This is a genomic window from Gelidibacter maritimus (genome assembly GCF_014062315.1).
In the GTDB taxonomy this organism is placed as follows: domain Bacteria; phylum Bacteroidota; class Bacteroidia; order Flavobacteriales; family Flavobacteriaceae; genus Gelidibacter; species Gelidibacter maritimus.
On sequence record NZ_JACGLT010000015.1, the window covers coordinates 1 to 57671 of the forward strand.

Below are 57671 nucleotides of genomic sequence, written 5' to 3' on the forward strand. Positions count from 1 at the left end.
TAGAGTTGGAACCGGTGCGAAGTACCAAGTGCGAACATCTATACTGGGATTTCGATCTCGATCCCGTTTTTGCAACGGATCAAAATGGTTCTGCCTTCCTGGACAGGGACGACTTCGATAGGAACGAAATGCGAAGGACCTTTATCGGCCGTTACATCTACAGGCCTCGATAATTTTGATCGCCAATAATGGAATTTGCTCTCCTTGATCCCATGGGCAGAGGCAAACTCTTTTTGGCTCCGACCAGAGTCCCGAAACTCCTTTACCAATTTACGCATCCACAAAGCATTCTCCTTTTTTGTCATAATACATATAGTTTATGCCACCAAAGGTAAAAAGACAGGTCATGTCATAAAAGACGTAGTTGCCCGGATGGATACACTTGGGAAGGTGAGTTTATTAACGATTTAAAAGATAGAATTAATAATGAAATTGATCAAAGTAATGTAGTTGTATGTCTTTTAGATACTGGTGTCAATAGAACTAATCCTCTTTTAGAAGATTTAATTCCTGCAAGGAATTTGGATTCCATAAATCCAGATTGGACAACAGCTGATTCATACAGGCATGGACATGGAACACCAATGGCGGGTATCATTTTATATGGTGATTTAAATGAACCATTAAGTAATACTGGAATCATTAACATAACAAATAATGTCGAAAGTATAAAAATTATAGACGCTAGTATAGCAAATGATCCTGATTTATATGGGAAAATTACATTGGAAGCCATTGCAAGCGCAGAAGTAATAAATCCATTTTCAAAAAGAATAGTATGTTTAGCTGTAACAGCACCAGATAATGAATATTTAGGTAGACCTTCTTCTTGGTCTGCTGCTATAGATCAAAAATTATTTGGTACTATAAATGAGAGAAACGATAACACTTTAGTCTTAATATCTGGTGGTAATTTACCATTAAATGATAGATTAAATTATCCAATATCTAATGAAGAATTTTCCGTTGAAGATCCTGCTCAATCATTTAATGCAATTACAGTTGGTTCATTTACAGAGAAAGACAGGTTAGATGTTCAAGAATTCCCTGGAGGAGAGTTACTAGCTCAAAGAGGTCAAATGTCACCGTGTAATTCTACTTCTTTAAAATGGAATAAAAGATGGCCTCGAAAGCCAGATGTTGTATTTGAAGGTGGAAATGACGGAATATTTAATTCAGGCATTCTAGATCATGATTCATTAAAACTTTTGTCAACAGGTGTAGGAGGGGTAGGTAGATCATGGTTAACAACATTTTCCGATACAAGCGCATCAGTTGCTTTGGCTTCAAAATTTGCTTCTGAATTATATCAAATGTATCCAAATTATAAGCCAGAGACAATAAGGGCTTTAATGATACATTCAGCTGAATGGAGTAGTGTGTTACTAAATAATTCAAATATTAGTGGCTTAAGTTCAGATGAAAAATGGAATCTTATGTCTAAAATTGGCTATGGAATTCCAAATTTGAGCAAAGCCAAGTATAGTGCTGAAAATTCTTTGACTATGATAGCAGAGAGGTCTTTAAGGCCTTATAAATATGAGCAAAGTAGGGCTAAAACAAATGAGTTTCATCTATTTGATTTGCCTTGGCCTAGTGACATATTAACTGATTTAGCAGAAACGAATGTTAAATTAAAAATAACATTGTCATATTTTATTGAACCAAATCCTGGAAATAGAAGATACGCAAGTGATCAATCATATAAATCACATGGTTTGAGATTTAAAATGATAGATAGAAATGAAAGTTTAAAAATGTTTAAAGCTAGAGTAAGTAGAACTCTCAGAGAAGAACAAGATGAATATGTGCAAGAAGGTAGTGAAAATTGGTTATTAGGTAGTCAAGTTAGAGATAAAGGAAGTATTCATAAGGACTTATGGGAAGGTTCAGCTGCAGATTTAGCATTAAGAAATAAGATTGCTATCTATCCTGTAGGGGGTTGGTGGAAAAGCCGAAAAAAGCTTATGAGATATAACTCCGATGTTAACTATAGCTTAATAGTTTCTATTGAAACGGAGTCTACTGAAGTTGATATTTACAATAACGTTTTAGCTCAAATTCCTGTTCCGGCTAGTGTTCTAATATCAAATGAATAGATAGTTCTTAAATATAATATGCAGTCTTGATTTTTTTGTTTATTTTTTTATTAAGAAAAAAAGAAGTGAATATTCAATTCGTAATCACTATTTTTTATCTAAAAGATAACAATCAAAAAAAACATCATTATTGAAAACTCCCATTTCAAATGCTTGTTCACAAATCGCCAATTTAGTTTCTGAGTCAAAATCTGTTTGGTTCATTCTTTCTGCTTCCGAAATGTAATCTACCCACATTCGTAAATCAATTATATCTTGATTTTCGTATAGAATTTTTGCTATTTTCAAATCAGTCTCAGAAGTTTTAATCAAAACTGTCCACTTTTCAAATCCAGCCATTTTGGATATGACATGTTGAGCCTTCATTAGAGTAAAATCTTCTTCATCAAGATTGTAATCGTAAATAACTAATTCGATATCGAAATTCTTTGGCTCATATTCATATGACAATTCACCAAATTCATTGTTAAAGACAAGTTTTCCAGTTTTAAAATCTCTGTGTAAGTTTTTAGATTGAAGTTTAAAGAAATCAATAGTATTCATAATATAATCCTTTGTTCCAAAGATTATTATCCAAGAGGTTGTGCATTCGTATACTTTTTTTGGGATAATAAGCCTTGAGGGTTTATATTATCAATTATGGTGGATGAAATCTTTGCACGAATGAGCAGGCATACCATAAACACCTTTTCAAATTTAAACATTTTGTTTTAATTATTACCAGACAGAATATTTTTTTATTTACAAAATAGAACAAGTGTATAGAAATTTGCTAACAAAGAAATTTTATACTCTCGTGGCGAATTTCTTTGAATGAAACACTAATGTAATACAGTTGTAAAATGGCCTATGATATTCAAATTATGAACAAGGCGTAGGAACCCACAATTTACTTGAACATAATCATTAACGATATAAAACACACAGATGTTATTATATCTATGATTATGTCAAATAGCGCCGAAATGGCGCTATTGCGTAAATTGTTGTTTAATGTCCTATAATTTATATTATGTAAAATAGAATATTCCGAAGTATAGAAATCACCAACTATTCCATAGCCTCTTCCAATCTAGTCACTTTTCCGTTATATTGAATAGAGCTACGATTTGTAGACTGTACTCTGATGGTACTTCTGTTATTTGGATATAAGGTAATCATCATATCGTAATTTTCGTTACCTCTGTACTTGTCCGATATTTTAAAACGTATCTCTGCGGTGTGTTTCTGGTCATTATACTTTACTTTATAATCTTCCGGGATGTCATCGAATTCAATTCCCGTGTGATTTCCTCCGTAGCCGCCACCAAAATTCTGTTCACCAAAAAATGGCAAATTGCCACGAATACTGTCGCCCTTAACAACCAATCTATTGCTATTTGAAGTGATATCGATATGGCTCGCGTTACTTCCTGGACCTAAAATATTCGAATTCGCGACCTTGCTAAATGCCGCTGAAGCTCTTGGCATCGCACTTGTAGAAATAATCTCAAAGGATTTTGAAGCTACTAATTCCTGAAGTTGTTGATAATCTTGACTATCCTGTTCTGTAAACTCCTTACTGGAACTGCAACCCATAACACATATAAAAATAATGCTAGATACAAGTAAGTTTTTCATAGTTATGAAGTTACAAAAAATTCAAATGCGAATTAACTATAATTGAATAAAATCAGAGATATTCATCCTAAATTAACGTTTCCTATGCTCCATATTCTCCATGCATCTCAGTAAAAACACCGCGGATCTCTGTGGAATAAATCAATGTTATTCGGCTGATAAGATAGTTAGACTTCAATACAATAATCGGTGAGAATCGGCGCAATCTGTGTAAAAAAATCAGCGCCACTCACCATAATCGGTCAGGTCTGAGTTCTAAAATTCCCTTTATATCTCCGTGAAACCTCCGCGTATCTCTGTGGAATATTTCTCGCAGAGACGCAAAGTATTTGAGAAGGTCTGTGGTAATCCGTGCAATCTGTGTGAAGAAATCAAAGTCATCCGGCTGATAAGATAGTTATACTTCAATACAATAATCGGTGAGAATCGGTGAAATCTGTGTAAAAAAAATCAGCGTCACCCACCAGAACCGGTCAGGTCTGTGTTCTAAAATTCTCTGTGTATCTCCGTGAAACCTCCGCGAATCTCTGTGGAAAATTTCTCGCAGAGACGCAAAGTATTTGAGAAGGTCTGTGATAATCCGTGCAATCTGTGTGAAGAATTCAAAGACATCCGGATGATAAGATAATTATACTTCATTACAGTAATCGGTGAGATTCGGTGAAATCTGTGTAAAAAAAATCAGCGTCACCCACCAGAATCGGTCAGGTCCATGTTTTATAATTCTCTGTGTATCTCCGTGAAACCTCCTCTAATCTCTGTGGAATATCTCACGCAAAGTCGCTGAGTCGCAGAGACGCAAAGTATTCATGAAAATGTGTCGTCTACATTTTATAATTCTCTGTGCATCTCCGTGAAACCTCCGCGAATCTCTGTGGAATATCTCACGCAGAGACGCAAAGTATTTGAGAAGTTCTGTGGTAATCCGTGCAATCTGTGTGAAGAAATCAAAGTCATCCGGCTGATAAGATAGTTATACTTCAATACAATAATCCGTGAGAATCGGTGAAATCTGTGTAAAAAAAATCAGCGTCACCCAACCAGTACCGGTCAGATCTGTGTTCTAAAATTCTCTGTGTATCTCCGTGAAACCTCCGCGAATCTCTGTGGAATAACGCCCTTTTTATTTAGGATCCAAAATCAAGTCAATTCGCTTCACCGCATCTTGGTAATGATATTTCGTTTCGGTGTTGGCAGCCGTGTTCTTGCGACTGTTCAATTGGGTTTTTAGTGTATTTAATTCGCCTCTTACCAAAGCCCTCACGTCAGATTGATTCACATTATAAGCTTTAACCCCACGTCCTGGTTTCAATTCGTCAGTCATTAAATACGCCATCCGGTCAATATAGGCACGTTGTAAATTTCTTCGATACACATCTACCGCTTGGTTGCTGTTGAGTTCTTTCCAAATGCCTTTGCGCAAATCCTGGAGCATTTCCAATGCCGAATAATTGTCTTTGCTGATGGCTGTGCCGTCAATTAATCTGCCCAAGACTTCAAAATCAAGAATGCTGTTCAAATGTCTTGCTTGAGCATTTCTAAAGGTTTCGGTATAGCCAGCGTGGTCAATATTTCGCAGAATTTTAAAATTGACCATCCAAGTTGGCGTTGAAAAAGTGTTTTCCTGTAGCCATGCCATTGCGGCTTTCTGATCGGCTTTTGACGCTGGCGTATATATCACACCGCCTTGGTTAGGTTTTTTTGTGTCTTCATAGACGCCACCAATATGCGTGGTCACATGACCCATATAACGGTTCCAAACACTTAGCAACTCCCCTTGCAATTCCCTTAAATCATCATAATCGTTGGTTATGTCGCTGGTCCATTCTGGTAAATGTTCTGCCACATACTTTAGGTTTTTAAGTCCGTAGGTACTGGCTTTTATTGAGTTGTTTCCAATATCTTCAGTTTGAGAGGACGGATCAAAACGACTGCTCTGCTTCCCGTATTTATACCGTGGATCATCGGCTTTATCCATTACCCACTGGTCCAAAGTTGGGGTCTCCCCTTCTGTGGTTGCCCCCGGAATCCATCGGTAGCCCCAATTGGTGACATAATGGTCGTAAGGCCCAATCTGACGGACAAATCGGATGTTTTCATCTCCGGGTTGTGCAATATAATTGTATCGGGCATAATCCATGATACTTGCGGCAATCCCATGTTCCTGAGTAAACGCGCCGTTTCGATAGCTTTCCACATCATAGGCATGACTGGCGGCCATATTGTGTGGGAATCCTAAGGCGTGACCCACTTCATGGGCAATCACCATACGCATCATCTCTCCTATTTCTTCATCGCTAGTCTCCAAAGTTCGTGCTGAAGGATTGGCGGCGCCAGTTTCAAGCATGTATCGGTTTCTATAAGAACGCAAATGGTTGTGGTACCAGATGATGTCACTTTCAATAATTTCTCCCGTACGCGGATCTGAGACACTTGGTCCCACGGCATTTCGTGTGGTGCTCGCCACGTAACGCACTACGGAATACCGAATATCCTCCGGACTGAAATCAGGGTCTTCGGCGTAGGTTGGTGGGTCTTTCGCGATAATAGCATTTTTAAATCCGGCAGTCTCAAATGGTTTCTGCCATTCTTCAATACCCTGCTTGATGTATTTGCGAAGTTTCTCAGGCGTAGCAGGATCTAAGTAATACACGATCGGTTTGATTGGTTCTACCAATTCTCCCCTCCTATAGGCTTCAGGATCTTTAGGCTCCAAACGCCAGCGACGGATGTATGTTTTTTCATCTGATTTTAATGCTTCACTACTATAATCATATTGGCTGACCGTAAAAAATCCAACGCGCGGATCAGCAAGACGTGGCTGCATGGGTGTGGTTGGCAACAAAACCATGGATTGGTTCATCTGTAAACTGATGGTTTCCGTAGCTGGAAGCATAGGCGGTTTTGATGCGTTATAGGTAAAATCCTGAATGATTTCGATATTTAATGGGAAGCTTTTTGCCGAGGTGATAAAACTACGGGAATTGTCTAAATTACGGACTTTGTAAGTGTCACGAAGTCTGCTGGATAAGCCACTAATGGCCTTGACATCACTGGTGTAGAATTTGGTGACATCAATAACCACAGCCGATGAATCTTTACTAATCGTTTCAATATCAAAAGCATATAAAACCGGCTCATAATTGTTGGCCTTTACAGAAATGTTAATTGGTAAACTGTCATTGGCAACAGCATTATAAGATTTGACCTTGATCAATATTTTGTCCTGAAAACGTTCCCAAGTAATTAATTGCTCATTGGCTTTTGACCCCGCATTCATGTAACCTCCACCCAAATTGGACGGTAATTTTGACATACGGCTCACCAAAAGCATATCTTTATTTAATAAGCTATCTTGAATCTCAAAAAAGTATTTGTCTTTTATTTTATGAATCTTGAAGAGCCCTTCATCAGTAACGGCGTCCTTGGTAATTACCTTGTCGTAAGGCTTGATGGCCTCTTCCTTCTTCTTTTCTGGAGCAGGGGCTTCTACCTTATTCTTTCCTTTTTTAGTGTTTCTTTTAGAATGTGCATTTACATTCAGCGGATTGAGAAGTCCCCCAATTAGCAGTGCTATAAGACCTAAGTTCTTCATTGAGTTGATTCGTTTAGTTAAGATTTATAAAGATAGAAATAAGTTTTTAATTCTGGTGGGTTTTTCTCACAGAGACAAGGAGTCGTGGAAATGAATACAATCAAAACAAAAGCACCAATTAAGAAATTTTCTGTCAGCCAACAAGCAGGCAAATTCCAGTAAATTGTCTGTGTAATCTGTGTAAAAAAACAGCGTCAACCGCCTGATAAGATAGATAAACTCTATACGATAATCTGTGAGAATCAGTGAAATCCGTGTCTAAAACATCAGGGTTTCCAACTTCTATCTACATCGCAGATACGGAAAGTATTTGAGACGAATTATTACATTTAAAAAGCACCAAATAAGAAGTTTCCTGTCAGCCGACAAGCAGGCAAATTCCAATAAAATGATCTATGGAAATCTGTGTGAAAAACTCAGTATCATCCGCCTGATAAAATAGATAAACTCTATACGATAATCGGTGAGAATCTGTGTAATCCGTGTCTAAAAATCAGCGAAGAACTGCTAAATTAATCCTCAGGCGGATGCCCATGAATTTCTTCATAAATGGTATCGAAGTTTTCTCTGATATGCGCACGGAGTTTCATGCGGTAATCATCATGCAACCATTTGACAAAGTTGAAGGTACTTCTACTGATGCATTGTGTGTAGCGCTCCAAACGGTGGTTGATATCATCCTCCAACAACTTCATTAAAGCCAAGGCATCATAAACATCTTCACTGTTTTCAACACATATTTTTGTGTGATGTGCAATGGACTGCTCCAAAAGCACTTTAGAAGAATCGCCTCTATTTACCGAATCGGTATAAGCTTGTTTCATATCAAAATACACCTCTTCCGAATTGGCAAATTCCTGGCGTAAATCTTCAGGCATCTCATATCTGAAATTGGCTTCAATATCATCATCGTTGACAATACTGTCCAGATAATAATTTGGTGATCCGAAGATCTTCTGCCAATTAATATCAGCGCCCCACGGACCAAAACGGTGCATGTTGTTACCCAAGTCGATAATCTTGAAAACCTCTTTTCCAGGGTAAATTCGCGATCCACGACCAACCATTTGATAATATAGCGCCAAGGATTTTGTGGCACGGTTAAGAATAATGGTTTCTACAGAAGGCTCATCAAAACCGGTCGTCAAGATACTCACCGAAGTTAAAATAGCATTTGGTGTTTCCTTGAACCATTTCAGAATCATTTTCCGCTCTTTTTTCGTTGCGGTATTATCTAAGTGTGCAATGGTGTAACCAGCGCGCTTAAAGGTGTCGTAGACGTGTAAGGAGGTGTTGATCCCGTTATTAAAGATCAGGGTTTTCTTGTTCAGTGAGTGTTGCTCATAGGCATACACCACTTTTTTCAACATGTCTGTATTCGTGTATAGATCTTCTGAGGACTTAACGGTATAATCGCCGTTTGAGCCAACTTCCAAGGAGGTCAATCCCACGTTGTATTGATAGGTTTCCGCTCTTGAGAGGAAATTGTTTTCAATCAGCTGTTCAATGGTCTCACCCGTGATCAGCTCATTATAATTATCCTTCATTGGTAAATCCTTATTGGAGCTCAATGGTGTTGCCGTTACACCAAGAATAAAGGAGTTTTCAAAATACTTAAACAGCTTGGTGAACGAATTGTAATGCGCCTCATCAATAATGACCAATCCTACATCTGATATGTCCAACATATCCTCTTGCAATCGATTGTTCAAGGTTTCCACCATCGCCACAAAACAGCTGTAATTTGCCTGATCATCTAAGTTGGCTTTACTATCCACCACTTTATTGGTCACGTTGAATTCCGTCAGCATCTTGGACGTCTGTTTCAGCAATTCAATCCTGTGGGTTAAAATCACTACTTTCTTATCGTGATTTTTCAAATATTGCCTCACAAATTCTGAAAAAATCACCGTTTTACCACCACCAGTCGGTAATTGATAGAGCAAGTGGTAATCGGAAGGCGCCTCATCAAAAGCTTTAAACACCTTGTCAATGGCATTCTTTTGATAATTATATAAATCTTTCTCGGTTTGGCGTTCTAAATTTTGTGAAACTGTTTTTACAGACATTTCGTATGTTGAGCTTAGTGTTAGGATGTTATAAGAAGCTGCAAAGATATGAGTATTAGCACGGTCTTCCAATTATATGTAGAAAAGAAATTTGTAATTTGGCCTTTAAAGCTATGGAAAAAGACATCTTACAACAAAATTTTGCGGGTTTTTTAAGTACACCTTTCTTATGGAAGGATTCGAAAATTTACGGGTTGGAGCAATTTGTGATTAAAGACTGTAACTTTGGAAACTTCACCAAAAAGGACACTATAAATCTTCGTTTAGGTAAATTAGTGGAACAATTCGTCTTCCATCAATTGAGACATGCACCCGCTACCCAAATTTTAGCGGAGAACCTTCAAATACAGGATGGGAAACGAACTATAGGCGAATTGGATGCGCTTTTAATGACGGACATCGGGCCTGTACATTTAGAAATCATCTATAAGTTTTACCTCTATGATCCAGATACAGGTGTAAGCGAATTAGAACGTTGGATAGGACCAAATAGAAAGGATAATTTGCTTCAGAAATTGGATAAACTGAAGACAAAACAGCTCCCTCTCCTCCATCATTCCAAGACGCAACCACATCTTGCCGATTTAAATCTTAATAGTACTGCTATAAAACAACAAGTGCTTTTTAAAGCCCAGCTGTTTTTGCCAGTTGATCACCAAAAAAACATATTTCCACCCCTAAATGTTGAATGTGTAAAAGGCTTTTATATAAGAATGAATGATGTTCAGCGGTTTAACGAAGGACAGTTTTATATTCCTGCAAAGAAGGATTGGCTTATGGACATTCAAGCAGACGTGCATTGGGTGGATTATGATGACTTTCTTATTGAAGTAAGACGTTGGACAGATAAGCAACTCTCACCAATGTGCTGGTTGAAGCTGCGTGGCGTGTATTCGAAGTTTTTTGTGGTCTGGTGGTGATTTTTGTAAATAGCTCATCTTCAGCCTCCATTTTGGTTTCCTTTTTATCCTTGCGATATGTCTTCAAATAGTTTTACTTTGCACAGGTTAAATTTGGAGTGGAAATAAGGCTTATTGTGATGTTAAAATCACCAATATATAACGCTTCTTCAATGTTTAAAAACCATTCCTGACTATATAATCAATAACTATTAACGAAAAATAAACCTCTTATCTTGAAAGTCTGTATTGCCGAAAAACCCAGTGTTGCCAGAGAAATCGCAGCTATTTTAGGAGCTAATAGCAAGCATGACGGCTACTATGAGGGCAATGGCTATGCAGTAACCTATACGTTTGGGCACCTCTGCACTTTAATGGAGCCCAACGATTATAAACCCCATTGGAAAAGTTGGGATCTGAACAATTTACCCATGCTGCCTGAAAAGTTCAAAACTAAGGTTACCAGCAATTCTGGAGTCCAGAAGCAATTTAATATTGTGAAAAAGCTATTTGACCAGGCAGATGTCGTCATCAATTGCGGGGATGCCGGTCAAGAGGGTGAATTGATCCAACGTTGGGTTTTAGATCAGGCTAATTATAAGGGGAAAGTAGAGCGGCTATGGATTTCTTCATTGACTGCTGAAGCTATAAAAGAGGGGTTTGAAAACCTCAAGCCATCAGAACAGTATGACAACCTTTTTTACGCCGGATTTTCACGTGCTATAGGCGATTGGCTTTTAGGTATGAATGCCACGCGCTTATATACTTTAAAACACGGTGGGTACAAACAAGTATTGTCTGTAGGTCGGGTACAAACCCCTACATTGGCAATGGTGGTCAACAGATTTAAGGAGATTGAGAATTTTGTGCCCCAACCCTATTGGGAATTGCAGACACTCTATCGAGATACCCTGTTTAGCTATGAAGAAGGCCGTTTCACCAAAATGGAAGATGGCGAAAAATTGGCTAACAAAGTTAAGGAGCACGACTTTGAGATTGTTTCGGTGACCAAGAAAAAAGGTAAGGATTACGCGCCAAAACTATTCGACTTAACGGGGCTACAAGTGTATTGTAACAATAAATTTGGGTTTTCGGCTGACGAAACGCTAAAGATTGTGCAGAAGCTTTATGAACAAAAGGTAGTCACCTATCCAAGAGTCGACACCACATTTTTACCCACTGATGTTTATCCGAAAGTATCTGGAATTTTACAAAATCTGAGGAAATACGCACAATTGACCGCTCCACTATTAGGTAAGAAAATTAAAAAGTCAACACGAGTATTTAATGATAAAAAGGTGACAGATCACCACGCTATTATCCCCACAGGTGTAGAAAGTCAATTACAATACAACCAACAGCAAGTTTATGACATCATAACCAAACGCTTTATAGCTGTGTTTTATGATGATTGTGCGGTTTCCAATACAACGGTTATCGGGAAAGCATCTGATGTAAATTTCAAGGCTACAGGAAAAGAAATTTTGAGCAGAGGATGGCGCGTGGTCATTGAATCTGCGGAAAAGGAACAAAAAGCTTCAGATTTGCTTCCGTCGTTTGTAAAGGGTGAAAAGGGGCCGCATGAACCCTCTTTTTTGGAAAAACAAACTAAGCCGCCCAATCAGTTTACGGAGGCTTCCCTCCTACGCGCCATGGAAACTGCTGGAAAACGGGTAGATGATGAGGAGATGCGCGAACTTATGAAAGAAAATGGCATCGGTCGTCCATCAACCCGTGCCAATATTATTGAAACTTTATTCAAGCGGAAATATATTGAACGCAACAAGAAACAAGTTTTGCCTACGCAAATTGGTATACAACTGATCGATACAATTCAAAACGAATTATTGAAATCTGCAGAATTGACCGGGATGTGGGAAAAGCAATTGAAAGATATTGAAAAGGGCACTTATAGTGCGGCGCAGTTTATCGCCAATATGAAAAAAATGGTGGATGCCTTGGTTTATGAAGTAAGAAGTGAAGCACAACGGGCCAATATCTCACATGTTAAAACTGCCCAAAAATCTGAAATCAAAAAAGAAGCGAAAAAGAAAGCAGGGCTTAGCTCAGAAATCTGCCCGAAATGTAAAACTGGGCAAATGATCAAGGGAAAATCGGCCTATGGATGCAGCAATTATAAAGATGGATGTGGTTTTATACTGCCTTTTAAATTTAAGAATAAAAAGATTTCAGTAAAACAATATCTGCGTTTGCTTCAAAAGGGTTCGACTATTAACCTTAAGGGCTTTAAGACTGAGACTGGTGAATTGGAAGGATTAATAAGGTTCAACGATGAATTCCACTTGGTACTGGAACCGAAGAAAGCGGTTAAAAAGGCGACAGCTTCAGAACGTCTAAGTTGTCCTAAATGTAAAAAAGGGACTGTCATAAAGGGAAAAACGGCATACGGTTGCAGCCACTATAGAGATGGTTGTTCGTTCCGATTCACCTTTGATGAAGTGCGTCAAAAAGCTAGTGGAAAAACAATGACCAAAGAATTGGTTTACAGTATTTTAAATGGAGATATCTAAACAAAAACAACACATTCATTTTTTGCTGCATAAACCATTGGGTTACTTGAGTCAGTTTATAAGCAATGCAAAGCATCAGCGCAATAAAAAATTTTTGGGTGCGCTTTACGATTTTCCAGAAGGTGTCATGGCCATTGGGCGATTGGATAAAAACTCTGAAGGCCTGTTGTTGTTGACTACAGATGGTGATCTGAGCCATACTATTTGTAGCAGTCTTATTGAAAAAGAATATTACGTTCAAGTGGATGGCGAGATTACCGAATTGGCCATTCGCCAACTTCAACAAGGTGTTACCATTGGTTTTAAAGGCATTAGCTACCTCACAAAAGCTTGCCGAGCGTTTAAGCTGGAGCAATCGCCAGATTTTGCCGAGCGTACTAAAAAAATACGGGACTCACGACATGGACCAACCTCTTGGGTTTCCATCACTATAAATGAAGGAAAATTTAGGCAGGTTCGCAAAATGACTTCTGCGGTTGGGTTTCCTACCTTGAGATTGGTTCGCGTACGTATAGGGAACATTTATTTAAACAAAATGCAACCCGGTGAAGTTATTAAAGTTGATGTCTTAAATGTAGATTAAACGCGCTTTACTTTTACAGCGTTCATGCCTTTCATCCCACGTTCCAATTCAAAAGTCACTTTGTCATTTTCAGCGATATCATCCAAGAGTCCACTCACGTGACAAAAGTACTTTTCATTATTTTCTGTATCGATAATAAATCCGAAGCCTTTAGAACTGTCATAGAAAGAAACTTTACCTTGTCTTACTGGATCTTCTTCTTCGCCTTCTTCTTTTTTAGGAACACCTAAAACAATGTCTTCAGCATCTACCTTGATTTTATCTGCAGGATCTGGTGGGGTATCTGATAAGTTTCCATAAGCGTCTACATAAGCAAACTGGATTCCATCACTTCCGCCTTCTGCACGGCGGGCTTCTTTTTTCTTCTTTTTTTCTTCGCGCTTTTTAGCACGTGCTTTTTCTTTTTCAATTTTGTTAAAGGTCTGTTGCGACTTAGCCATTCTTTTTTTTAAATATGTTTTAAAGGTTAAATTTGAATTACCAAACTATACTTAAGATAGGCAATTCATGGAATTGTTGATTCGAAAGATTAATTCGGTGATTACAATGTATATAACAAGTTAATAAAAATTTCCAATAAATGTCCATATACCTTACAAATATAAGCGATAGAATTGAGAAATTGGGTTTCAACCTATGAATCTTTCCGCTGGTAAGGGCTAATAATTAGTTCTAAAGCTTATCACTGATCAAATAATTGGCCATCCAATCCTAAAAAGCCAAGATCTTGCATCTAAACTGTCCAGATAAAAGTACTTTGGAATCCTCATTTAGTTGAATTTACAACAATCCCTGGGCGTCCGATGGTGGTCGTTGCACTTTTATTTTACACTCAAAAGAATTCATCCTTAGGTGCCCGCTTAACTAGGTTTTCTAAAGGTTTTGATCTTGAAGCCAATTTATGAGTGTATGGTTAACTAAATAGAATTGATTTACCAAAATTCGGTTACCTATCAAAGAGTGCCTGATGAGCCCATCAATTGGCGCTAATTTTACGCCAGCCGAGCCGTGCATAAAGCTCTATTAAATTTAAATGCGCTGCTGACATGATCAGCACCCACTTTTAGCTTGAGATGCATCGAATCTGTAATTAGAAACTTGAAGCCTTAATAAAAACTCTAAAAATCTTCAAATTAATCAGTTAGCCGTCGACGTTATAAAATCCTTGTATTTAGACTATTTGAATTAGGTGAAGTGCGATAAATTATCTAAATTTAGGTTTAGAATTAATAAAATCCGAAGCAAGCACTTCTTCAGTAAATACAGAAATTGTATTCATGATTGGTGCGAAGCTCTCACTACTAAAACCGCAGTACAGAAATGACTTATATAAATGACAATGTCATCCCGGGAAATCACGGCAAGACATTTAGAACAGATGTTAGAAGTCCGGAGGAGAAATCACAACTGAAAGCTGCCATCATGAAAATTGATGGTGTTACAGACGTTATTTTTGCCGACGCTTATCCTTCTGAACTAACCGTTCACACAGAAAAAGTTGTAGAAGTTAACGACATTCAGGATATAGCTTCTGATTTAGACTTTCATGTGATTGCAAAAGGACCTTTCTTTCCTTTATTTTAGAAACTAATCTTCTTTTTCCTTAACAAGAATAATACTTGCGGTAACGCCAGTGAGAAGGTTCCATTTTTTTGACGATACCTGAACTCCGTTGTCATCGTACACATGGAATTCTGCAGTATTTGGGCCTGATTCACCTTGATTGAGCGCCACAAAGTCAATTTTGTTGATGCCCTCTACCAAAGGTACGTCAAAGCTCTTAAAGTTGCCCGTCAATAATAAGTCGGCTATAAAAACATTGCCATTCACAAACACACGCACCCGGTCGCCATCAGGATATTCATGATCTCTACATCTGATATTGGCTTTTTTTCCGGTGATGTTGAAATTTCCCAAAAACTGATCTTCCATAGATTCCATTCGGAAGCCTTGCTCTACAGCTTTCTTATTCCATTTCTTATCGTATATTTCACCAGGATCGCGTAAGTTGCTATTATCGAACATTGAAAATTCGGTTTCCCGTTTCTTAATGGTAATCGGACTTTCAGCTTTCGGCTGCTCTTCTTTTATAATAGGGTCAATTTTGACTGGCTCAGGTTCAGGTGTTTTCTTTTCTTCCTTTTTCTCTACCGCAGGGATAGGAATGCTCTTGATTGGAGATTCCTGAGCATAGGTCTGAAAAATAGCCACGAGAAAAAAAATGCCTAAAAGTTTATATTTGTAAAATGTCATAAGCTTAAAAACTATTTCGGATATAAGAATCAAAAACCATACCTATCAGCGAAACTAACGATTAATTCCGACTCTAATTTTAAAGGAAACGTTAAAACTTACCGTTAAAACTCAGACGAAGTTTTCTAACATACTCATCCATAAGCCATTCTTTGTAATTCTTGGTGCTATTCATCATGCAGTACGAATATTGTTTGATACGGTAAGAAATATCATCCATTAAGTATTTTGTAAGATCTCTAGCTTCAAAAATGGTATCGGCATTGGCGATGCACATTTCGGAATGTTGCTGTATGGACCGCTCAATAGTGACCATTGACTTATGGCCTTCTGTGATGGCTTTTTCATATTCTGCTTTAATATCAAAGTCGATATTTTCAGAATTCTTAAATCGTTCTCTAATAGAATCTGGCATGACATACACAAAATCGCGCTCAATATCTTCGTCATTTCTGAGGTTTTCGAGATACATATCTGGGTACTTAAAGATATGCTGCCAATCGACCGGTTGGTCCCAAGGTCCAAAACGAACAATATTATTTCCTAAGTCTAAAACCAAAAACGATTTTTTATTCTTCAAAACCCGTGAGCCACGACCTATCATCTGAAAATATAGAGTGAGTGAACGTGTAGCGCGGTTTAAAATAACCGACTCTACAGAAGGCTCATCAAAACCAGTGGTCAAAATACTAACTGAGGTCAAAATGGCATCAGGTGTGTTCTTAAACCATTTCAATATGTCCTTACGTTCTTGCTTACTGCATGTATTGTCCAAATGCCTGACGTTGTATCCAGCCCGTTTAAAAGAATAGTAGACCTCTTTGGAAGTGTTGATTCCGTTATTGAAAATCAAGGTTTTTTTACCTTTGGACATCTCTTCGTAGGCAAAGATAAGTTTGCTCAACATATAGGAATTGGTATAGAGTGTTTCTGACGACTTCACAGTATAATCGCCATTGATTCCTATTTTCAAGGTATTTAATTCCACATCAAAGTTGTACAGATCGGCACTTGCCAAGAACCCATTTTTGATTAATGTTGAAATATCATCACCAACGATTAATTTTTGGTAATTGTCTTTCATTGGCAATTTGATGTTGGAACTGAGTGGTGTTGCCGTGACGCCAAGGATAAAACAGTTCTCAAAAAACTTAAACAGTTTTCTGAACGAATTGTAATGGGCTTCATCAATGATGACCAACCCAATATCTTCCAAGCGCAATTTTTTATCGTTGAGACGATTGTTCAAGGTCTCCACCATGGCCACGAAACATTTATATTGGTCCTGATCAGGGAGTTCTTTAACGTGACTATTGATGACCTTATTCTCAACATCAAAATTAGTCAGCATTTTTGAGGTCTGTTTACAAAGCTCAATGCGATGTGTAAGAATAACTACTTTCTTATTATGATTTTTGATATAACGTCTTACAATCTCAGAAAAAATAACAGTCTTCCCTCCTCCCGTTGGAAGTTGGTACAACAAATTAAAATTATCTGGAGCCGTTTCCATAACCTCAAATATCTTATTCAGATCAGCAAGCTGATAATCATAAAGATCTTTTTTGGTTTCCGTTTGGTTAAGACGCTCTAAAGTTTCTGACATAATAGTTTGGGTTCAAAAAAATTTCCACAAATTTAGGGCTTTATAAGAGTTATTCGAAGTTAATGTTGAAAAGAATTAACAACTGCTCAGATTTTAATTTTTGATTATCTGATAGTTATATGCAGGTTTGAACCAATCACAATTCAAGAATATATAAGGTGAAAATTTTGGTAAAAACTAAAAAGAGAAACCTTTTGGTTCCTCTTTTCAATCATTTTTGATTTCCAGTTTTTAGGAAATGGTAATGCGCTTAGCTGGCTTATCTTTAGCTTCCTCTTTTTTCGGTAATTGTACCGTCAAGATGCCTTCTTTATATTGTGCACTGATTTTATCAGACTCAATTGTATCCGGCAAGGTAAACGTTCGTTTAAAAGATGAATAGCCAAACTCACGTCTCGTGTAATTTTCTTCTTTGTGTTCTTGTTCTTCTTTAGTTTCTGAAGAAATGGATAGGATTTTATTATCGACATCAATATTAAAGTCTGATTTTTTCATTCCTGGAACCGCGATTTCTAATAAGAACTCATCGGCATTTTCTTTAATATTCACTGCTGGAAGCGTCATTCCTGTATTAAAATTGGACAGAAAACCTGTACCCATTTCACCATCAAATAAATTGTCAACCCAAGATGAAAAACTTGGTAAAGAAGAAGTTTCTCTCCGTCTAGAAACCTGATTGCCATTTTTTGGCATTGTTGCTAATGTACTCATTGTTAATCAAATTTTATAGTTAAACATTTTTTCTGATTACTATACTTCAAATTCAATACCAGCTGTAGTTTTAGGTTAAACTACTGACATTTATAGATAAAAACCGACATTTTGACACCTATAATCTGCTGATAACTAATATTTTGACAGGTTTGCAATGTCATTAGCTACTTTGCATGGCATAGTACTGTAACAAAATATATATTAAGTCGTCGTTTTAATATAACATCAATAAATTGTAGAAATCATGAGAACATTAAACAGTAATCAAACCACAGGAACATTTCAAAATTCAAAAACAGCTACTTGGAATACCAAGAGACGTTTTAAAAACTAATTGTTTACAAGATTCAGCAATCGTTCAAGGATCTTGATACCAAATCAAATTTATAATGAAGAATTTATCTAAAATAATCGATGCTTCAAATACTCAAGATGATGATTTGGAAACGACTAAAGCCCAATCTTCAGTCCCATTATCCCTGACGCCTTGCCCGAGCGTCAGGTTAATGTGGTATTAATTTTTTTGATTTCGTTACCATATCCACAAGACATCAGATTATGAGACATTCTCAAAAACCCGCCCCATTGATCAACGCTGGATTCGCGGCTGAGACCGCCTTTTTTTTTATGATTTTCTTTTTGGTAGCTACTACAGTTTCTGATGACAAGGATATCCATAGAAAACTGTCTACCGAATATCCGTTGGGAACAGACTGCGCAGCAGAAATCAACGAACACAATTTTGAGAATAGTAGACAAGCTCCCCAAACCCTATTATGAGTTAAGGAAAGTTTATGGTTACGCAGTTTTCGGAAAGTCTCCAGACAAACTCAAGGCTGCCGAAATTATTGAAACCAAAAAAAACCATCCCTTTATACTTTCAGAGGCCGATACAAAAAATGGAGAATCTCAAAGTCCTTTTGACCAATATAAGCGGACAAATCTTCTAAATCGAGAACCTCGAGGTGACCAAACTCACTGGTGGGAAAACTCTTCTTTTGGCAAACCAAAATCGATACACACTTTTCTTCTGCCCCAAGCTTTTGCTGCTTCAATATCTTCCCCCATATAAATATCAATATGATTGCGCCATCTACGGTGCATCTTATCCTTTACCAAATAGATGCCTTCAAAACCTTCTATAATTACAGGCGTGTTATGTTTGAGTCCTTTCCGCAGTAAGTCTCGGGACACGGCAATATATTTCCTTCCTGGTTTTAGGCTATCCCCAAAGGCGGTGATGTTTGGATTGCCGCTGGTTTGCCTAACTGTAGAATTATAAGCTGATGCCGTCACAACAACAGAATCCCAAATATATTCAGAGTCTTCATTTTGTTCTTCAGCACAACTAAATACCATTAATAAAAGCAGAAAACGGATTCGCATAAAATAAATATACAACATAAATACAATTTTGTAACTTGTCGCTTTAAAAATTAACACAACCAAACATGAAAAACACTATTCTTTCCCTAAGTCTCATAACTCTTTTTATGAGCTGTAAAAACGAGAAAAAACAAATGTCAGAAACAAATGCAACACAAGATTCCATTGCACTTATTGAACGTGCAAAGGCCATTCATGATCGGGTCATCACCCTTGATACGCACTGTGACATCAACGTCAATAATTTTACGGATTCTATCAATTACACTCAAAATTTAAGTTCACAAATTACCTTACCAAAAATGGATGAAGGTGGATTGGATGTGGCTTGGTTTATTGTCTATACAGGTCAAGACGATTTAACCGATGAAGGCTTTAAAAAAGCGTATGATAATGCAATGGGCAAGTATAATGCCATCCATAAATTGGTAGATGACATCGCGCCAGAACAAATTGAATTGGCATTGACTTCAGATGATGTACGTCGGATTGTAAAATCTGGCAAAAAAGTAGCTATGATCGGCATTGAAAATGGCTATCCAGTCGGAAAAGACATTTCCAATGTTGAGAAGTTCTATGATTTAGGCGGACGTTATATGTCTTTGGCCCATAATGGTCACAGTCAACTGAGTGACAGTAATACGGGAGAAGCAGATTCGATTTGGCTGCATAATGGCTTGAGCGATTTAGGTAAAAAAGTAATCAAGGAAATGAATCGTTTAGGAATGATGATAGATGTATCACACCCAAGCAAAGAAGCGATGCGGGATATGATTGAATTGTCAGAAGCTCCAATAATCGCGTCCCATTCTTCCGCGAGAGCCTTGTGTGATCACAGTAGAAATTTAGATGACGAACAATTGGAGTGGTTAAAAGAAAACGGTGGCGTAGCCCACGCAGTGGCATTTGCAGCTTACTTAAATACTGAAAAGGCTGAAAAACATGCAGCCTTCAAAAAAGAGGTGGCCCTAACGGTTATGGATTCTATGAATGTTGCTTACTTGGATTGGGATGCTCGTAGGGCTTTATCAGAAGAAGAACGTGAAGCTTATTATGAGGTGCTACAAAAAGTAAACCCTATAGTAGATGCGAAATTAAAAACCATGAAAAATGTTCCAGACGCAGTCGATGTCTCTGATTTTGTAGATCATATTGATTATATGGTGAATAAAATCGGGATTGAACATGTTGGTATCAGTAGCGATTTTGATGGCGGTGGCGGTATTGAAGGTTGGAATGATGCATCAGAAACCTTTAATGTTACTTTGGAGCTTGTAAAACGTGGTTACACTGAAGAGGAGATTGGCTTGTTATGGAGCGGAAATTTATTACGCGTGTTGGACGAAGTTCAGGCAGTGGCAAAAAAGATACAGAGTTAAAAACATAGCATTTCAATAGAAAAAGTCCGCTTCTGACGGACTTTTTGCTTTATAAATAATATTACTTCTTTGTTCTTTCTATTAGCAGAAGCGCCTTCTCAGAGTCTGCTTCGGAAACAAACAGTTGGATTTCGCCAAAAATTCCCGCATAAGATGAATCCATTTTATTCACCTCCTGATACGCTATATTTTCGTTTTCCAATATGTTTTTAATTTCCATGGCCCTTACTTGAGAGGTGCCTGAATATATTTTGATGTCGCTCATAATCTCTTGTTTTTAAAATTGACGTTATCTATGTAAGTTAATCAAAAAAAATAATATTAAGCAGATAAAACGCTCTCAAACCAATGTTTATTTAATCCATAACCATTTGAGAGCAAAACTGATGCTGGGAATCAATAATTGCATGCCTTTTAGGCAATTCTTACCAAAAATAGTTTGTGGCTGAACTGATAATCCTATAAACAGATAAAAAGTTAATAGGCCAACAGCTTTTTTAAAGCGCTTTCAAACTTCCCTTTTGCCAGATATTGATCTTCCAATTGATTGATAAACGGAATAGGTGTTTCCATACTTGCTACGCGTTTAACGGGTGCATCCAAATATTCAAAGCAATTTTCCATAATTAAAGCACTCAGGTCACTTGCAATTCCGCCAAACATAGAATCTTCCTGCAGAATGATGGCGCGTCCGGTTTTCTTAACTGATTTGTATATGGCATCGGTATCTAAAGGTTGTAAGGTCCTCAAATCGATGAGATCAGCAGAAACATCTACATTGTTTGCTAAAGTGTTTAAAGCCCAATGCACACCAGCACCGTAAGAAATGATTGTAATGTCATCCCCTTCTTTTAAGAGCGATGCTTTTCCGAAAGGAATTGTAAAGTAATCTGTTGGAACATCCTGTCTTATACTTCTGTACAGCGCTTTATGTTCAAAATACATCACCGGGTTCGGATCGTTGATGGCGGTTGCCAGGAGCCCTTTGGCGTCATAAGGAAATGCGGGATACACCACTTTCAATCCTGGTGTTTTAGTAAACCAAGCTTCGTTGGTCTGCGAATGAAAAGGTCCAGCAGCAACACCAGCACCACATGGCATCCTGATCACTACATCTGCATTTTCATTCCAACGGTAATGCGATTTAGCCAAATAATTAACAATCGGGTTGAATCCAGAACTGACAAAATCAGCAAATTGCATCTCCATTACAGCTTTCATGCCAGCAATAGAGAGGCCCATAGCGGTTTCAACAATGGCCGATTCGCATATTGGCGTATTGCGCACACGTTCGCGACCAAACGCTTCCACAAAACCTTCGGTGATTTTAAAAACGCCACCGTATTCAGCAATATCCTGGCCCATAATCACAAGATCAGCATGGCGCTGCATACTCTGTTTTAAACCTTGAGACACGGCATCTATAAAGCGTATGTTTTCTGAACCTGACTTAGGGTCAATTTGCTCATAATTAAATGGTTTGTATACGTCATTTAATTCAACACTTTCATTAGGAGTTATGTTGTCCTCAGCGCCTGCCACTTGTAATGCCTCGTCGATTTCAGCTTTAATTGTCTGATGCAATTCTTCATCTTGGGCGGTTGTAAGAATTCCTAAGTTGAGCAGATAATTTCGGTAGTTATTGATAGGATCTTTAATTTCCCATTCGGCCAAGAGTTCATTAGGCACATATTTCGTTCCACTGGCTTCCTCGTGACCACGCATTCTAAATGTCTTAAACTCAATGAGTATAGGACGTGGTCGTTTGCGTATGCTTTCAGCAAGCTTCAATACCTTACTGTACACTTCAAGAATGTTATTGCCATCAAACACAAAGGAATCAATGCCGTACCCCTTGCCTCTATCGGCTAAATCCTTGCAATGGTATTGCTCTGAAGTTGGTGTTGATAGGCCATAGCCGTTATTTTCAATACAAAAAATAACCGGCAATTGCCAAACGGCTGCTACATTTAAGGCTTCATGGAAATCGCCTTCGCTCGTTCCTCCTTCTCCTGTAAAAACAGCCGTAACCTGTCCTTTGTTTTGCAATTTGCTGGCTAATGCAATGCCGTCAGCAACGCCCAATTGAGGCCCCAAATGTGAAATCATTCCAACAATATGATAATCTTGTGTTCCAAAATGGAACGATCTATCACGCCCTTTGGTAAAACCGTTGGCTTTGCCTTGCCATTGACTGAACAGGCGGTGTAATGGGATATTACGCGTAGTAAACACCCCTAAATTGCGATGCATTGGCAGGATGTATTCATTGGTTTGCAACGCCATGGTCACGCCTACAGCAATAGCCTCTTGTCCAATGCCGGAAAACCATTTGGAAACTTTGCCTTGGCGTATCAGAATGAGCATCTTTTCTTCAATTAATCTTGGCTTCAACATGTTCTTATAGAGCTGAATAAGAATTCTATCATCAAGATTTTTCTTGTCAAAATTTATATGGCTCTTGGCAGATGTCAACATAAGGTTAAGGATTTAAAGATCAAATGTAAATAAAAATCGAGAGATTGGCTCTAAACCTATATTCTTTTAGCGTAATAAAGCAGCTACATTTCACAGTATTTTCGTTACTTTTGTAATAAGGACAGTTTAATCTAATACCCTATATAGATATGAATGTGATACCAAGTGTGAATCTTCAGGATTTTGTTTCTGGCGATCCGGTTAGAAAGCAGAAATTTATTGATGACCTAGGCAAGGCTTATGAAGACATAGGCTTCGTTGCACTTAAAGGCCATTTTTTAGATGACCAATTAGTTGATGATCTTTATGGCGAAGTAAAAAATTTCTTTTCGTTGCCTTTGGAAACCAAGCAGAAATATGAAATCCCTGGAATTGCAGGTCAACGGGGCTATGTTTCTTTCGGGAAAGAGAGTGCCAAGGGTCAAAAACAGGCCGATTTAAAGGAGTTTTGGCATTTTGGACAATATGTAGAAGACGATCCTGTCCGTGCCAAGGAATATCCTCAAAACGTAACGGTTACAGAATTACCAAGATTTAATGAGGTAGGCAAAGAGGCCTATGCAATGCTGGAAAGAACAGCAAAATACGTGCTTCGCGCTTTGGCACTTCATTTAGGGTTGGAAGAAACCTATTTTGATAATTACATTCATAATGGCAATTCTATTTTACGGCCTATCCATTATCCGCCCATCCTTGAGGCACCTAAAGACGCGGTGCGAGCGGCAGCGCATGGCGACATTAATTTAATTACGTTATTAATGGGGGCTCAGGGTCGTGGTCTGCAGGTACAAAATCATAAAGGCGAATGGATTGATGCCATTGCCCAACCTGATGAATTGATGATCAATGTTGGCGACATGCTCTCACGTCACACCAATAACAAATTAAAATCAACCATTCATCGTGTCGTTAATCCGCCAAAAGAACTATGGGGAACCTCACGATATTCCATTCCATTTTTTATGCATCCCATCAGTGAAATGAAATTGGATGTTTTGGAAAGCTGTATTGATGAAAACCACCCTAAGCAATTTGAAGATATTACAGCTGGCGAATTTCTAAACGAGCGTTTAGTAGAATTAGGATTGATAAAAAAATAGTTGGCAGTTGGCAGTTTTCAATGGGCAGTGATGCAACTGAAAACTGAGACTGATAACTGAAGACTAAAAACATGGATTTACAAGACCAACTTAAAAAGTTGTTCCCGGAACACACCCCAGAAGAAACTCCTAAAGTTGAACCCTCAAATGTTTGGTTGCAGGATGATCCTATAATTTGTAAATACGAAAAACGAAAAGGTAAGCCTACGACTATAATAGAAGGTTATAATGGAGCTACCGAAGACTTTAAGATATTGGCAAAAGAACTCAAGACAAAGTTGAGTGTAGGCGGAAGTTTTAAAGACGATAAAATCATTATTCAGGGTGATTATAGAGATAAAATTATGGAAATCTTAAAAGAAAAAGGATTTACTGTAAAACGTGTAGGAGGCTAATGGGATTCGGAGTTTTACATATAACCAACGGCAATGCGCTGACCGATTATTTAAACGAGCTGAAAATTGAAGGTGACTTTCTAACCTGGCAGGAAATGCTCTGTGAAGGTCCAACTACAGAAGAGATTGAAACTGACGCATTTTTCAATCTCCGAAAGGATTTTCTATTGGAGTTCTACGATATTGAAATTGCCGAGGCTGAACTATTTAGTGAACTCGACGTTTTAAACCATACCGATCAGTTTGCGGAAATCGTGTTATGGTTTGAGTACGATTTATTCTGTCATATCAATTTAATGGCCATTATCAACCTCCTGAAGCAAAAAAAGATTGAGGTTCCACTTTACTTGGTATGCAGCGGACGCATAAAAGGTGAAAAAGACCTTAAGGCATTGGTAGAATTAAAACCTGAACAACTTCAAAGGGAATATAAAAACAAAATTAAACTATCTGGTGAAGATATTGAATTGATGAGTTCTTTATGGCGTATTTATTGCGGTCATGATCATAATCTATTTAAACCCTTTATTGTTCAAAAATCGTCGTTTCCGTATTTAAGCAGTTGTTTAAAAGCGCATTTAGAGCGGTTTCCAGATTCCAAAACAGGGCTATCTACCTTAGAAATGCATACACTCCATATGATATCTGATCATACCATAACCTCAAAACGCCATCTATTGGGCTATATTTTGAATTTTCAAGGGTATTATGGTTTTGGGGACATCCAGATTGAAAGAATGATCAACAGACTGAGTATTTTTTACACTGAAGAAGAAAACCGAGTTGTTCTCAATCGGAAAGGACATGACGCATTGTTGGAAAATCGTGATTTTTCTAAGGACATGGCTTCCAAGATGATTTACGGAGGTGTCAAAAAAATGGATTTTCAGTTCAGTAAAATTGAAAATAAACTTGTAAAATCGACCTAATGGCCATAAAAGCATCAGAACTTATACTCAATCCGGATGGCAGTGTCTATCATCTTAATCTAAGACCAGAACATCTGGCCACGACAATCATTACTGTTGGCGACCCAGATCGCGTTGATCGGGTTACAAAATACTTTGATACTATTGAATTTGAAACAAGAAAAAGAGAGTTTCATACACAAACCGGAACCTACAAAGGCAAACGGATTACAGTGATTTCAACAGGCATTGGTACGGACAATATTGATATTGTCATCAATGAGCTGGACGCCTTGGTCAACATCGACTTAGAAAAACGTGACGTCAAAGACCAACTCACCGCATTGGAAATTATTAGAATAGGAACTTCGGGTTCCATCCAAAAGGATATCCCTTTAAACTCTTTTTTAATAAGTGATTACGCCGCTGGTTTTGATAGTTTGTTGCATTTTTATGACAGTGAACACGTCCAACATCATAAAATTTCAGATGCCTTAGTCAATCATACCAATTGGAGTACTCTAAAATCAAGACCCTATATTGTAAGATGCAACGAAGCTTTGTTGAGTAAATTCAGTTCCGAAAAAACGGTACGCGGTTTTACAGCTACCAATGTTGGGTTTTATGGCCCTCAGGGTCGGGTTTTGAGACTTTCTTTGCAGGATGGCCAACTGAATGATAAATTGTCAAGTTTTAATTATAACGATATGGCCATAACCAATTTAGAAATGGAAACTGCCGGGATTTATGGTTTGTCCGCACTATTAGGTCACAAAGCTTTGTCGATGAATGCCATCATTGCCAATAGAGCAACTGGCGAATTTAGTAAAGATCCAAAAAATCTCGTTGATGATTTAATAAGATATACATTGGGCAAAATTGTGGAATAGCTTAAAGACCCGAATACTCTAATTATAAATTTACATTAAATAACTTCCGTTAAGGAAGACATTCACATTGCTGGATAAATTAATACACTTTTAAATGACAACAGTAAAAATTGGTGGGGTACCTGAACATTTTAACCTTGCGTGGTATTTAACACTGAAAGATGGCGAGTATAAGCAGGAAAATATCAATCTCCGGTGGGAAGATTATCCCGGTGGCACAGGTGCTATGAGTGAAGCGCTTCGGACAGGCGAAATTGATATGGCCGTTATTTTAACTGAAGGCATCATAAAGGATATTGCGGAAGGAAACCCGAGTAAAGTTGTTCAAATATTTGTCGAAACACCACTTATTTGGGGAGTTCATGTTGCGGCTGGTTCCGAATTTAAATCTATCGAGGATTTAAAAGGCAAACGTTGTGCGATTAGTAGATTTGGCTCAGGATCTCACTTAATGGCCTATATCAATGCTGAAAATCATGGTTGGGATTTAGATACTGATCTAAATTTTGAGGTCATACAGGATTTAGAAGGCGCGGTAAAAGCACTGAGCAATGGCGATGCCGATTATTTTATGTGGGAAAAATTTATGACCAAACCTATCGTAGACTCCGGTGTTTTTAGACGCATAGATAATTGTCCTACGCCGTGGCCATGTTTTGTTATTGCAGTTAGGGATGAGTTTTTAAAGGCCAATGAAAATGTAGTTAAGATTGTATTAGAGATTATCAATAATACCACTATCGATTTTAAAGAGATTCCAAGCATAGACCGAATGATCGCCAATAGATATGAGCTCCAATTGGAAGACGTTCAAGAATGGCTTTCTTTAACAGAATGGTCGCAAAGCCATTTGAAGGCGGCTACGGTAAAAGAAGTTCAAGAGAAATTAATGAAATTGGACATCCTTACCGAGCAAAAGCCTTACAGTGAAATCGTTAAAAATATCTAGCTTATGCGTAGAGATTTAACATTTTATTAAGTTTTTGCTGGTTTTGAGCTACTATGGTTCTAAAATTAGCTACATTTGTAGTCCAAATCGTCCTAATTTTTTTGGCATATACAAATTGATATGATCATGACCATTATTTTAATTGTTGTTTCTTTAGTTGCTTTAAATTTCCTACTACTTATATTCAGCTGTAATAAATCTACTAAAAAGAACATTACAGAAGTAAAATCGATGCAACGCTCTGCACCTATTACCAAACAATTGGATCAACGCCAACTTGCTCCAACTGGAAGTTAGCCTTACTAAAATTTTTGTTCCCAAACCAATACCCTCTATTCGCACTTAATGGCGAAGGATGCCCTGAAGTGATAATGGTGTGCTTGGAGGCATTTATTAACTTAGCTTTATTTTTGGCAAAACCACCCCAAAGTAAAAAAACGACGTTATTTTTTTGATCACTAATTGTTTTAATAACCTGATCCGTAAAAGTTTCCCAACCTTGTTTTTGATGACTGCCGGCAATTCCCGCTCTCACCGTTAGCGTTGCATTGAGCAATAAAACGCCTTGTTTCGCCCACTGATCTAAATTCCCTGAGGTTGGATATGGCTTATTTAAATCAGACTCTAACTCTTTAAAAATATTTCTTAGGGATGGCGGATGCGCCATGCCATCATTTACCGAAAAGCACAAGCCGTTGGCCTGCCCAGCACCGTGGTATGGGTCTTGACCAATAATCACCAATTTAACTTGATCAAATGGCGTCCAATTAAAAGCATTGAAAATGGCTTCTTTTTTCGGATAACAGGTATGATTGGCATATTCATGATCTACAAATGCCATTAGCGATTTAAAATAAGGTTTCTCAAACTCTGATTGAAGCATTTTCTGCCAACTGGAATGGATATTAATCTGCATGGTTAGTTTTAGGTTTTGGATAAAAATAAGATGATTTTTTGTATGTCAACAAATAGACGTGCCAAAACTTTAAATTTCCGTAAATTTGCTCCAAATTAAAGTTCCCCTAAAAGAGAATGCACATTCAAGATAAAACCTTAAAAGATATTGAATTTTATACCGTCTTAAACCAAATGGCGGATTATTGCGTTACGCACTTGGGAACTGAAAAAGCCTTACAGATTAGGCCATTCAGAAGAAAAGATGAAATTCTGACAGCTTTAGAGCTGACCAATGATTATTTGGCGTCTTTTGAAAATGAAAACCGCATTCCAAATCATGGGTTTGAGCCTATCACCAAGGAAATCCAACTTTTAAAAATAGAAAACTCATTTCTGGAACCCAGTAGTTTCAAAAAGATCAAGGCTATTTCAATTTCAAATAATGAAATAATCGGTTTTTTAAAGAAATTTAAGGAGTATTACCCCAACTTATTTGAGTTCTCTACCCCTATTCCCGTTACCACTGAATTGATTCATGAAATAGATAGCGTCATTGATCGGTTTGGAGATGTTAAGGACGGTGCATCGCAGGAACTATTAAGATTAAGACAAGAGATCAATGCTATTAGAGGCAAAATCAACCAAAGTTTTATGTCAGCCCTCAACGCTTATAGCGGCATGGATTATTTAGATGATATTAGGGAATCCGTGGTTGAAAATAAGCGGGTATTGGCAGTCAAAGCAATGTATAGGCGTAAAGTGAAGGGCGCCATTTTGGGAGGTAGTAAAACAGGCAGCATTGTTTATATTGAACCTGAAGCAACGTTTAGATATACACGCGAACTCAATAATTTAGAATTCGAAGAAACAGAAGAAGTCAACAGGATATTAAAACAGCTGACTGATTTTATGAGACCATTTCGAGATTTGTTAATGGACTATCAAAGTTTTTTGACGGATATCGACGTTATTTTTGCCAAAGCGAAATATGCACAATCCATCAATGCGCTGCTGCCGGAAATTACTGAAAACAAAGACTATATTCTCAGAGATGCCATCCATCCGTTGCTTTATATTTCAAACCAAAAAAAGAATATCAAAACCTTTCCACAATCCATAGAATTACATCCTGAAAATAGGATTATTGTTATTTCAGGACCTAATGCAGGTGGGAAAAGTATTACTTTGAAAACGGTGGGGTTGTTGCAGGTCATGTTACAGAGCGGACTGTTGATTCCAGTACATGAACGTAGTAAAATCTGCTTATTCAATCGAATATTAACTGATATTGGTGATAATCAATCGATTGAAAACCATTTAAGCACGTATAGTTACCGATTGAAACGAATGCATTACTTCCTTAAGAAGTGTAATAACAACACGCTTTTCTTAATTGATGAATTTGGAACCGGTAGTGATCCGGAACTGGGCGGCGCTTTGGCCGAAACATTTTTGGAAGAGTTTTATCACAGGGAAGCCTACGGAATTATCACCACCCACTACTCCAATCTTAAAGTTTTGGCCAACGAATTGCCATTTATGCAAAATGCCAATATGATGTTTGATGAGAAAAGTTTGGAGCCTATGTTTAAACTTGCACTAGGTCAAGCGGGAAGTTCCTTTACCTTTGAAGTGGCCCAGAAAAATGGAATTCCATATAGTTTGATCAACCGCGCAAAAAAGAAAATTGAACGCGGAAAAGTACGGTTCGATGCCACGATCGCAAAGCTCCAGAAAGAACGTTCTAAATTGGAAAAAACAGAACGTTCTCTTAAAGTTAACGAACAGAAAAAATTGAACGAAGCTGAAAAGCTTGAGGAGATCAATCAGAAGATCCAGAGAAAGCTTGAGAGCTATCAAGAGTTGTACGACAGCAATCAACGGCTGATTTATTTGGGACAAAAGATGGATGATTTGGCAGAGCGCTATTTTAACAACAAGCAAAAGCGTGAACTGATGTCTGAGTTGTTTAAAATTGTCCAAATTGAAAATTCCAAGCGAAAGAAAGTTCCGGCCAAAGTGCAGAAGGTACAAAAAGCAAAGGCGAAAAAAGTTATTAAGGAAGCTGAGAAAACGGTTGACGTCATTCGTCAGAAAAAGAAAGCTGCCAAGAAGAAAGTTGAGGCTGCTCCAAAACCAAAGCCGAATTTTAAGATTGGTGACCGCGTCAGATTACAGGATGGTAGAGCTGTTGGCAGTATTGATAAAATCGAAAAAAATAAAGCGATTATCAATTACGGTATATTCACCACCAATGTAAGTGTGGACCAACTTGAACTCGTAGAGGCGGCAAAAAAGTAAAACAACAAGTGTATTATACATTTGATTTATAGGTATTTATAGTGTATTATTTAAAGCTATGGATTACCTAATTTTAATACCACTCACTGGTCATCAATATAATAAATCGTAAAAAATAAAGCATCATGTCCATAGATTTGGAGAAAAATAAAAAGCTAATTCTTTTTGACGGGGTCTGTAACCTTTGTGATGCCTCGGTACAGTATGTGATCAAACATGATAAAGACGATGTATTTCGTTATACGACTTTACAGGGGGAAGTTGGTCAAGCTGTTATAAAAAAGTTTAATGTGGATACTAATAAAATGGACTCTATATTACTCTATTCTTCAGAGGATGGTATTTCATATAAATCGTCTGCAGCTTTAAAAATTGCGTCAAAACTTGGGTTCCCAAGAAATTTAATGACTGTATTTTTAATTGTGCCCGCATTCATCAGAAATTGGGTATACGATTTTATTGCGAAAAACAGATATAAATGGTATGGCAAAAAGGAGGCGTGTATGATTCCAACTAAAGAGCTAAGGTCTAAGTTTTTATAATTGAAATCCTATATAAAAAAAAGTCCTCGGCAAAGGACTTTTTTTATTTAACAACTACTTAAAAACTAAATTAATTTCAAACTTAACGATCAATAAACAAACAATAAGTTGATTAATAGCACATTATTTTGATAACGTAAATCTATACAATAGACTTGTGACCAAATAAAATATTCGTTGAAGGGATTAAAATAGTTGATTAAAATGTAGTTGATGCCAATATTATCTATAAATGGCATTAATACCTCCAAATGGAAGATTTTAATATCCAAAGTTCATGATGGCATTAAATTTTATATGACTAACTTAGAAATTAGCCTAATTAGATATTCGTTAAATAGTTGCGATTATCATTACAATGTTGCCAACCTGCTATTATACAGATAGTCGCCGTACATGCTTCTATAATAAACCTTCCGTTCAATAGACTCAATAACCGGTGTGGCAAAATCGACATCATACATTTGTCCCATCACATTTAAACCTCCTGGACTAAAGACGTTAATCTCCATCAACTTAGAGCCTACAATATCGATGCCTACTAAAAACATGCCGTCTTGGACCAATTTTGGTCTGACAATTTCGGCGAGCTCCATAATCTGATCGGTCATCTTTACCTTTTCAGGTTTGCCACCGGCATGTATATTGCTTCTAATATCACCAGAGGCATTGACGCGCTGCATTAGGGCATATTGGCCATCGACCTTTAAAGGCTCGCCATTCATTAAGAAGAGACGCGTATCGCCTCCTTTGGCCTCGGTAAGATACTCTTGGGCAATCACAAATCCGTCACGACAAATAGCATCAATAGTTTGTGAAAGATTGTGTTCATTCTTCTTATCCATCATAAATACATTGGTTCCGCCCGATCCTTGTAAAGGCTTGAGAATCATTTTCTGTTTTTGCTCTTTAAAGAACTCCTTTATCTCATTATGGTCTCGCGTAATTATTGTTTTAGGACGTAGAATTTCGGGGAAGTGCTGAAAGTACATTTTATTAACTGCTCCCGCCAAACTGCTTGGGTGGTTGAGCACCAACACGCCATTGGTCATAGCTATTTCGCCGAAAATAAAAGCCGCGTTATAAGCCCAATCGCGTTCATTGATCTCATCTGCAGGATTATTTCGTAAAAATAGAACATCCAAGTCTTTAGAAGATAAGTTTACAAATTCTTCTTTCTGAATAGCCTTGAAATAGGTTTCTTCACTTTTAAAAGTACGCTCACTTATCGTTTTACATCGCACAGATAGATGCCCTTTTGAAGCATACGACAACTCGCCAACACCAATAAAAAACACTTCATGCCCTCTTTTATAGGCAGCGTAACCTAAAGCTGGCGTGGTATAATTCCACTTTTCTGTAGCGTGGTCATTTATTATAAATCCTATTTTCATTTTGTCTGATTTTATTTCACAAGATCAACAATATCCATCCCCTTTCTTAACTTTTTCAAACGTTCCTTTACCTCATTACGTTCTAAAAAACTTGGAAGTATAGGTTGTTTCAAAACATCTCTGTAAAGCAGTTCTTCAACTAAAGCAATATGAGTGGTGTTGAACTTACCAGTGTATAGCGGTTCAAGCTTCCCACCATTTTTAAGGTAGCCCATCAAATCTATTAGTCCGGCAAGATAAACCGCATCTTTAGTAAGTCCGCCGCCCCGATAAACACGCATGCTAATATAATAGGCCACACGATCAGGAAAAGCATACGACTTTCTTAGTAAATTAAATGTTTCGATAAAGCTGGCATTCCCAACCATGGCGTTTACAGCAATAACGCGTCCTGCCAATAATCTTAAACGGTTAACGGTCAGGCCTCCAACCAGATATTCAGCAATAACGGCCAAGCCTTCCTGTAATTGGTCGTAACCTTCAAATCCGCTGTACATCTGTCTTAAGGGTTGGCTTTTGCCATTGCAATAAGTCAATATATGGGTGCCTACTTCGTGTTGGATCAAAGCATCACAGCGTTTAGCATCCAAATTCATTTCATTATTAATAAGCAACTTGGACTTGGAGACCATGATGCCAGCAACATCATCCCTTACTTCAATACCAAGATCCATTTCCGGAAATCTTTGAGCGTAATAATCAATCTCCTTTTGTGCATGTTCTGCAAATTCGGCACTATTAAAACGTTTGGAGCCTTGAATGACCTCTCCTGCTGGATAAGTTTTTAGGATGTGTTGTGCCGCAACCAAGACATCTTTCCGGATGACTCCGTAAAGACTTTCACCAATAAATCTGAAATTATCAGTGCCACGCTCTTCGAGCATAATCAATTGTTTTTCAATTTCTAAACGTTTTCCTCTTAGAATAAAAGCAATTGTTGGATCTTCAACTAAATCAATTGGAATATTAAAAAGCTTACGCTTCTCCAACTCGGGGTCTATCGCAATCAATCTGTATTTAAAAGATGGTGTGACCGTATATTCATTCTGCTCAAACTTGTCCCATTCTTCGTTACTGTTTACCGGTGTCACTCGTAAAAGAAAAGACATCCGTTCACTAATTTCTGAAATTTTAGTATCTGAGGAAATGGTGACAGCATCAATATGGGTCTTGCCAAGCATTAAATAATTTTCAAATGCATCGGTGGTTTGCACTCGTATAAACTCGTAAACGGCCCTTTTAATAGTTTCAGAAAAAATAGTGTAGAACTTTCTGAAAAATAACGAATACAATTCATCAGTTTCAGAGTTTTGATAAACCACAGGTACTGAAATACCAATAATTAAAATTCCTGATTTCTTAGTCGTAGAGATGTCTGATAACGGAGATAAATGCTTAGGGTGTCTAAATTGCGTAGGAATTATTTTAGTGGTTACAATAGGAAGTGTCTTTTTTATTTCGCTGAATCCCTCCTTAAGCGCATTTAAGGTTTCTGTAGATTTGTCCTTTGGTCCGTAAATTTGAAATTGATTTTTAAGCGCCTCCTTATCGGGCCATAACTCTAAAATCAGAAAAGTTTCAAACTTTTCAGAAACGATCAATCGTATGGCTTCCAATAGATGCGAAATATCTATCGATTCTTCAACAATAAGATAAGATGCTTGCGTTTTAAGAAGTCTTGAAAAATAAACATCTAAATCCTTGTACCTGTAGACACAAATAAATGGTAGCAATTTGTCAATATGCAACAATCCGTTTTTTGGCAATTCGGTATTTACAGGAACATTGTCAGCGATATTTTTGCAAATGTTTTGAACAAGTTCAGCATCTATATGGTAATCTTCCGTCATTTAATTAGAATATATATTGTAAAAGTTTGAAGCATGCTCTGGCAATTGCTTTTTTAAACCTTTCCTGATGGCAGAAACAACTTCTGGATAGATTATTTGTCCAAGTTCATCACAATAAATCTTGGCTACTTCTGTTGCCAAAACCAAAGTGTTGTTAAAGTTGCTGGTAATAAATTTCAAAAAATAGCCATTTCCCTGAAAGGTATCATTTATTTTGGCCGTTGGCGGAATCTCATTTGGTAACTTAATTTGTGATAACTGCTCTCGCCATTCTTCTACGGCATTTTCAAATCGTTTATTGTCTATATTTGAGGTGCCTAAGTTCCACGTTGGTACTTCTCTGTCCCAGCGCTTCCAATTATAACTATGCAGATCATAAACTACACAGCATCCGAATTTGAGTTCCAGTTTTCTAATTAAGCTATGGACCACCTTATAAAAATTCTGATGCTTTTCAAGGCTTTTTGACCTTTCGTCTTCAGTCAAAGGTTCTTTCCAGAGCTGTTTGCCCCAAGCGTCATCATAAATAGCCTCATCAGGCGCCCTGTTTAGGTCGTATTCAAATCTTGAATCCATTCCGGAAATCACGATAGGATGTGGTTTCAACATGGTTTTGGTTTTCGGATCCTCCTCGTACCAGCGCTCGTATTCTGAATGTAAGCATTTAGACCATAATTCTTTCCTGAACTGGTGTCCATTATGCACTGCAGCACATGCATAAGGTACATAATTGTCTATTTTTATAGTAAACGAATAGTCAGAAGCAACTGCGTGAAACAGTTCTTCGTCTTCTATTTTTGAAATAATTTCTTGAATTGAGAGTTTTTGCATGAGTTGAATTTTATAAGATGTTATGAGCTTTTAAAAGACATAAAATTCTCACATCTACACAAATTTATCGAATAAAGTGTTGTTAACCCCCACTCGAAATGATAAATAATAGTTAATATCTATTTTTAATGAGCAAGAATATAAGGTCAACGCCACCTCATTTTTAAAACAACAATAATAGGATGTGCTCAGGTTTTTAGAATACCTTTGCGGACTTGCTAAAGAATTCAGAGATGCAGACAAAGTATTATATTGCCGTAATTTCAGCCTTTACTATTTGGGGCTTTTTTAGTATTGCGCTAAAGTCTCTTGACTCTTTTACGGCTTTTGACATTCTGAGTTATCGGACTTTGGGCTCAGTAGTCATCATGCTGTTCGTTTCTTTAGCGCTTCGACCAAAGGCATTAAAAACAAATATTAAATTATTCAATTCATTTACTGCCAAAGACAAACGGCGAATCATTATTATTAATATTTTAAGTGGACTATTTCTGGCGCTCAACTGGTATATTTTTATTTATGTAATGAATAATGTCAGTGTAAGTGCTACGTCTTTGGCATATCTTATTTGTCCAATTTTAACCATGGTTTTGGCTTTTCTGCTCCTAAAAGAAAAGCTTTTTAAATTGCAATGGGTCTCCGTAATATTGAGTTTAATCGGGTGTTTGTTACTCTCATTGGGTAATTTTACCGATTTGTTTTACAGTCTGGTCATAGCACTGACCTATGCACTGTATTTGGTTTTACAACGAAAAAACCAAGAGATGGATCGTTTTTTGATTTTAACCTGCCAAGTGTTTTTTGCAGTCGTCTTTTTGTTGCCATTCATCATTACCTACGATTCACCTAACATAAAAACACCATTTTTTTACGGAATGTTGGCATTGATTGCGGTGGTATTTACAATCATCCCGATGTTTCTTAATATTTATGCCCTAAGAGGTTTGAACTCTTCTGTAGTAGGCGTATTTATTTATTTGAATCCGCTTATTAATTTTATGCTTGCCATTTTCTATTTCAATGAAAAGGTCAGTTTAATTGAAGCCATTTGTTACCTCTTGATTATTATTTCTATTGTCATCTTTAATTTTGCTGCAATAAAAAACAGAATCAACCGAAGGCGTGCCGCGCATATTTGATTTTAAGATTTCAAATCGAAAGTTTCTGTTGGGTCTTTGTCATCTTCATATTCCAACATATTTTCACCATCGGCTATTATGGAACAAACGGTAGCATCTCCCGTAACGTTAACCACAGTTCTAAACATATCTAGAATACGATCAACTGGAAAAATAATGGCAATCCAAGCAGGATTGAGTCCTACGGAATCCAACACGATAATTAGCATCACCAAACCTGCGCTAGGCACTGCTGCAGAACCTATTGAGGCCAATGTAGTGGTCATGACCACGGTAAGTTGCTGACCTATGGTTAGATCAATCATATGCAACTGAGCTAAAAATATCACTGCTACGGCTTGGTATAAGCTTGTTCCGTCCATATTGACGGTGGCACCAATAGGCAGGACAAAGCTGCTAATTTTTTTATTGACACCAAGGTTTTGTTCAACACATTCCATAGTGACAGGAAGAGTTGCTGCACTGCTCGATGTTGAAAATGCCAAGGTCTGAGCTGGACTCATGGCTTTAAAAAAGCCAACATAAGGTATCTTTTTAACAAAGGACTTCAAAATGGCAGGATAGGTTATAAATATCATAATTAACAGGCCGCTAAGCACAGTTAAGGAGTACCAGCTTAGACCTTTAAATATCTCGACAACCTTTCCAATGTCATCCCCAGCCATTTTACTGACAACACCAGCCAATAAGGCAAAAACAAAAAAGGGCGCTGCTTGCATTACCAAATCCACCATTTTGAGAAACACCTCGTTGATACCATCGACTAATTTTAAAACGGGTGCCGATTTTTCATCCGGAATAAACAAGAGGCATACACCAAAGAAAATCGCGAAAAATATGATTTGCAACATCAACCCGTTATTGGAAAGTGAGTAAAAGAAATTGTCGGGAACAATATCAATTAACGGCTGCAGAGGTGTTGTTTCCTTGCGTTGATCGGCGGTGGCAATCTTATCTGAAACGGATACTTCTTTTAAATCTTGCTTAGTTAATTCCGAAATCTCTTGTGCTCTTTCAAAATATTCGGGGTCTTCTAAATAATTGATATCATCTTTTATTTCATGGCCCTCAGAACTGGCCCATATTTCATAATTGATACGATTGTCTATGCGGCTTTGTTCGTCTATGAGCTTGCCAGGTTTTATGGTATTTACTAAAACAAGCCCTAAAGAAATGGCTAAAACTGTAGTCAGAAGATAAATAAGTAAAGTTTTACCACCCATTCGTCCCAAGCTTGAAGGATCCCCAATATTTGCAACACCACCAATTATGGAAAACAATACCAAAGGCACCGCAATTAGTTTCAGTAAATTAATAAAAATAGTCCCGAAAGGATCAATCCAGTTGATGGTAAATGCGCTCCAACCCATGTAACTGGACAGTAACGCCCATAGGATACCAAGGACCATTCCAATGACAATTTTCCAATGTAGTGCTAATTTTTTCATAAGCCTTTCTTCCTGCGAAGGCAGGAATCCTTTTTAATTATTTTTTAAAACTCCTGTCATACTTACCTATGAGGCTCCTTGCCTGCGCAAATATTGTTATAGGTTTTTATTTAAAGTGACACACCAATACAATGTGCATGATGTTGTTATAGTTTTGAATATTTAGGGAAAAAAGCCTGAAATATTCAAGTCATATCTATTTATTCATGAGACTCCTGCCTGCGCAGGAGTGAATAGTCTGCTAAGACTAAAGCTGCCATGGCCTCAACAATAGGAATGGCTCTAGGTACAACGCACGGATCATGCCGCCCCTTACCCTGCATTTCTACAATATCACCTTTATTATCAAGAGTGTTCTGTTTTTGGATAATTGTGGCTACCGGTTTGAAAGCCACTCTAAAATAAATGTCCATTCCGTTGCTTATGCCGCCTTGAATACCACCAGATAAATTGGTTTTGGTACTTCCATCTTCATTAAATTGATCGTTGTGCTCACTACCCTTCATCTTGGCGCCACAAAATCCACTACCATATTCAAAACCTTTTACAGCATTAATGGATAGCATGGCCTTACCAAGTTCAGCATGTAACTTATCAAATACAGGCTCTCCAAGCCCCACAGGTAAATTCTGAATCACACAAGTGACTGTTCCACCAATGGTATCGCCTTGTTTTCTAATCTCCCTGATCCGTTCAATCATTTGATTTGCAATGGCTTCATCCGGGCAACGTACAGTATTGCTTTCAATCTTTGAAAAGTCAAGATCTTGATAGGGTTTGTCTAAAAATATATCGCCTACTGAGGAAGTAAAAGCATGAATCTTAACGTCTTTGAGCATTTGTTTTGCAATGGCACCAGCAACAACTCGACAAGCAGTTTCGCGTGCAGAACTTCGTCCGCCACCCCGGTAATCACGTACACCATACTTTTTATCGTAGGTATAATCAGCGTGACTAGGACGGTAAACGTCTTTTATATGTGAATAGTCTTTTGATTTCTGATCAGTATTTTTGATGATGAAGCCAATGGGAGTCCCAGTAGTTTGACCTTCAAAAATCCCTGAGAGGAATTCGACCTTATCTGATTCTTTGCGTTGGGTGACAATATCTGATTGACCTGGTTTGCGACGGTCCATTTCTGCCTGAATGGCTTCAAAATCTAACTTTATTCCTGATGGACAACCATCAATAATGCCACCAATGGCTGCGCCGTGAGACTCCCCAAAAGTGGTGAGTTTAAACAATTTTCCAAAGGAATTTCCTGCCATAAATATTATTTTGTGCTAATGTAATTGTATTCTGAGAGAAACAAAAATAGAATTTTTAAGCGTTTTCTAAATTTTTAATTGTGGAAAGATAACAATTCCTTCATAAAACCAAGTGATAATTTGACGGAACACCGATTCTAATTCCGAAACCAAAGTCTCTAAGAAAATACAAACGTGATCTTCACAATGCAAGGTGTTTTGAATCATTCTAAAACTTAAGATTATAACAGAGCGCGTCTTAAGATTGTAATGGGATGAAGCGCTTCCCTTTGCGTGCCATCGAGAATTTGATGTCTGCAACTGGTGCCGTTTGCTGAGATCAGTGCCGTCTCAGGAGCTTTTCTTACCGCAGGAAATAAGGTCTGCTCACCAATTTGCATGCTGACTTCATAATGTTCCTTTTCATATCCAAAACTCCCAGCCATTCCGCAACAGCCACTTGGAATAATGGTAACCTTATAGTTTTCTGGAAGATTAAGCACTGTGAAACTGGAGAGTTGATTGCGCAAGGCCTTTTGATGGCAATGGCCATGAAATTTAATGGTTCTCTCCTCTTGTGTGAATTGTGAAGATTTTATATGTCCTAAGTTGATTTCCTGTTGAATAAACTCCTCAATCAGGAAAGTATGTTTCGCGATATTTTGAGCGGCCAATTTATCATCTGCCAATTTTGGGTACTCATCCGTAAAGGTCAAAATTGCTGAAGGTTCAATGCCTATTAATGGTGTCTCTGCTGAAATCAAATCTTTAAAAATAGTCACATTTTTATTGGCCATTTTTTTAGCCTGCTCTATGAGCCCTTTTGACATGAAGGAGCGCCCAGATTCAGCATGCTTAACAAACTTGATATTATAATTCAGACCTGTTAAAAGCGCTATGGCATCCTGTCCGATAGCAGTATCTAAATGGTTGGTAAACTCGTCGTTAAAAAAGTAAACAGTTTTAATATGCTTAGAGACAAAGGATTGATTGCTAACGCCTTCAATATGCTTACTTAAACTCTTTTTTGAAATTAATGGAATCGATCTCTCCTTTGCAATTCCGAAGCCTTTTTTAATGATTGAAGAGCTTATTTTGTTTTTGAAAAAGAAATTTGTCATCTGCGGTAGCGCACTTGAAAACCCATTCAATGCATTGTTATAGGCAAACAATTTGGTTCGTAATGAGACCCCATTGGCCTTCTGATATTGATATTGAAACTCTGCCTTTAAACTTGCCACGTCCACGCTGCTTGGACATTCGCTGGCGCATGCTTTACAACTCAAACAAAGGTCAAAAACCTCCTTTAATTCATGATGGTCAAACTTATTGGCTTTGTCGGAATTGGTTAAAAACTCACGTAATGCATTTGCCCTGCCACGTGTGGTATCTTTTTCATTACGGGTTGCTCTATAGCTCGGACACATAGTCCCACCAAATTCGGGCAGTTTCCTACAATCGCCTGAACCATTACATTTTTCTGCTTCTCTTAAAATACCTAACGATGCTGAAAAGTCCATTAGGGTTGGAATTTCAGGTTCGGTTCTATCGGGTTGATAGCGCAGATTTTCATCCATTGGGTAAGCATTAACTATCTTTCCTGGATTAAAGATATTCTCAGGATCGAAGGCAGCTTTTATACGTTTTAACAAATGGTAATTCTCTTCGCCAATCATTAAAGGAATAAATTCAGCTCTTACAATCCCATCGCCATGCTCGCCGCTCATAGAACCCTGATATTTTTTTACCAAATGCGCTACGTCCGTTGTTATTTGTCTGAACATGGCAACATCTTCACTTTTTTTAAGATTGAGGATCGGTCTTAAATGTAGTTCTCCTGCACCAGCGTGGGCGTAATAAATGGCTTCTTGGTCGTGACTTTTCATTAATGCTGTAAACTCAGAAATGTAATTTGCCAAGTCAGGGAGTGCCACAGCAGTATCTTCAATACAGGCCGCTGATTTCCTATCGCCAATCATATTCCCTAAGAGTCCCAAGCCTGCTTTTCTAAGCTCCACGGCTTTTTCGATATCCGGACCAACAAGAACTGGCCAGGCGTAGCTCAATCCGGAATTTTGGATGGCTTTTACAAGCTGTTCCGCTTGTTTTTCGACGGACTCAAAAGTGTCTGCCCTGACCTCACACATTAAGATTGCTTTAGGGTCGTCAACAATAAATGTCCTGTTTTCTGCTTGGGTTTTATTTTGTTTGGTACAATCCAAAATGGTTTTATCCATCATTTCACAAGTAAAAAGATCATGTTGCATGGTCAGCTCAACACTTTGCAAACAATTTTCAATACTATCAAAATGAGCTGCCACCATCATTGTTTCCTTCGGTGGCAAGGCATCCAATTGCAAGGTTATTTCAGTCGTAAACGCTAGCGTACCTTCACTTCCAGACAATAGCTTGCACATATTAAAAGCTTCAGAGGCATCAGAAAAAACATCATTCTGAAGCAGCTCGTCAATGGCATATCCGGTATTTCTTCTATGGATTTCGGGTTTTGGGAAATGGTCTGAAATTCGTTTTTTGACGTTTTCTGAATTCAGTTCGTTATATATGGACTGGTAAATTTGTCCTTCCAAGGTGGTTGGTTTTGTTTTTTCGAAAAACTCCGTTTTGGTGATATTCTCGAAGAGGGCTTCACTCCCATCGCTCAACAGGGTTTTCATTGCAAGGACTTTGTCTCTCGTAACACCATATTGAATAGATGTAGTTCCGGAGGAGTTGTTTCCTACCATGCCCCCAATCATGCAACGATTGGAAGTGGATGTGTTGGGCCCAAAAAAAAGTCCATAAGGCTTTAGATGGTTATTGAGTTCATCTCTCACAACACCTGGCTGTACCGTAACCGTTTTTGCCTGTTCGTCAATAGCTATGATTTTAGTGAAATATTTGGAGACATCTACAACAATACCTTCGCCAACACATTGACCTGCCAAAGATGTCCCTGCTGTTCTTGGAATTAGTGAGGTGGAGTGTTTACGTGCAAAATCTATCAATAGTTTTAAATCCAATATAGTTTTAGGATAGGCTACCGCTAAAGGCAATTTTCTATATACCGAAGCATCTGTCGCATAAAGCGCTTTCATTAAATCGTCCGTAAACAGCTCTCCGTTCAATTGTGCTTTGAGCTCTTTTAACACTTTACTTAACTCTATTACCATAACTATTATTGAAACTCGGATTATGTTAAAAATAAGTCCTAAATTTAGGGGTAATTACCCAATTTTAACATAAAGTTGGCGTTATAATTTCACACGATCATCAATTCAAGATGTATTTTTGTTAAAACTTTAAAACTTAAATTATGAAAAGAATATTTTTAATCGCTATTGCCTTTATTGGAGGTACTATGTTTATGAATGCGCAGGATATTGCTGACAACGCCATTGGTTTACGTATTGGCGACAGTGATGGTTTTGGAGCGGAAGTCTCTTACCAACGCGCATTGGGTTCTAACAATCGTTTAGAATTGGATTTGGGGCTTAGAAATGGAAGCAACTACGACGGGTTTAAACTTGCCGGTATTTACCAGTGGGTCTGGAATATTGACGGTGGCTTTAATTGGTATGCAGGTCCTGGTGCAGGTCTTGCAAGTTATGGTTATAAGTACAAGGATGAAGGTAGACATTATAAAGACAATCAAACCTTTATCTTTATTGCTGGCGATATAGGAATAGAATACGTTTTTGATATCCCATTAATGTTATCATTAGACTTTAGACCAGAAATTGCTTTTGGAAATGATTATAATGACGACTTGGATTTCGATATTGCCTTAGGGATCAGATATAGATTTTAGAAGTTCATTTCTTTAGGAAGAGAAACTATATAAAAACAAAAACCATCATTATTTAGATAGTGATGGTTTTTTTGTTTGCATTTGGCGGTATTCCGTTGGTGTCAATTGATATTCTTCTTTAAAGATTTTTGAAAAATAGCTTCTGCTGGTCAAACCTATTTTATAAACAATTTCTGAAATGTTTAAATTTGTACTCCTTAATAATTGCGATGCAAGATTAAGTCGCACGTCATTAATATAACTATTGATGGTAGAATTATAAAGAATTTTGAATCCCTCTTGAAGCTTGGTTTCCGTTAGGCCCACTTCTTTACAAAGATCATTAATGGTATTGGTTCGTTCAATATTCTGATGTATAAACTGCACAGCTTCTCTTACCTTACCCACTTCATATTGTCGCAAAACATGTCGGTTTTCTTCATTGTTCTGGTCGTCTTGGTATTGTGAAATCTGATTGCCAAGCAATTGATACCCACAGCTGATCATAAAAATAGTTCTTAAAAAATAAGTGTCATCGAAGTTTTTTATTTTTTCAAACACTTCAGCAAGGGCCAAGCTATAATAGCCTTCATGATAAAAACTGTTTTTTGCGAAAACATCTCCAAAAATATCGTTGAGATCTGATTTGATAAGTTCCGAGGAGCATTCATCATAAAGCATAAAACCTTCGCGGTCCATTTCCAAACTGTAAAGATTGACCTCTTGATTTTTTTCAAAGCTAATAACGTGGCCGTTATGGTCTTGACTTGCTACAATGGCTTGTTGGTACTCTTGCAGTTCATGGAGTGTATCTTCTTCATTAGAAAAACGATGAACAAAGTTACCTTTAGTGCAGTATAAAAACTTTAAAGGATGAGTCAAATCTTTCACAAATTGAATTTCCACATCCTTTCTAAATTTACAATGGTATTCAATAATGCCAAGTCCAGACTCCAACATCATCGCTTTAATATAACCCTCTCCTATTGGCTCTGATAGTTCAACAAGATACTCCCTGCAATTAAGCTGAAAAGGTAATTGAAATGCTGCCGCTAAGTCTTTTATAACTAAATCTACTGGGAGCGAGTTGACTTTAATATTTATCATCCAATCCGATATTTAGACACCAACATGAGGTTGCAGGTAGAATATTTAAAGATAAGATTATTTTATAAGCTCACAATTTTTTAAAGTCTTGACATAAACAGCTTCATACTGTGGTACAACATTCTCAATTGCAAATTTAGCAGATTCTTTTGTGGCATTGAGTTTAAAGGATTCGAGTCTTTGTGCGTCACTCAGAATATAAATAGCATTTTTTGACATGTCTTCCACATCATTTACATTGCTCAAGAAACCAGTAACCCCTTGGATATTAACTTCAGGAATACCACCCGTATTACTTGAAATGACCGGAACTCCTGAAGCCATTGCTTCTAAGGCAGCCAAACCAAAACTTTCGGTTTGTGATGGCAGTAAAAATAAATCACTAAAACACAGAATTCTATCTATTTCATGGCTATTGCCAAAAAAGACCACTTTATCCAAAATACCGAGTTTTTTACATAACTTTTCTGCACCAGCTTTTTCTGGCCCTTCACCAACCATCATCAATTTTGCTGGTATTTTCTTTTGAATGTTATTGAAGATCTTGACTACATCCGGAATTTGCTTCACCTTTCGGAAATTACTGATATGGGTTACAATCATTTCATCTTCAGTGGCCATCACATCTCGTTGACAATCTGTAAAGTCTAATTTATGCCGACTGAAATCAATGAAGTTCGGAACCACATCTATCTCATTTTTAATATCAAATAAGCGTAATGTGTCTTCCTTTAGACTTTGAGATACTGACGTCACGGCATCTGAATTATTGATGCTAAATGTAACTGCGGGTTTATAAAAAGGATGGCTTCCAACAAGGGTGATATCTGTACCGTGAAGTGTAGTAACTATGGGAACATAAATACCTTCTTCCTGTAACATTTGTTTTGCCATATAGGCAGCGTAAGCATGAGGAATAGCATAATGTACATGAAGCAACTCAATGCCGTACAACTTAACCATGTCTACCAGTTTGCTTGATAAAGCAAGCTCATAAGGTTGGTACAAAAACAATGGGTATTCTGGCACATTTACCTCATGATAATGAATATTACTGCCCAACAAATCCAATCTTACCGGCTGACTATAGGTGATGAAATGAATTTCATGACCTCGTTTGGACAAAGCCAAACCTAATTCTGTTGCAACAACACCACTACCTCCAAAGGTTGGGTAACAAACGATTCCTATTTTCATTTTAATTTCTTTTAGTTTTATTCCTCATTGGGCTTAATGCTCCGAGGTTTGCCTAGATTACGAAGACAATTTTTCAGTCATGCCTCGTGTACTTATTAGCACATGCGTTCGGCACCCTATGGATTAATGGTTCAACATGATCATGCTACAGACACCTAAAGCGTTTATTATTCTATAATCGCTTCATAAATCAAACGTTGGATTTCTGTTCTGATCCCTTCCTTTAATAGTATATTATTGCTGGCGTTTGGATAGGTGCGGTTTGATAAAAATACGTAAACAATTTCTTCTTCCGGATCGGCCCAAGCATAAGTTCCCGTAAAGCCCGAATGTCCAAAACTTGATAAGGATACACAGCCACAAGTGGGGCCTTTTGTACCCAACTGTGGTTTATCAAAACCAATCCCTCTTCTCACCCCACTCCCGCAGTAATAGCAATAATTGAATTTATCAATAGTTTCTGTCTTTAAATAGCGTTTCCCACCATAGTAGCCTTTTTGAAGATACATTTGCATTATTTTCGCAACATCGTTAGAATTGCTAAAGATACCTGCATGTCCGCCCACTCCATTTTGCATTGCTGCTCCCATATCATGAACATAGCCATGAACGGTTTGATACCTGTAGTAATTATCAATTTCGGTCGGAACCAATTGCGAATTACTAAAAATAGTTGCGGGATTGTAGGTGGTGTGATTAGCACCCAACGATTGATAAAAATGTTCTTGAACCAATTCATCCAAACCCTTATCGTAGTGTTTTTCTATATATTTTTTCAAGATAAAATACGGAAAATCACTATACCGATAATTCAAACTTGACAATAAGTTACTGTCTTTGATTAATTTTTGAATCGTATCTGGATAATCATGTCTCAAATAAAGCTCATCAGCCACCTTGACATTGAACTTTGGGCTCGACACTCTTCTATAGTATTTTGGATCTGGTTTTTTTGCGTCATCTAAAGTGGCGGTATAAAATGGAATCCAAGGTTTTAGACGGGCATAATGTGATAGCATCTGCTTTAATGTAACATTTCTCTTGTTAGAATCTTTATATTCTGGCAAAATTTGGGACAGCTTTGTATCGGTAGACACAATCCCTTTTTCCTCAAGTTCCATTAAGAGTGGTAATGTTGCCAATATTTTTGTAAGCGAAGCCACATCATACATGTCATCCAAATCTACTTTTTCCTTTCCGTCATAGGTGTGCTTACCAAACGCTTTGTTATAAACAACTTTTCCTTTACGAGCCACTAAGATCTGCATTCCCGGAGCAGCTTTGTGGTTAATGGCGATTTTTGCCATGGAATCCAGTCTATTGAGTCTTTCCGAGCTCATGCCCACAGATTCGGGCAAGCCATAACTCAACGATTTTATTGAGTTGTAGATAAATCCGTCACCAACCTTAAAATGTTCACCGGTAGAAACTGGCAAAGTCCCTTTGGCAGCAATAGCGCCAAAGATAAGTTGTGCTGATTTACACATTGAAATCTCACTATTCTGATAACTTACAACAATGCCTTCAATATTTTCAATTGAATGCAAATCGATAAGCGTATAAGGTCTTGCAAAAACATTCAATATCACGGTATTGGTCCGTGCTATTTCATAAAGCCAAACCATTTCTTTATTCGAAAATTGATAAGGTTTCCACGGATTGGCATTCGATTTATGAAATCCGACAATAACCGTATTGTAGTTTTGAAGTTTAGTGATCAACTCGTCCAATTTTGAAGCTTTGATATGATGCACTTTGGTGTATTTCCTTAATTCATCTAAATATGCCGAATTGTCTATGGGATCGCCCATTTCTACATAGGCTATCTTTTTGGTGTCCAGATGTCGTAAGGGTAATATTTCTTTTTCATTGCGCACTACAGTTATTGCATTTTCCATAACTTCTTCGTAGAGCAGGTCATCTTTCAAACGGTTAAGATCCTTCACAAGATCCGTTATGCCTATAGGACTGAAGTTATGGAGACCAACTTTGTACTTTGCCATTAAAATCTTTTTAACCGAATGAGCCAAGCGTTCTTCGCTAATTTCTTTAGCTTCATAGGCAGTGACAATTTTATCAATTGCAACGGGAATGTTTTCAGAGATTAAAAGCACATCATTGCCTGCCATAAATGCAGCAAGATCAATATCTCCCGGTTTGCTATAGTTAGAAACGCCCTTCATTTCTAAAGCATCAGTAAATATCAAACCTTCAAATTGCAAGCGTTCCTTTAAAATATTGGTAATAATATGTTTTGACAATGATGATGGTGTACCGTCTTTTGGCTCCAAACTTGGAACGTTTAAATGTGCCACCATAACACTGGACAAGCCTTCCCGAATAAGCTTTTTATAGGGATATAACTCTATAGAATCAATCCGTCTGGCATTGAAGTTTATTGTAGGCAATGTTTTATGACTATCGGTATCTGTATCGCCATGTCCGGGAAAATGTTTCGCATTGGCTAACACTCCGGCATCTTGCATCCCTTTCATAAATGCCAAACCTTTGGCCGTCACATTGTCCCGATCTTCGCCAAATGAGCGGTTTCCTATTATGGGGTTTTTAGGGTTGGTGTTGATATCAACCGTTGGTGCAAAATTGAAATGAACTCCAATTCGCCTGCTATGCTCACCAATATGCCTTCCTACCTGCTCCACCAATTTATTGTCTGTAATAGCACCAAGAGTCATGTTATATGGAAACGCGTAGGTAGAATCCAAGCGCATGCTCAATCCCCATTCTGCGTCCATACCAATCAATAATGGCACGTTGGAAATGGCTTGATAGGTATTGTTTAGTTTGGCTTGTTTAACTGGTCCACCCGATGAATAAATAATACCTCCAATTTGCTGGTTGTTTATTAATCTTGCTATTTGGGCTTCATTGGATTTGTTGTTATTGGACAACGCTCTCGCCATGAACAATTGCCCTACACGTTGACGTGTATCCAAACTGTTATACACGCTATCTACCCATTTTTGCTGAGCAATCGGATCTTCTGCCAATAATGGGTTTACTGATATTTGTGCTAAACTATGGAGTGATATAAAAAAAATTATAACGAGGGAAACTACTAAGCGCATATAAATTCGGGTCTTTCGGGTCTTTTAAAAAGTCTAACTTGTCAACTACAAAACGGGTCAGCAAATTACCATTTTTACAGTGAAGGGAACAGAACTTTAAGATAGTTTTATAAAGAAGACAGCAATAAATTCTGATTGGGTGTATACAATTTATTTTATAAAGCGGCTGTGCCAGCTATCACTTGCAGGGACCTCCCAATTTTCATTGAATTCAGCAATATTATTGACCAAATTATTAAAGACAATCGTGTTTTTGGAAACCGCTTTTTCTTTGGCCATTTTTTTGAAATCCAACAACGTCTTATAGGCAATATAATCTCCTTGCTTATAAGACACATTCATTTTGTCCAAAAGATCGACATTATAATCTTTTTCCAATTGCTGAATAAAATGAACCGAGGCATCTATACTGCATCCCGTTGCAGTACTTAAACTTTGATTGATTGCGATAATTATAAAACGTCTGTATTTAATGAGATAGCCCGATTGCAGATCTGTGCCATGGGCCGTCCAGTTGGATATAAAAGTGTCCAACTTAGATTCTATTTCTGAAATTTCCTCATCGGTGAATGAACGATTGGCTTGGTAAATCCAAACTCTTGACTCCTCTGGTAAGGTATTAAAATCGACTAGCATAATTTTATTTTTTTTCTAAGTACAAAAGTACACAATTACATCCAATCTCTATCTCAGGACTCTATCTTAAATAAGAGATAATCTACGATTGATTTCGCGTTTTTCTCAGTGATGCATGGGATTTTTACTTTATCGGATGCAGTGGCAATATGAACTGAAGCTATATTATTTTGCTTTTGAAAAATGCTTTGTTTTATCTGGACTGATTGAATTTTTTCTATTTCGCTGATATTTCGCACCCGATCGATAAACCCGCTATTAACGGTGAGATATTTATCGGTAATTTGATAGCTCGACTTCTTATAGGTGTAATGGACAAATAATGCTAACCAAGGTACGATGATGCTATTGATGCTCCAAAAGAAATTCCCGAAGATGACCAACGCCAAACCATTGACAAATAGACCCCAAATAATTGAGCGAAAAATCAATCGACGTTTGTAATAGACATCAGGCTTATCAAACGGACCCAACCCATTATACAGAGGGAAAACTTTCGTAACTAAATGAGCTACTTGATGTTGCTCTAAGGCTACAATCTTGAAGTTCTTTTGCTGCTTTTTATTGACCATAGCCTGTTTGATGGACAATGTATGTAGACCCAATGCTTGCTTTAAACGATTGGTTTTAATGATGATGTTTTGGATCCTTACGGGCATTAAAATCAATGACAGCTTGTTGAACAGGCCTTTATTAATTTCAATAGTAATGTTGTTCTCAATGACTTTTAAATTGAAATTAGAGATAAAGGTGCTAATAATTGAAAACAAGGTCGATATTAGAATGGCAAGGACAACAATAAATGCATTGGCCAGTATTAGATTGAACAGGCTTCCTGTTTCAAAATTAACTGACGATTGTAATTGCTCGGAGATACCCAAGTCCTGAAGGTAATCTTTAAACTCATTGTACAGTCCAAATACAAAAGAAACAATAATCACAAAACTTTTGAGATGATTTTGCGAGATGCCTTCTAATAGTAAACGCTTTGTTGAAACCATAAAATACACGCTGCTCTCAGAAATATCTTCAACTGAATCCGCTGCGGCTATTTGTTTTTTAACGAACAACTGCTTTTTAAGCTCAAGCGCATTGGCACGATTTAATGCATTAATCTCAATTTCAGCCTTATCGTCTCCGGCCGTTTCTATGGTTAGCGAAACAACGTTAATGAGCTGCTGTATTAAATTTTGTTTGATATAAACATTTTGAATTTTGGATTTGGGAACGATAGTGAGATTCTTATTGACAATACCCGATGACAAATGAAATTGGTCTTTATCCAAATAAAATTTAAAATTCAGGTATTTGAGAATTGCAAATAATAGAATCAGTAAAACAACACCGGTTATAATTAGCGTAAGAATTGAAGGCGTTAAAAATGAAAACGATTCTTCTTTTATAACGGATAAACCTAAGGCCAAAAAAACAACAAAATAGCGTCTAATAAACTTCAAAGTATGAAGTGCAAATATGACGAGAATGCCCTTGGATGATTGCCGTGAAGGTTGAGAAAAATCAATCGGCTCCATTAATCTTGCTGCTTAGAAAATCATTGATTTGTTTTGCCTCCACATATTTTAAACCTGGAATCCTTAAATCAATCCCAGAATCTCCGGCAGTATAAATCTTTAAAGTTCCCAAGTTAAATCTTCTGGCCAACCAACTGCGGGAAATTTCTAAATGCTGGATACGTGACACAGGAATCACAGAGATGGAATTGACCAACAGGCCTTTAGAATAGATAACATCATGCGTTCTTATAGCATATTTTCGTTTTTTGAATGCGAAAATCGCACCCATAAGATTCAGAATGCAGAATAGTAGGACCGCCGAAAACAAATACCAAAATATCAGTTGGAAGTTAGGATGTGAGACTTTTATTTTGGCAATGAATAATACAAATCCGATAATTCCATAAAAAACAAGTCTGTTAAATATTATAATCTTGAGATATTGTTTTGAAATAGGTTTTAGGTCGACATCAGCAATTGAAGGCAAGGTATCCAGATTGATTTGCTGATTACTGAACATAATTCGTTTCTCTATGATTATAATGAAAATGGTTGCATTTATATCTTGAGTTCCAAGGATTTTTGCCTACCAATTAAACATTCAAATTTCACACAAAAATATTTTATTCGATTAAATCGATATGCTTATCATGATATCCCAATAAGTACAAAACAGCGTCTAATCCTAAACTTGATATTGCGCTTTGTACATTATTTTTAACTTTTGGTTTGGCGTGAAATGCGATGCCTAATCCCGCAAGATTGAGCATTGGCAAATCATTGGCCCCGTCACCTACCGCGATGGTCTGCCCAATATCAATGCCTTCTCTAATGGCAATTTCTTTTAGGTATTCGGCTTTTTTATTACCGTCAACAATCTCTCCAAGATAATTTCCCGTCAACTTTCCATCTTTGATCTCCAGTTGGTTGGCGTAAACATAGTCTATACCTAATTCCTTTTGCAAATAATGTCCAAAATAAGTAAACCCACCAGATAAGATAGCGGTTTTAAATCCGTACTTTTTCAACGTATTGATCAATCTTCTTGCCCCTTTGGTTATTGGTAAATTAACAGCGACATCATGGAGTACATCTTCGCTCAAACCTTTTAAGAGTTGCATTCTACTTTTAAAGCTTTCATTGAAATCGATATCGCCATTCATGGCAGACTCTGTTATTGCTTTAACTTCGGCTCCAACCCCTGCCAATTCGGCCAATTCATCAATAACTTCAGTTTGTATAAGTGTTGAATCCATATCAAAACACACCAAGCGTCTGTTGCGCCTGTATATATTATCTTCCTGAAAGGCAATATCGACATCTAAATCGTGGGAGATTTGCATAAACTTCTCCGTAAATTCAGCTTTATTATCAATTTTACCTCTTATTGATAATTGTATTGAGGCTCTTGGGTAGTCATCCTGTTTAATTAAAGAAATGCGACCCGTCAATCGTTTTATGGCATCAATATTTAAGTTCTTTTCGGATATGACCTTGGTCACCGTTGAGATTTGCTCAGCCGTCAGTTTCTCACCTAAAATGGTAATGATATAACGATCCTTACCTTGATTGCTTACCCATTTTTCGTAGTTTTCAGATGTAATTGGTGAAAACTTAGCTTTTACGCCGAGCTCATAGGCTTTAAACAACAAATCTTTTAAAACCGCAGCCGATTTGGCGCCTGATTCAATTTCAAACAAGAAACCCAATGATAAGGTATCGTGAATATTTGCTTGTCCAATATCCAATACTTTAGCGCCATATTGTGCTAAAACGTTGGTCAATCCGGAAGTCAGTCCAGGTTTATCTTGTCCTGAAATGTTTAATAGAAATATTTCTGTGGCCATTATAAATCTTGCGCATTAGCAATTAATTCGGCTATATCCATCACAGCAATATCCGTTTCTTTATTTTTTGATTTTACGCCATCCGTCATCATCGTATTACAAAATGGACAACCGGCAGCAATAATTTCAGGTTTCACCTCAATGGCTTCTTCTGTACGTTTAACGTTTATTTCTTTATTTCCTGGTTCTGCTTCTTTAAACATTTGGGCGCCTCCTGCTCCGCAACAGAGTCCGCGAGATTTGCAACTTTTCATTTCTACCAATTCGGCATCCAATTTTCTGATCAAATCTCTTGGTGCTTCATAGATGTCATTGCCTCGACCTAAGTAACAAGGGTCATGGAACGTAATGCGCTTGCCTTTAAATTGGCCACCTTCAACTGTCAACCGCCCTTCATCTAAAAGTGATTTAAGAAATTGGGTATGGTGCATTACTTGATAATTGCCTCCAAGACCTGGGTATTCATTTTTGATGGTATTGAAGCAATGCGGACAGGCCGTAACTATTTTCTTGATTTCGTAGGCGTTTAATACCTCAATATTGGTAACTGCCTGCATCTGAAATAGAAATTCATTGCCTGCGCGTTTTGCAGGATCACCTGTACAACTCTCTTCAGTTCCTAAAACAGCAAAATCTACATTGGATTTATGAAGCAACTTCACAAAAGCTTTGGTTACCTTCTTGGCTCTATCATCAAAACTTCCCATGCAACCTACCCAAAAAAGTACTTCAGGGTGTTTGCCTTGGGCCATGAATTCTGCCATAGTTGGCACTATTATTTGTTCGCTCATTTTTTTATGAGTTTATATATTTTAATAATTTTTTAAAAATCTTAGATAGTATTTCGATAAGATTTGAATTGCCTTAATCTATAAACTACCAAATATGATACTGATACTATCAAATAAGTCAGATTACTCGTTTTTCCAATTCAATCTGTCCATTTGATTATATGGCCAAGGGGCGCCATTATTTTCTATGTTGGTCATCATATTGTTGAGTTCCATTGGTGCTGCGGATTCTTCCATGACCAAATAATTTCGCATCTCCACAATAATTGACATAGGGTCAATACTAACCGGACAGGCTTCAACACAGGCGTTACATGTGGTACATGCCCATAATTCTTCACGTGTAATATAATCGTCCAGTAATTGCTTACCATCTTCTTTAAAGACGCCATTGTTGGCATCAATATTTTTACCAACCTCCTCCAAACGGTCTCGTGTATCCATCATGATTTTACGAGGTGATAATTTTTTACCTGTTATATTGGCAGGGCATTCGCTCGTACAGCGTCCGCATTCTGTACAAGTATAGGCATTGAGCAATTGTACCCAATTTAAATCCTGAACATCGCTGGCTCCAAATTTAACAGGAATATCGTCCCCTTCATCTTCGGGTGGCGCTGCAAATGGATCGGCATCCGGATCCATCATCATTTGCACCTCTTTTGTGACCACGTCATTATTTTTGAACTGTCCTTTCGGAACGATTTTTCCGAAGTAAGTATTCGGGAAGGCTAAAAGAATATGTAAGTGTTTAGAAAAATAGAGGTAATTTAAAAAGGCAAGTATTCCAAGGATATGTAACCACCAGGCACTACGTTCAATAATATGAATGGTACCTTCTGAAAGTCCGCTAAAGAGTGGCGTTAAATACTGACTGATGACATTCCCGTTTTCCATAGCTTGGAATTTCAGATCCGTGGCGTTCATGATTAGGAACAGTGCCATCAGCACCATTTCAATATAGAGAATATAATTGGCATCATTTTTAGGCCAACTGGTCATCTCATTAGCCCAAAAGCGTTTAATTTTAATAATATTTCTTCGGATCCAAAAGATGATTACAGAAACAAAGACCAAAACGGCCAACACTTCAAAAACCCCAATAAGAACACCGTATAATGGTCCTATGGATGAGAAAATACGATGTGTGCCAGCAAGACCATCTATGATAATCTCTAAAACTTCAATGTTTATAATAATAAAACCCAAATACACTATAATATGCAAAAATCCAGAAACGGGTCTTTTGACCATTTTACTCTGTCCTAATGCAATCATTGCCATATTTTTCCAACGCTGCGATGTGTTATCGCTTACATCGACATCTCGGCCCAATTTTATATTGCGAATTAGCTTTCTTACATTATTTGCAAAAAAACCAATACCTACAATAAGCGCTATGGCAAAAAGGATATTTGGTATGTAGTTCATTATAAATGAGGTTAGTTATTCTCCAATTCTATACGGATTTCTTCTGGTTGTGTTTTTTGATCTTCAATAATATTGCCTTCAGCATCAAATCGGTCCGGCTTTTTGCCGAAAACTGAAAAATGCACATAACGTTTTGGGTTCAGCTTAAAGTCCTGCAACAATTGTTCTAACTGTAAAGAGGCACCTTCAAGGTTTGTATACAATTTGTCGTCATTAAGCAGTTTGCCCATAGTGCCTTTACCGTCCTTAACACTTGCCAATAAGTTATTGACCTCTTGCAGGGTTTGATCAAGTTCAGCAAAGGTTTTGGATATTTCAACCTGTTTAAATTCGGTAGTAATCTCAGCAAGATTTCCTGCTAAGGTATCAAAATTACCAATTGCCGATGTCAATGCTTCATCGTTTTTGGACACTAAGGTGGTCATGGCATTTGACATCGATCTGAAAGAAACGATGGTTTGATTAAGTTCAGCGATAGCAGCTTTTATGCCGTCTTCGTCTTCATTGATGATCAATCGGTTAAAATTGTTCATTAATGAATCCGCTGCTTTTAGAGTTACTCCCAAATTGCTACTGATTCCCGAAAAGTTTTTGGTCAAGCTTGTAATGAGGCCTTCTTCCACCTCAGATTCCAAGAAATCACCATCCTCTGCAAGTTCAGGTCCTGGCATAGGAATAATGGCTAAGGCATTACCTCCCATCAGGCCGGTTTCATACATTCGGATTTTACTATTAGTAGAGAACTTGACATCTTCCGTTACTGTAAGAGTCACAATTGTTTTTCCTGTAGCATCGTCGTAAGTGATCGTTTCAATTTTCCCTATTTTATTCCCTTTTATGGTCACTAAGGATGAAGAACTCAAGGCATTGTAATCGAATTGGGTTTTATAACGATTATGTTTTTTTAAAATATTGATGCCTTTTAAGTAATTAAATGTAAATACCATTAGGAGTATCCCTGATATTACAAGTATGGCGGTTTTAACTTCTCTTGATATTTTCAAAGTTTTTTAGATTTAGTTGCTCACAAAATTAGGAATAAAAATATTAAGAATCTTTTTAATTAGCGGGAGAATTGATTACAGAAGATAAGTCTACCCGTTTTCCATTTTGGTAGGCAACAACAAAGCTGGTGGGATAGCCATTTGATTTTGCAAATTTTGCCATGTTCTGGATCTCATTATAATCGGATGTATAACCGTAATAATACTTATACAATTTTCCTTCTTTCTCTCTTGAAATATTCTTTAAACCTTTAAAATTATACGACTTAGGCTCAATTTTATTTGAACTTGCGGCCAACTGCACCTTAAATGTTGTATTGGAATATACACGCTTAATAGTGTTGGAATCTACCTCGGCATCTACAGCTTCTGTGATGCTTTCAATGTTGGCCACGTCTTTATAAACATTTTGTCCGACATTTCTATCCAAGATCATTTTGTAGTCCATAAGCCCTTTATAAATAGATAAAGCAACTTCGTTTTGGCCTTTAGTGGAATTGAGATAAGCGCCTTCAGGCTTATAGGTTAAAAAACCAGTTTCAACTAAAACACTTGGCATGTAGGTGTTATGTAACACCCAAAATCCAGCTTGTTTGACACCTCTGTCATTTCGTTTTAGGGTTTTGGTGAAATTGTCTTGAACCAATCGTGCCAATTGGGTACTTTGATCAAGGTATTCCTCTTGCATCAAGGTCAAGCCGATAAAGGACTCTGGAGAGTTGGGATCAAACCCATCGTAGTGGGATTCGTAATTATCCTCCAAGAAAATAACCTCATTCTCTTTTTTGGCAATTTCAAAATTACGTTGGTTTTCGTGCAAACCCAATACAAAGGTTTCAGTACCATGGGCACTTGAATTGTGTGAGTTACAATGTACGGAAACAAACAAGTCAGCATCAGCATTATTAGCTATTTTGGCACGTTCTCTCAAAGGAACAAAAACGTCTGTTTTACGGGTATAGATGACTTTTATATTAGGATGTTTTTCTAAAGATTTTCCAACCGTTAAAACAATATTAAGTGCTATTTCTTTCTCTTTATAACCATTTCCGACATTCCCAGGGTCATTACCACCATGACCGGCATCTAAGACAACCACGAATTGACCCTTATTTTTCTGAAAGGCTTGGGCAGGTGTCAAAAAACCAGCAATTAAAATGATGTGTAATACGAAGATGTAATATAAATGCGTTCTCATAAAGGTATAAACGTATAATAAACTTGGTTTATTTTAATTTTTAAATTTTGGTTGAATAGTAATTAATCACAAAAAAATATATGTAATTTTGACTTTTCAAAAACCGAGCCATACTTTTACAAAAATACACTTAAAAGCATTGCGTACAAAAAGCTTTCATATACTTTTTTCCCTGAGTTTTACAGTGTTTATTAACACTTTGGGGTTGGCTCAAGACCTCCCAAAAACCCAAACCCCCATCCTACCAAAAACAGAAAATGATAGTATGAGAGTGTCCGTTAATATCGACTCTCTTCTCACCCCTACTGCTCCAATTAAAGAGACTGATAGCATTTTGCAGGATACCATCCCTAAAAAGAAAGATTTCTTAGAGGCTGTTGTCAATTATAAGGCAAAAGATTATGTGACTTTGAATCAACGTTTAAAGCAAACCACCTTATATAATGAAGCAGAGGTGTACTATCAGGACATGGAGATTAAGGCTGGGATTATTGTTATTGACCACAACAAAAACTTGGTGTACGCGGGGCGATTAAAAGATACGGCAGGGGTTTACTCTCAAGCGCCAACATTTAAACAAGGCGCCAATTTGGTAGAACCTGATTCTATTATTTTCAATACTGAAACCAAAAAAGCGCTTATTTTCAATTCGAGAACCGAACAAAGCGGCGGTTATATTATTGCAGATGTGACCAAGAAGGAAAACGATTCGGTATATTTCATCAATCGTGGAAAATTCACAACCTCCGAGGACCAAGATGATCCGGAGTTTTATTTTTTAATGCGAAAAGCCAAAATTGTTCCCAACAAAAAGGTGGTTACTGGATTGACGAATATGTACATCTACAACGTACCTACCCCCATTGGTCTGCCTTTTGCTTTCTTTCCATTGACAAAAAAACAAACCTCAGGTATTCTATTCCCCACATTTGGGCAGGATAGCAGACGCGGATACAATCTTCAAAATGGT

General features: G+C 37.4%; 47 protein-coding genes (1 of these 47 running past the window's edge). 17 read left to right on the forward strand and 30 right to left on the reverse strand.

Annotated elements, in window-relative coordinates; translation table 11 throughout:
* Window positions 1-38: 38 nt before the first annotated feature.
* Window positions 39-305, reverse strand: a complete 267-nt coding sequence (tnpA, locus tag H3Z82_RS15540) for an IS66 family insertion sequence element accessory protein TnpA (protein ID WP_182206421.1) — start codon at window positions 303-305, stop codon at window positions 39-41.
* A gap of 126 nt (window positions 306-431) precedes the next feature.
* Between tnpA and H3Z82_RS15545 the strand changes: the two genes are divergently transcribed.
* Window positions 432-2099 (forward strand): S8 family peptidase, encoded by a 1668-nt coding sequence (locus H3Z82_RS15545; protein ID WP_317172468.1) that lies wholly within the window; start codon window positions 432-434, stop codon window positions 2097-2099.
* A gap of 87 nt (window positions 2100-2186) precedes the next feature.
* Here the strand turns inward: H3Z82_RS15545 and H3Z82_RS15550 are convergent, their stop codons facing one another.
* From H3Z82_RS15550 to H3Z82_RS15565, 4 genes are all read right to left on the reverse strand, one after another.
* Window positions 2187-2642, reverse strand: a complete 456-nt coding sequence (locus tag H3Z82_RS15550; protein WP_182206422.1) for a hypothetical protein — start codon at window positions 2640-2642, stop codon at window positions 2187-2189.
* Between the two features lie 507 nt (window positions 2643-3149).
* Window positions 3150-3719, reverse strand: a complete 570-nt coding sequence (locus H3Z82_RS15555) for a DUF4251 domain-containing protein (protein WP_182206423.1) — start codon at window positions 3717-3719, stop codon at window positions 3150-3152.
* Between the two features lie 1123 nt (window positions 3720-4842).
* Complete coding sequence (locus H3Z82_RS15560) at window positions 4843-7314, reverse strand: zinc-dependent metalloprotease (RefSeq protein ID WP_182206424.1); 2472 nt, start codon at window positions 7312-7314, stop codon at window positions 4843-4845.
* Window positions 7315-7826: 512 nt separating this feature from the next.
* A complete protein-coding gene (locus H3Z82_RS15565) occupies window positions 7827-9383 on the reverse strand; it encodes a DEAD/DEAH box helicase (RefSeq protein WP_182206425.1) in 1557 nt (518 codons plus the stop codon).
* A gap of 113 nt (window positions 9384-9496) precedes the next feature.
* Here H3Z82_RS15565 and H3Z82_RS15570 point away from each other — a divergent pair, with 113 nt between their 5' ends.
* The 3 genes from H3Z82_RS15570 (at window position 9497) to H3Z82_RS15580 (ending at window position 13396) form a co-directional block, all read left to right on the forward strand.
* Window positions 9497-10303 (forward strand): DUF1853 family protein, encoded by an 807-nt coding sequence (locus tag H3Z82_RS15570; protein WP_182206426.1) that lies wholly within the window; start codon window positions 9497-9499, stop codon window positions 10301-10303.
* 215 nt (window positions 10304-10518) lie between these two features.
* Window positions 10519-12813, forward strand: coding sequence for a type IA DNA topoisomerase (locus H3Z82_RS15575; RefSeq protein ID WP_182206427.1), 2295 nt, complete (start codon window positions 10519-10521; stop codon window positions 12811-12813).
* Window positions 12800-13396 (forward strand): pseudouridine synthase, encoded by a 597-nt coding sequence (locus H3Z82_RS15580; protein ID WP_182206428.1) that lies wholly within the window; start codon window positions 12800-12802, stop codon window positions 13394-13396. The genes H3Z82_RS15575 and H3Z82_RS15580 overlap by 14 nt, the downstream gene beginning before the upstream one ends.
* Here H3Z82_RS15580 and H3Z82_RS15585 read toward each other — a convergent pair.
* Window positions 13393-13836 carry a cold-shock protein gene (locus tag H3Z82_RS15585; RefSeq protein WP_182206429.1) on the reverse strand — a complete coding sequence of 148 codons (444 nt, stop codon included), beginning with the start codon at window positions 13834-13836 and terminating at the stop codon, window positions 13393-13395. The genes H3Z82_RS15580 and H3Z82_RS15585 overlap by 4 nt on opposite strands.
* 880 nt (window positions 13837-14716) lie before the next feature.
* On the opposite strand from H3Z82_RS15585, the gene H3Z82_RS15590 reads away from it, so the two are divergent.
* The gene (locus tag H3Z82_RS15590; RefSeq protein ID WP_182206430.1) at window positions 14717-14980 is read left to right on the forward strand and encodes a heavy-metal-associated domain-containing protein; all 264 of its coding nucleotides are present in this window, start codon (window positions 14717-14719) and stop codon (window positions 14978-14980) included.
* 3 nt (window positions 14981-14983) lie between these two features.
* Here the strand turns inward: H3Z82_RS15590 and H3Z82_RS15595 are convergent, their stop codons facing one another.
* From H3Z82_RS15595 to H3Z82_RS15605, 3 genes are all read right to left on the reverse strand, one after another.
* Window positions 14984-15649 carry a hypothetical protein gene (locus tag H3Z82_RS15595; protein WP_182206431.1) on the reverse strand — a complete coding sequence of 222 codons (666 nt, stop codon included), beginning with the start codon at window positions 15647-15649 and terminating at the stop codon, window positions 14984-14986.
* 91 nt (window positions 15650-15740) lie between these two features.
* Window positions 15741-17255 carry a DEAD/DEAH box helicase gene (locus H3Z82_RS15600; protein WP_182206432.1) on the reverse strand — a complete coding sequence of 505 codons (1515 nt, stop codon included), beginning with the start codon at window positions 17253-17255 and terminating at the stop codon, window positions 15741-15743.
* A 231-nt stretch (window positions 17256-17486) separates the two neighbouring features.
* The gene (locus H3Z82_RS15605) at window positions 17487-17966 is read right to left on the reverse strand and encodes an Hsp20/alpha crystallin family protein (protein WP_182206433.1); all 480 of its coding nucleotides are present in this window, start codon (window positions 17964-17966) and stop codon (window positions 17487-17489) included.
* Between the two features lie 561 nt (window positions 17967-18527).
* On the opposite strand from H3Z82_RS15605, the gene H3Z82_RS15610 reads away from it, so the two are divergent.
* Complete coding sequence (locus tag H3Z82_RS15610; protein WP_182206434.1) at window positions 18528-18749, forward strand: hypothetical protein; 222 nt, start codon at window positions 18528-18530, stop codon at window positions 18747-18749.
* A 195-nt stretch (window positions 18750-18944) separates the two neighbouring features.
* On the opposite strand, the gene H3Z82_RS15615 is transcribed toward H3Z82_RS15610, so the two are convergent.
* Window positions 18945-19373, reverse strand: a complete 429-nt coding sequence (locus H3Z82_RS15615) for a 3D domain-containing protein (RefSeq protein WP_235982466.1) — start codon at window positions 19371-19373, stop codon at window positions 18945-18947.
* Between the two features lie 47 nt (window positions 19374-19420).
* Between H3Z82_RS15615 and H3Z82_RS15620 the strand changes: the two genes are divergently transcribed.
* On the forward strand, window positions 19421-20734 hold the full coding sequence (locus tag H3Z82_RS15620; RefSeq protein WP_182206435.1) for a dipeptidase: 1314 nt from the start codon (window positions 19421-19423) through the stop codon (window positions 20732-20734).
* Between the two features lie 61 nt (window positions 20735-20795).
* Here the strand turns inward: H3Z82_RS15620 and H3Z82_RS15625 are convergent, their stop codons facing one another.
* Window positions 20796-20999: a putative signal transducing protein gene (locus H3Z82_RS15625; RefSeq protein ID WP_182206436.1), complete on the reverse strand. Its 204-nt coding sequence runs from the start codon at window positions 20997-20999 to the stop codon at window positions 20796-20798.
* Between the two features lie 212 nt (window positions 21000-21211).
* Window positions 21212-23212 (reverse strand): alpha-ketoacid dehydrogenase subunit alpha/beta, encoded by a 2001-nt coding sequence (locus H3Z82_RS15630; protein ID WP_182206437.1) that lies wholly within the window; start codon window positions 23210-23212, stop codon window positions 21212-21214.
* A 149-nt stretch (window positions 23213-23361) separates the two neighbouring features.
* On the opposite strand from H3Z82_RS15630, the gene H3Z82_RS15635 reads away from it, so the two are divergent.
* From H3Z82_RS15635 to H3Z82_RS15655, 5 genes are all read left to right on the forward strand, one after another.
* Window positions 23362-24312, forward strand: coding sequence for an isopenicillin N synthase family dioxygenase (locus tag H3Z82_RS15635; protein WP_182206438.1), 951 nt, complete (start codon window positions 23362-23364; stop codon window positions 24310-24312).
* Window positions 24313-24383: 71 nt separating this feature from the next.
* Window positions 24384-24707: a translation initiation factor gene (locus H3Z82_RS15640; protein ID WP_182206439.1), complete on the forward strand. Its 324-nt coding sequence runs from the start codon at window positions 24384-24386 to the stop codon at window positions 24705-24707.
* On the forward strand, window positions 24707-25636 hold the full coding sequence (locus tag H3Z82_RS15645) for a DUF1835 domain-containing protein (RefSeq protein WP_182206440.1): 930 nt from the start codon (window positions 24707-24709) through the stop codon (window positions 25634-25636). Before H3Z82_RS15640 ends, H3Z82_RS15645 begins: the two co-directional genes overlap by 1 nt.
* Window positions 25636-26505: a nucleoside phosphorylase gene (locus H3Z82_RS15650; RefSeq protein ID WP_182206441.1), complete on the forward strand. Its 870-nt coding sequence runs from the start codon at window positions 25636-25638 to the stop codon at window positions 26503-26505. Before H3Z82_RS15645 ends, H3Z82_RS15650 begins: the two co-directional genes overlap by 1 nt.
* 94 nt (window positions 26506-26599) lie before the next feature.
* Window positions 26600-27454 carry a substrate-binding domain-containing protein gene (locus H3Z82_RS15655; RefSeq protein WP_182206442.1) on the forward strand — a complete coding sequence of 285 codons (855 nt, stop codon included), beginning with the start codon at window positions 26600-26602 and terminating at the stop codon, window positions 27452-27454.
* 250 nt (window positions 27455-27704) lie between these two features.
* Here H3Z82_RS15655 and H3Z82_RS15660 read toward each other — a convergent pair whose 3' ends face one another.
* Window positions 27705-28370, reverse strand: a complete 666-nt coding sequence (locus tag H3Z82_RS15660) for a uracil-DNA glycosylase (protein ID WP_182206443.1) — start codon at window positions 28368-28370, stop codon at window positions 27705-27707.
* Between the two features lie 116 nt (window positions 28371-28486).
* Between H3Z82_RS15660 and H3Z82_RS15665 the strand changes: the two genes are divergently transcribed.
* Both H3Z82_RS15665 and H3Z82_RS15670 read left to right on the forward strand, forming a co-directional pair.
* Complete coding sequence (locus H3Z82_RS15665) at window positions 28487-30652, forward strand: endonuclease MutS2 (protein ID WP_182206444.1); 2166 nt, start codon at window positions 28487-28489, stop codon at window positions 30650-30652.
* 125 nt (window positions 30653-30777) lie between these two features.
* A complete protein-coding gene (locus tag H3Z82_RS15670; RefSeq protein ID WP_182206445.1) occupies window positions 30778-31194 on the forward strand; it encodes a thiol-disulfide oxidoreductase DCC family protein in 417 nt (138 codons plus the stop codon).
* A 353-nt stretch (window positions 31195-31547) separates the two neighbouring features.
* Here H3Z82_RS15670 and H3Z82_RS15675 read toward each other — a convergent pair whose 3' ends face one another.
* Genes H3Z82_RS15675 through H3Z82_RS15685 form a run of 3 tightly spaced genes read right to left on the reverse strand, consistent with a single transcriptional unit; the run spans window position 31548 to window position 35269 of the window.
* A complete protein-coding gene (locus tag H3Z82_RS15675; RefSeq protein WP_182206446.1) occupies window positions 31548-32588 on the reverse strand; it encodes a glutathione synthetase in 1041 nt (346 codons plus the stop codon).
* Between the two features lie 11 nt (window positions 32589-32599).
* Window positions 32600-34438: a flavohemoglobin expression-modulating QEGLA motif protein gene (locus H3Z82_RS15680; RefSeq protein WP_182206447.1), complete on the reverse strand. Its 1839-nt coding sequence runs from the start codon at window positions 34436-34438 to the stop codon at window positions 32600-32602.
* Window positions 34439-35269, reverse strand: a complete 831-nt coding sequence (locus H3Z82_RS15685) for an N-formylglutamate amidohydrolase (RefSeq protein ID WP_182206448.1) — start codon at window positions 35267-35269, stop codon at window positions 34439-34441.
* Between the two features lie 233 nt (window positions 35270-35502).
* Between H3Z82_RS15685 and H3Z82_RS15690 the strand changes: the two genes are divergently transcribed.
* Window positions 35503-36408, forward strand: a complete 906-nt coding sequence (locus tag H3Z82_RS15690; protein WP_182206449.1) for an EamA family transporter — start codon at window positions 35503-35505, stop codon at window positions 36406-36408.
* Window positions 36409-36410: 2 nt separating this feature from the next.
* On the opposite strand, the gene H3Z82_RS15695 is transcribed toward H3Z82_RS15690, so the two are convergent.
* From H3Z82_RS15695 to H3Z82_RS15705, 3 genes are all read right to left on the reverse strand, one after another.
* Window positions 36411-37856 (reverse strand): dicarboxylate/amino acid:cation symporter, encoded by a 1446-nt coding sequence (locus H3Z82_RS15695; RefSeq protein ID WP_182206450.1) that lies wholly within the window; start codon window positions 37854-37856, stop codon window positions 36411-36413.
* Between the two features lie 200 nt (window positions 37857-38056).
* Window positions 38057-39124, reverse strand: coding sequence for a chorismate synthase (gene aroC, locus H3Z82_RS15700; protein WP_182206451.1), 1068 nt, complete (start codon window positions 39122-39124; stop codon window positions 38057-38059).
* A gap of 221 nt (window positions 39125-39345) precedes the next feature.
* On the reverse strand, window positions 39346-42273 hold the full coding sequence (locus H3Z82_RS15705) for an FAD-binding and (Fe-S)-binding domain-containing protein (RefSeq protein WP_182206452.1): 2928 nt from the start codon (window positions 42271-42273) through the stop codon (window positions 39346-39348).
* Window positions 42274-42416: 143 nt separating this feature from the next.
* Here H3Z82_RS15705 and H3Z82_RS15710 point away from each other — a divergent pair, with 143 nt between their 5' ends.
* Window positions 42417-42911: a hypothetical protein gene (locus H3Z82_RS15710; protein ID WP_182206453.1), complete on the forward strand. Its 495-nt coding sequence runs from the start codon at window positions 42417-42419 to the stop codon at window positions 42909-42911.
* A gap of 48 nt (window positions 42912-42959) precedes the next feature.
* Here the strand turns inward: H3Z82_RS15710 and H3Z82_RS15715 are convergent, their stop codons facing one another.
* The 11 genes from H3Z82_RS15715 to H3Z82_RS15765 form a co-directional block, all read right to left on the reverse strand.
* The gene (locus tag H3Z82_RS15715) at window positions 42960-43997 is read right to left on the reverse strand and encodes a helix-turn-helix transcriptional regulator (RefSeq protein ID WP_182206454.1); all 1038 of its coding nucleotides are present in this window, start codon (window positions 43995-43997) and stop codon (window positions 42960-42962) included.
* A gap of 57 nt (window positions 43998-44054) precedes the next feature.
* Entirely contained in the window at window positions 44055-45194 is a 1140-nt protein-coding gene (bshA, locus tag H3Z82_RS15720; protein ID WP_182206455.1) for an N-acetyl-alpha-D-glucosaminyl L-malate synthase BshA, read from the reverse strand.
* Window positions 45195-45361: 167 nt separating this feature from the next.
* Window positions 45362-48280 (reverse strand): glycoside hydrolase family 3 N-terminal domain-containing protein, encoded by a 2919-nt coding sequence (locus tag H3Z82_RS15725; protein WP_182206456.1) that lies wholly within the window; start codon window positions 48278-48280, stop codon window positions 45362-45364.
* Window positions 48281-48430: 150 nt separating this feature from the next.
* A complete protein-coding gene (locus H3Z82_RS15730) occupies window positions 48431-48916 on the reverse strand; it encodes an ABC transporter ATPase (protein ID WP_182206457.1) in 486 nt (161 codons plus the stop codon).
* Between the two features lie 53 nt (window positions 48917-48969).
* Window positions 48970-50448 (reverse strand): PH domain-containing protein, encoded by a 1479-nt coding sequence (locus H3Z82_RS15735; RefSeq protein WP_182206458.1) that lies wholly within the window; start codon window positions 50446-50448, stop codon window positions 48970-48972.
* Window positions 50435-50950: a PH domain-containing protein gene (locus tag H3Z82_RS15740; RefSeq protein ID WP_182206459.1), complete on the reverse strand. Its 516-nt coding sequence runs from the start codon at window positions 50948-50950 to the stop codon at window positions 50435-50437. Before H3Z82_RS15740 ends, H3Z82_RS15735 begins: the two co-directional genes overlap by 14 nt.
* Window positions 50951-51053: 103 nt before the next feature.
* Window positions 51054-52277 (reverse strand): phosphoserine phosphatase SerB, encoded by a 1224-nt coding sequence (serB, locus tag H3Z82_RS15745; RefSeq protein WP_182206460.1) that lies wholly within the window; start codon window positions 52275-52277, stop codon window positions 51054-51056.
* Window positions 52277-53068, reverse strand: coding sequence for a (Fe-S)-binding protein (locus tag H3Z82_RS15750; RefSeq protein ID WP_182206461.1), 792 nt, complete (start codon window positions 53066-53068; stop codon window positions 52277-52279). The genes serB and H3Z82_RS15750 overlap by 1 nt, the downstream gene beginning before the upstream one ends.
* A 123-nt stretch (window positions 53069-53191) precedes the next feature.
* Complete coding sequence (locus H3Z82_RS15755) at window positions 53192-54499, reverse strand: (Fe-S)-binding protein (protein WP_182206462.1); 1308 nt, start codon at window positions 54497-54499, stop codon at window positions 53192-53194.
* A gap of 11 nt (window positions 54500-54510) precedes the next feature.
* Window positions 54511-55503, reverse strand: coding sequence for an MlaD family protein (locus H3Z82_RS15760; RefSeq protein ID WP_235982467.1), 993 nt, complete (start codon window positions 55501-55503; stop codon window positions 54511-54513).
* A 55-nt stretch (window positions 55504-55558) separates the two neighbouring features.
* Complete coding sequence (locus tag H3Z82_RS15765) at window positions 55559-56701, reverse strand: N-acetylmuramoyl-L-alanine amidase family protein (RefSeq protein WP_182206463.1); 1143 nt, start codon at window positions 56699-56701, stop codon at window positions 55559-55561.
* A gap of 88 nt (window positions 56702-56789) precedes the next feature.
* Between H3Z82_RS15765 and H3Z82_RS15770 the strand changes: the two genes are divergently transcribed.
* Window positions 56790-57671 carry the beginning of a putative LPS assembly protein LptD gene (locus H3Z82_RS15770; protein ID WP_182206464.1) on the forward strand. It continues 1884 nt past the right edge of the window, so 882 of the gene's 2766 nt are visible here — the first part of the coding sequence; it begins with the start codon at window positions 56790-56792; its stop codon lies off the right edge, out of view.

Coding starts and splice junctions, on each gene's coding strand:
- tnpA (WP_182206421.1), bottom strand. CDS start 305: ATGACAAAAAAGGAGAATGCTTTGTGGATGCGTAAATTGGTAAAGGAG.
- H3Z82_RS15550 (WP_182206422.1), bottom strand. CDS start 2,642: ATGAATACTATTGATTTCTTTAAACTTCAATCTAAAAACTTACACAGA.
- H3Z82_RS15555 (WP_182206423.1), bottom strand. CDS start 3,719: ATGAAAAACTTACTTGTATCTAGCATTATTTTTATATGTGTTATGGGT.
- H3Z82_RS15560 (WP_182206424.1), bottom strand. CDS start 7,314: ATGAAGAACTTAGGTCTTATAGCACTGCTAATTGGGGGACTTCTCAAT.
- H3Z82_RS15565 (WP_182206425.1), bottom strand. CDS start 9,383: ATGTCTGTAAAAACAGTTTCACAAAATTTAGAACGCCAAACCGAGAAA.
- H3Z82_RS15570 (WP_182206426.1), top strand. CDS start 9,497: ATGGAAAAAGACATCTTACAACAAAATTTTGCGGGTTTTTTAAGTACA.
- H3Z82_RS15580 (WP_182206428.1), top strand. CDS start 12,800: ATGGAGATATCTAAACAAAAACAACACATTCATTTTTTGCTGCATAAA.
- H3Z82_RS15585 (WP_182206429.1), bottom strand. CDS start 13,836: ATGGCTAAGTCGCAACAGACCTTTAACAAAATTGAAAAAGAAAAAGCA.
- H3Z82_RS15590 (WP_182206430.1), top strand. CDS start 14,717: ATGACTTATATAAATGACAATGTCATCCCGGGAAATCACGGCAAGACA.
- H3Z82_RS15595 (WP_182206431.1), bottom strand. CDS start 15,649: ATGACATTTTACAAATATAAACTTTTAGGCATTTTTTTTCTCGTGGCT.
- H3Z82_RS15600 (WP_182206432.1), bottom strand. CDS start 17,255: ATGTCAGAAACTTTAGAGCGTCTTAACCAAACGGAAACCAAAAAAGAT.
- H3Z82_RS15605 (WP_182206433.1), bottom strand. CDS start 17,966: ATGAGTACATTAGCAACAATGCCAAAAAATGGCAATCAGGTTTCTAGA.
- H3Z82_RS15610 (WP_182206434.1), top strand. CDS start 18,528: ATGAGACATTCTCAAAAACCCGCCCCATTGATCAACGCTGGATTCGCG.
- H3Z82_RS15615 (WP_235982466.1), bottom strand. CDS start 19,373: ATGTTGTATATTTATTTTATGCGAATCCGTTTTCTGCTTTTATTAATG.
- H3Z82_RS15620 (WP_182206435.1), top strand. CDS start 19,421: ATGAAAAACACTATTCTTTCCCTAAGTCTCATAACTCTTTTTATGAGC.
- H3Z82_RS15625 (WP_182206436.1), bottom strand. CDS start 20,999: ATGAGCGACATCAAAATATATTCAGGCACCTCTCAAGTAAGGGCCATG.
- H3Z82_RS15630 (WP_182206437.1), bottom strand. CDS start 23,212: ATGTTGACATCTGCCAAGAGCCATATAAATTTTGACAAGAAAAATCTT.
- H3Z82_RS15635 (WP_182206438.1), top strand. CDS start 23,362: ATGAATGTGATACCAAGTGTGAATCTTCAGGATTTTGTTTCTGGCGAT.
- H3Z82_RS15640 (WP_182206439.1), top strand. CDS start 24,384: ATGGATTTACAAGACCAACTTAAAAAGTTGTTCCCGGAACACACCCCA.
- H3Z82_RS15645 (WP_182206440.1), top strand. CDS start 24,707: ATGGGATTCGGAGTTTTACATATAACCAACGGCAATGCGCTGACCGAT.
- H3Z82_RS15650 (WP_182206441.1), top strand. CDS start 25,636: ATGGCCATAAAAGCATCAGAACTTATACTCAATCCGGATGGCAGTGTC.
- H3Z82_RS15655 (WP_182206442.1), top strand. CDS start 26,600: ATGACAACAGTAAAAATTGGTGGGGTACCTGAACATTTTAACCTTGCG.
- H3Z82_RS15660 (WP_182206443.1), bottom strand. CDS start 28,370: ATGCAGATTAATATCCATTCCAGTTGGCAGAAAATGCTTCAATCAGAG.
- H3Z82_RS15665 (WP_182206444.1), top strand. CDS start 28,487: ATGCACATTCAAGATAAAACCTTAAAAGATATTGAATTTTATACCGTC.
- H3Z82_RS15670 (WP_182206445.1), top strand. CDS start 30,778: ATGTCCATAGATTTGGAGAAAAATAAAAAGCTAATTCTTTTTGACGGG.
- H3Z82_RS15675 (WP_182206446.1), bottom strand. CDS start 32,588: ATGAAAATAGGATTTATAATAAATGACCACGCTACAGAAAAGTGGAAT.
- H3Z82_RS15680 (WP_182206447.1), bottom strand. CDS start 34,438: ATGACGGAAGATTACCATATAGATGCTGAACTTGTTCAAAACATTTGC.
- H3Z82_RS15685 (WP_182206448.1), bottom strand. CDS start 35,269: ATGCAAAAACTCTCAATTCAAGAAATTATTTCAAAAATAGAAGACGAA.
- H3Z82_RS15690 (WP_182206449.1), top strand. CDS start 35,503: ATGCAGACAAAGTATTATATTGCCGTAATTTCAGCCTTTACTATTTGG.
- H3Z82_RS15695 (WP_182206450.1), bottom strand. CDS start 37,856: ATGAAAAAATTAGCACTACATTGGAAAATTGTCATTGGAATGGTCCTT.
- aroC (WP_182206451.1), bottom strand. CDS start 39,124: ATGGCAGGAAATTCCTTTGGAAAATTGTTTAAACTCACCACTTTTGGG.
- H3Z82_RS15705 (WP_182206452.1), bottom strand. CDS start 42,273: ATGGTAATAGAGTTAAGTAAAGTGTTAAAAGAGCTCAAAGCACAATTG.
- H3Z82_RS15710 (WP_182206453.1), top strand. CDS start 42,417: ATGAAAAGAATATTTTTAATCGCTATTGCCTTTATTGGAGGTACTATG.
- H3Z82_RS15715 (WP_182206454.1), bottom strand. CDS start 43,997: ATGATAAATATTAAAGTCAACTCGCTCCCAGTAGATTTAGTTATAAAA.
- bshA (WP_182206455.1), bottom strand. CDS start 45,194: ATGAAAATAGGAATCGTTTGTTACCCAACCTTTGGAGGTAGTGGTGTT.
- H3Z82_RS15725 (WP_182206456.1), bottom strand. CDS start 48,280: ATGCGCTTAGTAGTTTCCCTCGTTATAATTTTTTTTATATCACTCCAT.
- H3Z82_RS15730 (WP_182206457.1), bottom strand. CDS start 48,916: ATGCTAGTCGATTTTAATACCTTACCAGAGGAGTCAAGAGTTTGGATT.
- H3Z82_RS15735 (WP_182206458.1), bottom strand. CDS start 50,448: ATGGAGCCGATTGATTTTTCTCAACCTTCACGGCAATCATCCAAGGGC.
- H3Z82_RS15740 (WP_182206459.1), bottom strand. CDS start 50,950: ATGTTCAGTAATCAGCAAATCAATCTGGATACCTTGCCTTCAATTGCT.
- serB (WP_182206460.1), bottom strand. CDS start 52,277: ATGGCCACAGAAATATTTCTATTAAACATTTCAGGACAAGATAAACCT.
- H3Z82_RS15750 (WP_182206461.1), bottom strand. CDS start 53,068: ATGAGCGAACAAATAATAGTGCCAACTATGGCAGAATTCATGGCCCAA.
- H3Z82_RS15755 (WP_182206462.1), bottom strand. CDS start 54,499: ATGAACTACATACCAAATATCCTTTTTGCCATAGCGCTTATTGTAGGT.
- H3Z82_RS15765 (WP_182206463.1), bottom strand. CDS start 56,701: ATGAGAACGCATTTATATTACATCTTCGTATTACACATCATTTTAATT.